Here is a 53,614-nt window from a genome sequence, read left to right as displayed (position 1 = left end):
ACCGACGACGACCAAGGCGTCATCGACGACCGCGGCAACGCCAACATCGTGCCCGCCGACGCCAACGGCATCGCCTACAGCCGCAGCCCCGGGCAAGTCCTCAACATCGTCTACCTGACCAGCAAAGCCGCTACCTCCGGCGGCTTCTTCCCCAAGGGCGTCAACGGAACCGTGAACACCAGCGCCGCACACTGACCCGACCGCCGAGGGGGGCGGGCCCCCCCCCCCCGGCCGCCCCCCCCCCCACCGGGGGGGGCCCGTCCGCGTGCCCGGAGCACGGCCCGGGGCACGACCTTCGTCGGGACCTGTGCAAACCTCTCGTGACCTTCTGCGACGACGTGCGTGCGCGGACCAGTCCGCGTTCCCTACGATGGGGGAGACGGCGGCGGCGCACACGGGCGCCAGCCGTGGCGATTACTGCCCGGGAACGGCCTGGGCTCGATCATGATCAGCTAGTGAGGTCGACCGGATGGTGCTGAACCGCCTGCTCCGCGCGGGCGAGGGCAAGATGGTGAAGCGGCTGCGCAACATCGCCGATCACATCAACACCCTCGAAGACGACGTGAAGGACCTGTCGGACGCCGAACTGCGGGCCAAGACCGACGAGTTCCGCGAGCGGTACGGCAAGGGCGAATCCCTGGACGAGCTGCTGCCGGAGGCGTTCGCCGTCGCCAGGGAAGCGGCGCACCGGGTGCTCGGCCAGCGGCCGTACGACGTCCAGCTCATGGGCGGGGCCGCGCTGCACCTCGGCCAGGTCGCCGAGATGAAGACCGGCGAGGGCAAGACGCTGACCTGTGTCCTCGCGGCGTACCTGAACGCCATCCCCGGCGACGGCGTGCACGTCGTCACCACCAACGACTACCTCGCCAAGCGCGACGCCGAGTGGATGGGCCGCATCCACCGCTTCCTCGGGCTCGAGGTCGGCGTCATCATCGCCGAGCAGGACCCGCAGGAGCGGCGCAAGCACTACAACGCCGACGTCACCTACGGCACGAACAACGAGTTCGGCTTCGACTACCTGCGCGACAACATGACGTGGTCGCTCGACGAATGCGTGCAGCGCGGGCACAACTTCGCGATCGTCGACGAGGTCGACTCGATCCTCATCGACGAGGCGCGCACCCCGCTGATCATCTCCGGCCCGGCGGACCAGTCGTCGCGGTGGTACGTCGAGTTCGCCCGGCTCGCGCCGCTGATGCAGGGCATCGACACCACCACCATGGGCACGCGCGAGCGGGTCGAGAAGGCCAACCTGATCAACTCGAAGTACCACTACGAGACCGACGTCCGGAAGCGCACCGTCGCGGTGACCGAGAAGGGCGTCCGGTTCGTCGAGGACCAGCTCGGCATCGAGAACCTCTACGAGGCGGCGAACACCCCGCTGGTCGGCTACTTGAACAACGCGCTCAAGGTCAAGGAGCTCTACCACAAGGACAAGGACTACATCGTCCGCGACGGCGAGGTCATGATCGTCGACGAGTTCACCGGGCGCATCCTCGTCGGCCGCCGCTACAACGAGGGCATGCACCAGGCGATCGAGGCCAAGGAAGGCGTCGAGATCAAGGCGGAGAACCAGACGCTCGCCACGATCACGCTGCAGAACTACTTCCGGCTCTACAAGAAGCTGTCCGGCATGACCGGTACCGCCGAGACCGAGGCGGCCGAGTTCCACCAGACCTACAAGCTCGGCGTCGTGCCGATCCCGACGAACCGGCCGATGGTCCGCGCGGACCGTGCCGACCTGATCTACAAGAACGAGCAGGCCAAGTTCGAGGCCGTCGCCGAGGACATCGCCGAGCGGCACGAAAAGGGCCAGCCGGTGCTGGTCGGCACCACGAGCGTCGAGAAGTCCGAGCACCTGTCGAAGCTGCTGCTCAAACTGGGCGTGCCGCACGAGGTGCTGAACGCGAAGTACCACAACAAGGAAGCGCTGATCGTCGCGCGCGCGGGCAAGAAGGGCCAGGTCACCGTCGCCACGAACATGGCGGGCCGCGGTACCGACATCGTGCTCGGCGGAAACCCGGACATCATGGCCGACGAGGTGCTGCGCGAGCGCGGCCTCGACCCGGTCGAGCACTCCGAGGAGTACGAGGCCGCCTGGCCGAAGGTGCTCGAGGAGATCAAGGAAGAGGCGCGGGTCGAAGCGGACGCGGTCCGCGAGGCGGGCGGGCTCTACGTGCTCGGCACCGAGCGGCACGAGTCGCGGCGCATCGACAACCAGCTGCGCGGTCGTTCCGGACGGCAGGGCGACCCCGGCGAATCGCGGTTCTACCTCTCGCTGGGCGACGACCTGATGCGCCGGTTCAACGCGGTGCTGGTCGAACGCATCATGACCACGATGCGGCTGCCGGACGACGTGCCGATCGAGCACAAGATGGTCTCCAAGGCGATCAAGAGCGCGCAGACCCAGGTCGAGCAGCTCAACATGGAGACCCGCAAGAACGTCCTCAAGTACGACGAGGTCATGAACGAGCAGCGCAAGGTGATCTACGCCGAGCGGCTGCGCGTGCTCGGCGGCGAGGACCTGCGCGAGCAGATCGAGCACATGATCATCGACGTGGTCAAGGCGTACGCCGCGGGCGCGACGTCCCAGGGCTACGCCGAGGACTGGGACCACGAGCAGCTGTGGACCGCGCTGAAGACGCTGTACCCGGTGAGCCTCGACTGGGACGACCTGGTCGAGGACGGCGACCTCGACGCGGAAGGCCTCACCCAGGCGCTGGTCGACGACGCGCTCGACGCGTACGCCAAGCGCGAGGCCGAGATCGACGAGCTGGTCGGCGAGGAAGGCTCGATGCGCCGCCTCGAGCGCCAGGTCATGCTCACCGTGCTGGACCGCAAGTGGCGCGAGCACCTCTACGAGATGGACTATCTCAAGGAGGGCATCGGGATGCGGGCGCTCGCGCAGCGCGACCCGCTGATCGAGTACCAGCGCGAGGGCTTCGACATGTTCCGCGCGATGCTCGACTCGCTGAAGGAGGAGGCCGTCGGCTTCCTGTTCAACCTTCAGGTCGAGCGCGCCGAGCCGGAAACCGCGCAGCAGCCGGAACCGTCGGCGCTCCCGGGCGGCGTCACCTCCGCGACCGCCGCGGCGGCGGGCTCCTTCGGCAACCAGGGCGAGGACGAGGGCAAGCACGCCCGTCCGGCTCCGCCCCAGCCGCCGGCCACCGACTCCGATTCGGTCCCGTCCGCCTTGCGCGGCAAGGGACTCGGCGGCGGTGTCCAATCCGGACTGACGATGTCCGGGCCGTCTGAGGGCGGCGGCGTCGAGTCGCATTCGGACAGTGCGAACGACGCGGAAGCGGGCGGTGCGGGCGGCGGCACCCGGCGCGAACGCCGGGCCGCCGAGCGGGCGCAGTCCAAGAAGGGCAAGAAGGGACCGCGTCGCTGACGCGTCCCTGATCCGTCCACTGTGGACGGCTGAGCACGACTGAGAACGGCAGCACGAGAACGCTCGTGCTGCCGTTCTGTCGTTCCCTGCCCTTGGCGAGTCCACAATGGACCCGCTGCGGTTCTGGTGTCCTAAGTTTCAGGACACCTGTCCTGCTCAGGCGACTGACGGACGTCCGGCCTGCACGCTCTCGGTTCGCGGTGCGAGCACGTGAAACCGCGTGCACACCCAGCCGGTCCGCGTGCGCTCGAACCGGGCCGCCAGCGCGAGCACCCGGGGTCCGGAATGAATGATCGTGCTGGTCTCCAACGCGGTCTCGGTCGGACGGCAGACGCGCAGATCTCCGGCGACGTGGTGGCGGATGCCCGGCATCAGCCCCTGGCTGCTGAGCCGGGAGAACAACGCCTCGTCCACGAGCGGACGGATCTGCCCGGCCGCCCGTCGTCCGGCGAGGACTTCGAGGATGGCGTTGAGGCGCTGGCCGAGCCGTCGCCCGGTGGGCGGGTCGGTGAGCCGCACCAGCCGGTGCCCGGCGGGCGGCAGATCGTACGGCGACGGCCACGCGCCGCGACGGTGCGTTCGCCTGCCCGCGACCTCCGGTGCAGCGGACAGCGGCCGGAGGCTGTGGTTCGTCATTGAGTTCCCTCCCCGAAACATGGACGTCCGCCTGTTTAGTGCGCGCTGCCGGCGCACGATGGGACGTTGAGTGCCTGATCCGGCGAAAAGGGCAGAACGGCGCAGACTGGATCTGCCGGATGCGCTAAGGGCCTTGCCCAGGCGAGGACAGATAGGCTGGCGAAGTGCTGAAAGGCTTGTTAGTCGACTACGCCGGAGTGCTTACCGATCCGGACGCCGGGCTGCTCTACGAATACCTGCGCGACGCCCGCGCGAACGGCACCCGCACCGCGCTCGTGTCGAATGCGCCCGGAGCCGCGCCGGGGGTGAAAACCGAGCTGTCGCAATACTTTGACGCGCTCGTCTTCTCCGGCGAGGTCGGCGTGGCCAAGCCGGACCGGGAGATTTACCTTGTCGCGGCCGAGCGGATTGGGCTGGCCGCGCCCAGGTGCGTGTTCGTGGACGACGCCGAGCGGAATGTGCGCGGGGCGGTCGCCGCGGGCATGGTCGGCGTGCACCACCGCAGCATCGCCGACACTCTCGACGAACTCGCGGCGTTGTTCAGCTGACTCCGCGCCGCACGAGTTCAAACGACAGCACCGCGGCCGCGGCGGAGACGTTCAGCGATTCGACGTCGCCGGGCATCGGGATCGACACCCACTCCGTGACCAGCTCCGCGACCGCCTCGCCGACGCCTTCGGTTTCGCCGCCCAGCACGAACGCCGACCGCTGCGGCAGTTCGACATCGAAGACCGAGGTCCCCGCCGACGCACCCAGCGCGAACAGGCTGTATCCAGCCTCCACCAGCATTTCCGCCGCCTCACGCGCTGATCCGCAGCGCAGCACCGGTGCCCGGAAGGCAACGCCCGCCGAGGACTTGACCACCATTGGATCCAGTGCGGCTACGCCCCGGCGCGGCACGATCACGCCGGATAACCCGGCAGCCGTCGCGGTGCGCAGGATCATTCCGACGTTGGCCGGCGTGGTGATGCCGTCGAGGAGCAGCAGCCGGGTGGGCGGACGGCGGTCGTCGAGGGCCGCGGCGAGGGCGCGCATGCGCGGCGCGACGACGTCAGCGAGTACGCCCTGGTCCTGTTTTCCGTTGCCGGCCAGCACTTTCACCCGGTGCGCGCTCGCGCGCTGCACCTGCACCCCGGCGGCTTTCGCGGCGCGCTGGATCTCCGCGGCGGCGGGGCCGCGCGCGGTGTCGGCGAGGATCACCTTGTCCACGCGCAGGTCCGGATCGCCCAGCGCCTCCAGCACGGGCTTGCGCCCGTAAACGGTCAGGAAGCGGTCTTTCGGCGAACCCGCCAGCTCATCACCCACACCGGCCAGTCTCGCATTGTGTAAGGATCGGCTCATGCCCGACCGCCTGTCCGCGCTGGACGCCTCGTTCCTGTACGTCGAGGACCAGACGACGCCGATGCACGTCGGGGGCGTGGCGATCTTTGAACGGCCGTCGTCCGGGTTCACCTACGAGCAGGTGCTCGACCTCGTCGGCGCGCGGCTGGCGTTCCTGCCCCGCTACCGCCAGCGCGTGCTCGCCGTGCCGGGGCACCTCGCGCGCCCGGTGTGGGTGGACGACGTCGACTTCGACCTGAACTACCACGTCCGCCGCTCCGCGCTGCCCCAGCCGGGCAGCGACGACCAGCTGTTCGACCTGGTCGCGCGCCTGATGTCGCGCCGCCTCGCGCCGGAACGCCCGCTGTGGGAGGCGTATTTCGTCGAGGGACTGGCCGGCGACCGGGTCGCGATGGTGACGAAAACGCACCAGTCCGTTGTGGACGGTGTCGGCACGATCGACCTCGGCCAGCTGATCCTCGACGAGACGCCCGAACCGCCCGAGCCGTTCGAAGACATGTGGGTGCCGCGGCGCGAGCCGAGCCGTACGCAACTGGTCCTCGACGCGATGAGCGAGACCGTGCAACGGCCCGGCGAGCTGATCGAAAACGTGCGCTCGATCGCGGGCGACGCGGTGACCACGGTGAGCAAGGCGGTCGAGACGCTCGGTGGCGTCGCGGCGACGGTGGCCCGGCCCGCTCCGTCCGGGCCGCTGAACGTCCGGGTGTCCGGCGGCCGCGTGTTTTCGGTCGTGCGCACGCGGCTGGAGGATTTCCGCAAGATCCGCGCGGACCACGGCGGCACGGTCAACGACGTCATCCTGGCCGCGATCACCGGCGCGCTGCGGGAATGGCTGCTGTCGCGCGGGGAGAACCTCACGCCGACCGAGACCGTGCGCGCGCTCGTGCCGATGGCGGTCACCGACGCCGAAACCCCCGAGTTCGCGACGCCCGCGCTGGTCGGCAACCAGGTCGCGGCGTACCTGATCGACCTGCCGGTCGGCGAGCCGAGCGCGGTCCTGCGGCTGCAGCACATCGGGCACGCGATGGCCGAGCACCTGAATTCGGGAAGATCGGTGGCCGCGCGCGGGTTGCTGAAGGTGAGCGGCTTCGCGCCGGCGACGCTGCATTCGCTCGGCGCCCGGGCGGGCGGATCGCTGTCCGGGCGGATTTTCAACCTGATGATCACGAATTCGCCGGGCCCGCAGGTGCCGGTGTACGCCGGAGAGGCGAGACTGGTGGAGATGTTCCCGGTGATGCCGCTGATGCGCACGCAGGCGCTGGCGATCGGGGTCACCTCCTACCACGGCGGTGTCTACTTCGGACTCAACGGCGACCGCAAGGCCGCGTTCGACGTCGGGCTGCTCGGCGGGATGATCGAAGAAGCGCTTGAAGAGCTGAAGGGTGCGCACTGGTGAGGGTTTATCTGCCTGCGACGATCGCGATGCTGCGAGACCTGGAGGCCAACGGCGAATTCCGCGCTCGCAGCGGCACCGGTTTCGCGCTGACGCCCGCCCTGCGCGAGGCGTACGCGAGCGGTTCCGACGAGGAACTGGAATACGCGGCTTTGCTGGACGCGGCCCGTGCTTCGCTGCGCCTGATCGCCGCTGAGGAAAAGGGCGAACCGCGCCGCGCGGTGGTCTCGGTGGACGTCGACGACGCGACGCTGCGCCCGGACCTGGACGCCGCTGTCGTGCGTCTCGCGGGTCCGGTGCCGAAGTCCCAGATCGCCGCGATCCACGTGGACTCGGCCGAGGCGGAGGACGCGGTGACGGCGGCCGCCGCCGTGATCGACGCGGCGGATCTCGGCGACGAGGACGCCGAATTCACCCTCGGCGACGCCGAAGACCACGAATTGGCCTGGTACGCGCTGCAGGAACTGCCCTTCCTGCTCGAACTGCTCTAGCGGTCCGTGAAGGGCTCCTTGAGGGAATCAGATTCCCTCAAGGAGTCCTTCACGGCACGTCAGCCGCCGGTCAGGATGCCGATGTCAGCCGGAGCGGGGGCGTCGATCGTGACCGGAGCGCTCCAGTCCGTGTAGCGCGCTTTGACCGTGGCGACACCGGTCTGGCCGGTCGCCTGCATGACCGGCGTCAGGTCCAGGACCAGCTGCATCGGCCGGTGCTGCGCGTCCAGCCAGAGGTCGAACGGGACTGTCTTGCCGCGGTCGCCGAGCCGGGTCAGTGCTTCGGCGGGCAGGCCGCCGGGCAGTTCGGAGCCGAGTTTCGCCAGGTCGACGGTCAGGTGATAGTGCTCGGCCGAGGCTCCGTCGAGCGTGGTTTCCTCGCTGGACGCCACCGTCCCCGCCGTGCGGACCTGCGCCAGCGTGCGCGCCGGGTCGTTCTGCTCGGCCAGTTGCGCCAGGCTGCCGCCCAGCACCTGCGAAAGCGGATCGGTGCCGTCCGGCGACACTTTCACCCACGCTTTGTGGTCGCTGACCTGGTCCCGCGCGCTTTCCGGGACCTTCGCGTACAGCGTCTTGTCGACCAGGCGCAGTTCGAGCGGCTCGCCGACGTAGTCCGTCGTCATCGACAGAGCTGTTCCGGCACGGTCGAATTTCGCCTGGCCCTTCCCGTGGGACACGAGGGTGCCGGTGGTGACGTCGGCGGTGAACTTCGCGGTGTGACCGGCCAAGGTCGCGGCGGAGGCGGCGTCCGCGAGCGTGCGGGCGTCGGTGAAGCGCTGCGGTTCCGGGGTGCTGGAACATCCCGCCGAGGCGATCGCCAGCAGCGCGGCGACACCCGCGACGGCCGTCCTGCGCATCCGAAAACCCTCTCTGACCGGCCGTTAAGTGCCTCAACCCAAGCACAGCGCGCGGGGCCGACCCGTTCGGGGGAACGCGTGCTACCGGCAGTAGCGCACGAAAAACGGGCCCCGAGCCGGAATGGCTCGGGGCCCGCGGAAAGCTCCGGGGATCAGCGCCCCATCTTCTTCATGATCTCGCCGAAATCGGTGACCTGGTCGGCGGACGGCGCGGCCACGTCGACCGGCTGGCCCCAGTCGGTGTACTTGACGGTGACCTTGCCGCCGCCCGCGGCGCTCGGGGCGCCGAGCTGCTTCATCATCTCGGACTGGTCCATCGTGACCTGCAGCGGAAGCTGGTCCTTGTCGATCCAGATCTCGGCCGGGATCTTGATGTTCTTGCCCGCGAGCATCTTCTTCATCTGCTCCTGGACCTCGGCGGGCTGGCCCTTCGCGTAGGTCTCGATGGACTTGCTGACGTCCAGCTCCACCTTGTAGTGGTTGACCTTCTCGCCGTTCAGTTCGACCTGGTCGGCCCCGATGATCTGGCCGGTCTTGGAGACCTGGTCGAGGATCTGCGTCGGGTCGCTCTGCTGGGTCGACTGCGCCATCGCCTTGCTGAACGACTGCGACATCGGGTCCTTGGCGTCCGGCGAGATCTTCAGCCACGGCTTGTCGGTGCCGAACTGCTTGGACTGCTCGGCCGGGACCTTCATGTACAGGGTCTTGTCGACGTAGCGCATCTCGGTGGCGCCCTGCGGCGTGTTCATCGTCATCGACATGGCGGAGTTCTCGCCGTCGAAGCGCATCGCGCCCTCGGCCTTGATGGACTGGCCGCCCATGGACATGTCCATCGACATCTTCGCCGACTTGGCCTTCTCGGTGCCCTGCTTGGCCGCGTCGGCGAGCTTCAGCGCGTCGCTGAACGGCGACGCCAGGCCGGACCCGCCGTCCTTGGCCTGCCCGGCCGGGGCCGCGGTGCCGTTCTCGGCGCTCGAGCCGCAGCCCGTCAGCACCAGCGCCAGCGCCGCACCGGCGGCGACGGCGAACGTCGTGGTCTTGCGCATGGTTCTCCCCCTAGGAAGGAATCGGTCTTTCACCTGCGTTGTCGCCGGTCGGGCTGGACAGCCGCGTCCTTGCGGTCCGGCGCGCGGGCCACTGGCGGGGTGACTCCGCGAGGTTGCTTCTGTGACGCCGTCCGGCGGGAAAAGGTTCCCTCCGGACGGAGGAATTTTCCCCCGGTTTGTCCCCTGCCGGGCATCCACCCGCATATCGGTGACAGCCGCGCGAGGTTACCGTCTCCAGGTCACGATTCGGTGCGGAGGTCCCCGCCGCCGCCCGCTCGCGAGACCAGGAGCCTGCGCAGCGACGCCAGCCGGTCCGGCCCGGCGTTGCCGTCGGCGACCACGGCGTCGAGTGCGCAGTCCGGGTCTTCGGGCGGGCCGAGGTGGCCGCAGTTCGGCGGGCATTCCTCGGCGGCCTCGGCGAACTCCTCGAAGGCGTCGACGATGTCGTCCGCGGTCACGTGCGCGAGCCCGAACGAGCGGACGCCGGGGGTGTCGACCACCCAGCCTCCGCCGGCCAGCGGCAGCGCCACCGCGGCGACCGACGTGTGCCGTCCCTTGCCGACCGAGCTGACGTCGCCGGTCGCCAGTTCGGCGGCGGGCACGAGCCGGTTGACCAATGTCGACTTGCCGACTCCGGAGTGTCCGACGAGGGCGGTGATCCGGCCGCCGAGGCGTTCGCGCAGGCCCTCGGGTTCCTCGTCGTGCCGGGTGACGATGGCCGGGACGTCCAGGCCCGCGTAGCCGGCGAGCAGCGAATCCGGGCTGGCGAGGTCGGCTTTCGTCAGGCACAGCACGGGTTCCAGACCGCCCGCGTAGCACGCGACGAGGCAGCGGTCGATGAATCCGGGCCGGGGCAGCGGATCGGCCAGCGACGTGACGATCAGCAGCTGCGCGGCGTTCGCGACCACCACGCGCTCGTACGGGTCGGTGTCGTCGGCTGTGCGGCGCAGCACGCTGGAGCGCTCGTCGACGCGGACGATCCTGGCGAGCGTGTCCGGCCGCCCGGAGACGTCGCCGACCAGCGCCACCGTGTCCCCGACGACCACCGAAACGCGGCCCATCTCGCGGGCCCGCATGGCCGTCACGACGCGGTCCGGATCGGCGTCGACCGCGCATGTCCAGCGGCCGCGGTCCTTGCCGATCACCATCGCGGTGACCGCGTCGGCGTGCTCGGGCCTGCGCTTGCTGCGTGGCCTGGTGCCCTTGCCGGGACGCACCCGCACGTCGGATTCGTCCAGCCGCCTCCAGTCGCCTCGCCCCAAGCCGCCCACGTCCTCCCGGTCGCCCTTTGCCTGGTCGAATGATCCCATGCCGGTCGCGCCGGGCCGGGTTTGCGTGCGACGATGGCGCCGGAGGCACCCGAGGAGGTTGGCATGTGCGGCCGTTACGCCGCGACGAAAGACCCGGCGAAGCTGGTCGAGGAGTTCGCCGCGGTCGACCTGACCGAGGGCCGGGCGCGAGTGGACCACAACGTCGCGCCGACCAAGAACGTCGTGACCGTGGTGCAGCGGCATCCCCGCGACGCCGACGGGCTCGTCCTGGAAGAGGAGCCGGCGGAGCGCTCGCTGCGGATCATGCGGTGGGGCCTGGTTCCGTTCTGGGCCAAGGATCCATCGGCGGGCTCGCGGATGATCAACACCCGCGCGGAAACCGCGAAGGAAAAGCCCGCGTTCAAACGCGCGTTGGCGTCGCGGCGGTGCCTGGTCCCCGCCGACGGCTGGTTCGAGTGGCGGCGCACGGGCAAGGAGAAGGAACCGTTCTACATGACGGATCCCTCCGGGAATTCGCTCGCGTTCGGCGGAATCTGGGAAAGCTGGCGGCCGAAGGACGACGCGGACGCCGAGCCGTTGATCACCTTCTCGATCCTCACGACGGACGCCGCGGGCCAGCTCGCCGACGTTCACCACCGGATGCCCCTGATCGTGCCGCGCGAGCACTGGACGGGCTGGCTCGACCCGGACCGGTCCGAAGTGGACGAACTGATGGTGCCGACCTCGCCCGCGGTCGTGGAATCGCTGGAGCTGCGGCCGGTGTCGAGCCTGGTGAACAACGTCCGCAACAACGGCCCGGACTTGTTGCGGCGCACGGAAACCGAGCAGTCCGTCGACTCGCTGTTCGACCTGTCATGACCACCCTCGAGATCGACACCGAACACGGACTCGCGCGAGTCGAACTGCATTGCGCGCCCGACGGCGACGCGGTGCTGCTCCTCGGCCACGGCGCCGGCGGGGGCATCGGAGCGAAAGATCTCGTGGCGGTAGCCCAGGCGGCGAAGGCGGCCGGGATGCACGTGGCGCTGGTGGAACAGCCGTACCGGGTGGCTGGCCGTCGGGCTCCGGCTCCGGCTAAGCAGCTGGATACGGCTTGGCTGACCGTGGCGGACGAGGTTTCCGCTCGGTTCGATGATTTGCCGCTGGTGTTCGGCGGTCGTTCTTCCGGGGCGCGGGTCGCTTGCCGGACAGCTTCGGCCGGGCAGGCGGTCGCGGTGCTGTGTCTGGCTTTTCCGGAACACCCGCCAGGCCGCCCGGAGAAATCGCGGCAGGCGGAACTGGACGCGGTGGAGGTGCCCGCGCTGGTGATCCAAGGGGAGCGGGATCCGTTCGGGAGGCCTTCGGCTGCTCCGCATCACGAGATCGTCGTGGTGGCTGGGGACCATACGCTGGCGAGCGATCTGGACGCGGTGGCGCGGGCTGCGGCGGAGTGGTTGGGGCGGGTTGTTCGGCCGCATTTGTGAGTCTTCTCGGCTGGCTGTCGGTGCGCCTGCCATTGGGCGGCGCGGTTTCGACTCCGCTGTGACACTCGCGTCGTCTGCGGTGCCGGTCTTTCGTCAGGTTTTGCCGCGGACTGTCGCCGACGTGCATTGTCGGTTCTGCTGACTCAACGCCTGGCTGCGCACTGTTCGGCGGCGTTCTTCCCACCGTGCCGTTCCGGCGGCTCTGCGGGGCAGACTGTGGATAGTTCCGTCCAGTAAATTCGCAGGTCAGCGCCTATTCGGATGGGTTATCCACAACCTGGCGAGCCTGTGGGCAACTGAGCGCGAACCCGGTTTTTGGCCGGTGGCGGCGGATAGACTGGGCAAGGGCAGCCCCCCAGTGGAGGGCGGGGGTGCGCCGCCTCCCGCCTAGGATGGCATTGGCGGCGCGAGGAGCGGCACCCGTGCCAGGGTGGATTTCATGACTGCCAACGCTTCCGACGAGACCCTCGCCAACGACTACGACACCTTCGGCGAGGCCTACGCGATCGAAACCGAGCACAGTCTCATCAACGCTTACTACACCCGACCCGCGATTCTCGATCTCGCTGGCGACGTGACCGGCCGCAAGATCCTCGACGCGGGCTGCGGCGCGGGACCGCTGTCCGCCTCGCTGAGGGACCGCGGCGCGCACGTGAGCGGCTTCGACTTCAGCGCCACCATGATCCGCCTCGCGCGGGAGAGACTTGGTGCCGACGCGGACCTCCGGGTCGCCGACATCAGCCAGCCGTTGCCCTACGCCGACCAAGAATTCGATGACGTCATCTCGGCCCTGGTCCTGCACTACCTGGAGGACTGGAGCGCCCCGCTGGCCGAACTGCGGCGGATCATCCGGCCCGGCGGGCGGCTGATTCTGGCCGTCAACCACCCGATCCTCTACAAAATCGTCCACCCCGAGGGCAGCTACTTCGCCACCGAACGGTGGTCCGAGGAGTACACCTTCAACGGGCAAAAGGGCGTGCTCGCGTATTGGCACCGTCCGCTGCACGCGATGACGGACGCCTTCACCAAAGCCGGGTTCCGCACCGCAGTGGTCAGCGAGCCGTATCCAGCAGCGGGCGCCAAGGAGAAGTTCCCGGAAGAATTCGGAGACAAGGAAGCCTTCCTCTGCTTCCTGTTCTTCGTCCTCGAAGTACCCGAAGCCGCCTAAGCCCGAAGCCGCCTAACCGGCCGCGATCCCCGCCACCACCGCGCCGGTCAGCCGGACCAGCTCGGCCGGATCCAGCTCCACCTCAAGCCCTCGCCGCCCGCCGGAGCAGAACATCGTCGGGTAGTTCAGCGCCGAATCGTCCACGACCACCGGCAGGCGGCTTCGGTGGCCGAGCGGCGAAATCCCGCCGAGGACGTACCCGGTGGCCCGCTGGGCAGCGGCCGGGTCGGCCATTTTCGCCTTCTTGCCGCCGGCCGCCGCGGCGAGGGCTTTCAGGTCCAGCTGGCCGGTGACCGGCACCACGCCGACGACCAGTTTCCCGTCCACGTCCGCGACCAGCGTTTTGAACACCCGCCCTGGCTCCAGGCCCAGCGCTTCCACCGCCTCCAAGCCGAACGACTCCGCCCGGGGATCGTGGTCGTAGGTGTGCACGGTGTGCGTCACCTTCTGCTTCTGCAGCAGCGCCGTCGCCGGAGTGCCCTTGCCCGCCATGCGGGGAAGTCTACGAAAGGGGCCGGGAATGCCCGGTCGGCACGTTCTGTTACAGCCTTCGTGACCACCACGCTCGCCACTCCCCGCCCCGCAAGGAGCCGTCCCGGGACCGGCTTCCCGAACCCCCGCGTAAACTCGGTGCTGCCGTATGCGCAGACGCGCATCGACGCCGAACGGGAAGGGAACGGTTTGCCGAGCACCCCCAACTCCGCGCCGGAGACGGCGGCCGACGAAGTGGAGCTCGCCGAGCGCTTCGAGCGCGACGCGATGCCCCTGCTCGACCAGCTATACGCGGCCGCGATGCGGATGACCCGCAACCCGTCCGACGCCGAGGACCTGGTCCAGGAGACCTACCTGAAGGCGTACGCGGCGTTCGCGTCCTTCAAGGCAGGCACGAACCTCAAGGCGTGGATGTACCGCATCCTCACCAACACCTACATCAACGGCTACCGCAAACGTCAGCGGCAGCCGGTGCAGCAGCCCACGGACGAGATCAGCGACTGGCAGATCGCGCGGGCGGAGAGCCACACCTCGAGCGGCCTTCGCTCGGCCGAGGTCGAGGCGATGGACAACCTCCCGGACACCGACGTGAAGGCGGCGCTGCAGAAGCTTCCCGAGGAGTTCCGGCTCGCGGTCTACCTCGCCGACGTCGAGGGCTTCGCGTACAAGGAGATCGCCGAGATCATGGACACTCCGATCGGCACCGTGATGTCCAGGCTGCACCGCGGCCGCGCGCAGCTGCGCGACCTGCTGGCCGACGTCGCGCGCGAGCGCGGCTTCATCCGGGGGAACCGCGAGGAGGTGGCGAAACGATGAGCTCGGAAGACGTGCCCGCGGAGAAGATGCCCTGCGAGGACGCGCTCGCGGAGATCTACCTGCTGCTGGACCGCGAATGCAGTCCGGAGCGGGACGCGGAACTGCGCAGGCACATCGAGGACTGCCCGCCGTGCCTCGAGGAGTACGGCATCGACGAGCAGCTCAAGCACCTGCTCGCCCGCAAATGCGGCGGCGACCTCGCCCCGGCGGAGCTGAAGAGCAGGCTGCGCGCCTCGATCCGGCAGACCGTCGCCACGCAGGGCGGCGTCACCGTGGAGCGCACCGAGATCACCGTGGAACAGCGCACCAGCCGCGACTGACCACCACGACAACGGCCCCCGTACCGAATCCCGGTGCGGGGGCCGTGTCAGGTCCTGGCGCGGACTCAGGCGTTGGGCTTCTTGCCGTGGTTGGCGCCGTTCTTCTTGCGGTCGCGACGCTTGCGGGCGCGCTTCGACATGTTCTCTCCTCGGGTGTCCGCTGAGTGGCCCGGGGCGGGGTGCGACACACCGGCCGGGCACGGGTCAACCGCTCAAGTGTGTCATGCGGGTGCCGCACACCTCGGCGGCACCCGCCGTACGCTCTGGTTGGATGGACTCAGGAGGTGCGCAGGCATGAACGAACTCACCGCATTCGAGGGCGGCCGGTAGCCGTGTCGACCCTTTCCGACCTGCTCGCCGAGAACACCGGCCTCCCCGGCGAAGCGGCCGACCACCTGCAGACCGTCGTCGCGGAGTGGCAGCTGCTGGCCGACCTTTCGTTTGCCGATTTCCTGCTCTGGGTTCCGGTTTCCGCCGAACACCAGCCCGACGGCGGCGATTTCGTGTGCGTCGCGCACGCTCGGCCCACCACCGCGCCCACCGCACATCCCGAGGACGTCGTCGGCACCCGGTTCACCGTGGACGAGCATCCGCAGCTGGCCAAGGCCATGCGCGAGGTCAAGATCTGCCGCGAGGAAGACCCGCACTGGTACCGCGACCTGCCGATGCGCCGCGAAGCGGTGCCGGTGAGCCTCGGCGGCGAGGTGATCGCCGTGCTGAGCCGCGAGACCAACCTCGCCGCGCCGCGCGTGCCGAGCCCGCTGGAGATCGCCTACCTCGGCAGCGCGGGCGACCTGTGCCAGATGATCGTGGACGGCACCTTCCCGCCGGCCGGCGGCAACCAGACCGACACGCACACCAGCCCGCGCGTCGGCGACGGTCTCGTCCGGCTCGACCAGGCCGGCACCGTCGTCTTCGCCAGCCCCAACGGCCTGTCCGCCTACCACCGGATGGGCCACGAATCGGACCTCGTCGGGCAGCGGCTGGCCCCGCTCACCCGGTCGCTGATCCGCGACCCGTTCGACGCCACCGAGGTCTCGCACCGGATCATCGAGGCCCTCGACGGCAAGCCGTCCACCCGTACCGAGGCCGATTCGAAGCGCGGCGCGGTCGTGCTGTTCCGCGCGCTGCCGCTGCGTCCGGCAGGGCAGCCCGCGGGCGCGTTGGTGCTGGTCCGCGACGTCACCGAGGTCAAGCGCCGCGACCGCGCGCTGATGTCTAAAGACGCCACGATCCGCGAGATCCACCACCGCGTGAAGAACAATCTGCAGACCGTCGCCGCGCTGCTGCGGCTGCAGTCGCGGCGCACCACGAGCGAGGAGGCCCGGCTGGCGCTGGGCGAATCGGTGCGGCGGGTGTCGTCGATCGCGATGGTGCACGAGGCGCTGTCGATCTCCGTCGACGAGCGCGTGGACCTGGACAAGCTGCTCGACAACGTGCTCCCGATGGTCGGCGAGGTCGCCACCGCGGAATCGCAGGTCGGCATGACGCGCAAGGGCTCGTTCGGCGTGGTCGTGGCCGAGATCGCGACGCCGTTGGTGATGGTGCTGGCCGAACTCGTGCAGAACGCGATCGAGCACGCGTTCCCGCAGGGACGGCCGGGCAAGGTCGAGCTGATCGTGGAGCGGTCGGCGCGCTGGCTGGACATCCTGATCCGCGACAACGGCCGCGGGCTGCCGTCCGGATTCTCGCTGGAGCGCAGCGACGGGCTCGGCCTTCAGATCGTGCGGACGCTGGTCGAATCGGAACTGCGCGGGTCCCTTTCGCTGCGCCAGGTCCGGACCGACGAGGCGGGCAACCGGGTCCCGGGCACTGAAGCGGCGCTGCGGATTCCGCTGTCGCGGCGGCTCTAGAAAACCCGGCGACAGCCTGGTCGCGCCGGATTACTGTCCGGCGCATGCCTGACCTCACGTGGCGGCCGCTCACGAAAGCGGACGCCCAGTCCTCGGCCGATCTGCTCAACGCCATCGAAACGGCCGACCGGATCGGCGAGAACTACACCGCGGAAGACACTCTCCAGGAGCTGATCGACCCGTACACCGACCTCGAACGCGCGAGTCTCGCCGCGTTCGACGGCGATCGCATGGTCGGTTTCATGAAGACCCGGTACAAGCGGTACGCCGAGGGAACCCATCGCGTGTTCCTCGACGGCGGCGTCGATCCCGCGTACCGCAGGCGCGGAATCGGGACCACGCTCGTGGAAGCGGGGATCGCCGGGGCGAAGACGGTGCACGAACTGCACCACCCGACGCTGAAGCTCGCCGTCGACATCCACAAGGCCGAGCACATCGCCGGGACGAAAGAACTCTTTGGCGCGCAAGGTTTTTCGCCCGCCCGCTATTTCCAGCGCATGGAACATCCACTCGGGACGGTCGGCGAAGCGCCGATCCCGGAGGGTTTCCAGGCCGAACAGTGGACGCGGGAACTCGACGAGGATTTCCGGCTCGCCCGCAACGAGTCCTATCAGGACCACTGGGGCGCGACCCCGGTGTCCGCGGACGCGTGGCAGAACAAGTTCACGAACCACGTGCTCCAGCCCGAGATCAGTTTTCTGCTGCGGGACAAGGCAACCGGCGCTCCGGCGAGTCTCGTGCTGACCCTGTCCTGGGCCGCCGACACCGAACTGTCCGGCATTCGCGACGCGCACTTCATGGTGGTCGGCACGGTTCCCGGCTACCGGAAACGGGGACTTGCCGGCGCGGTCGTCGCGCACGCGTTGCGGGCCGCGGCCGAAAACGGCTACGACCAAGCCAGCCTCACCGTCGATTCAGCGAGCGAGGCCGGCGCTCCCGGAGTTTTCGAGCGCGCCGGGTTCACGCCCAAGATGCGTTACGTGCGCTGGGCGCTCGAGGCCTGATTCGTCCACATCGGACCCCAGACGCATTAACGGCGCGGCGATGCGAGTGTGCTGTCCGTGAGGGGAACCCTGAGGGACTCAGAGTCCCTCAGGGTTCCCCTCACGGACGAGAGCAAGCGCGCAGGCCGGATGTTGAGGCGAGTGCGGCGTCCGTTGCGGGCTGCCGAGCGCACGGCTCAAGTCCCTGGCCTCGGACCCCAGACGCGTTGAAGGGCCGGTACCAGTGAAGCTCGGCGGTACCGGCCCGTTCAACGTTCCGCGGGAGGACTTGGATAGTCCTGGGTGAGGCGGCACCCGGATGCGGGGTGGCCGACCTCGGTTGTTACGCTCGAACCGGGTATGTGTCGCCATGTGCGGCACGGGCACGCGAATGCCCGCCGGGCGAAAGTCCGGTCCGAGGTGGTGGTGCTTGCGATTCTGGGTGCTGCAGCTGAGTCGTGAAGACTCAGGCGGTGGTACGCGTGCCGATGTGCGTACGGCGGCGCTTGAGCGCGCGTCGCTCGTCTTCGCTCATTCCGCCCCAGACGCCGGCGTCCTGGCCGCTGGCCAGAGCCCAGGCCAGGCAGTCGGAAGCCGCGGGGCAGCGGTGGCACACGGCCTTCGCCTCGGAGACCTGCAACAGAGCCGGACCGCTGGTTCCCACCGGGAAGAACAGCTCGGGGTCCTCGTCTCGGCAGGCCGCGTCGTGGCGCCAGTCCATGTTCGTGAGCTCCTTCACAGTGACGCGGGAGGGCCGCGCCACAGTAGTGGCGGTCGTGTTTTTGGGTGCTTGTGAATGCTTTCACGAAGCACCGCGTTCGACAAGGGTTTCGACAAGATCGGTGAGTCAGCTCACCCGGCCGAGCTATGCCTCTGACCTGCGGTTTCGTTCTGAAAAGCTCCGCTCGCCGGAAGGCCGGTGCGGTGAACGGAGGGTTTGCGTCGCCGAGCGGCAGGGCGCACTTTGCCGCGGGCGATCAGCGGTCGCTCGGCTATCCGACTACGGTGAGTGCATCCGGAACGCTCTGGAACTCAACCCGGGTGCGTTGCCCGACGAGGTCCCCGTCGACCTGGAAGTTGACCGGTTCAGCTGCGTCGATGCGGATCAGAGGCACATCGTCGCGGCGGAGCAGACGGCGGCCGTGCTGATCGCTCTCCGTGAGGAGAGCTTGCCGTACATGCGTGAACACGGTGGGCAATCGCAGACCGTTCAACGCGAACAGGCCCAATCCGGTCTCGAACGAGCAGCCGGAGTTGAGGTGGACCGGGCGTTCCCCGAGGTAAGTCCACGGATCGGTGTTCGACACGAAGGCCGTCACCGCCTCGGCCGGTTCCTCGCCGGGGATCCGGACGGTCAGCACCGGCCGTCCGAGCGGCGGACGGAAGTAGGAGCGGACGGCGGCCCGCAGATAGAGGCTCGCGCTGGTTTGCTTGCCGCGCCGTTTCGCGACGCGGCCGACGACGTCGGCGTCCCAGCCGAGCCCAGCGTTGAAGGTGAACCAGTGCCCGTCGGCCAGTCCGAGGCCGATCCGCCGGGTCCGCTCGGTTTCCAGCGCGGTGAGCAGTTGGTGGGTCGCCTCGACCGGATCGGCGGGCAGTCCGGCCGCGCGCGCGAACACGTTGGCCGAGCCGCCCGGCACGACGCCGAGCATCGGGACGGACCCGGAGCGTCCGGGAGCGCCCGCGGAATCGGCGAGCAGGCCGTTGACGACCTCGTTGACCGTGCCGTCGCCGCCGTGCGCCACCACCAGGTCGTAGCCGTCGCGGGCCGCCGAACGGGCCACCGCGAGCGCGTGCCCGCGGTAGTCGGTTTCGACGACGTCCAGCTTGACCTGGCTGGCCAGCGCGTGCGCCAGCACGTCCCGGCCACCCGCGGTGGTCGAGGTGGCCTGGGGGTTCACGACGAGGATGGCGCGCACTACCGCAGGGTAGGTGTTTTTCGCCCGGCGGACGTACCTCCAGCGCCACAAGGTGACGCGAAGCTCAGCCGCTCGCGCGCGCCGTCCCGGCTCGGTGACCTGTGGCGACCCTGTGGCGGGCGGTCCTCCTCTGCAGACGGCGAAAACTCCGCGCGTCGTGACAAGTGCACCCGGGCCGACCGCCCGCTCATCGACGACTACCCCGATTTTCTCTTCGGCCGCCGCCCCGGAAAACGGCCGACCGGGTGGCATACGATCGGTAGTGCTCACGCACGGTGACTCGCGCTGGTCGGGTGGCTGTGCCCCGGCAAGTTCCCGCGAAAGTTCCCGCACAGCAGCTGAAAGGGCCGCGCCCGTGTCGCATCCCGAGAACCCGCCGCCCACCCCGCTCGAGGTCCGCCTCGCCGGCGTCCTGACCGGGCTGCCCGGGCTGGGCCTGCTGGTCTTCGGCGTGGTGCTGCTGGTGCACGGGCTGCGGAACCCGCCGATCCCGGGCAACAACGTGTGGGCCGAGTTCGGCACCTACGCGGTGCTGGCGCTGATCTTCCTCGCCGCGTCGGTCGGGCTGCTGCTCGGACAGACGTGGGCGCGTTCGCCGGGCGTCGTCGTGGCGCTGCTGGTGATCGGGGTCGGCTGGTACCTGCTCGGGCCGTCCGGACAGCCGCTGTGGGGCGTGCCGATCGGGCTGTTCGGGCTGGCGGCTCTGGTGCTGCTGTTCCGCCGTCCGTCGCGGGCGTGGGCGCTCGGAATGCACGACGACGAGACCGAGGAAGAGGCGGCCGAACGCGGCGGCCTCGCGGGACGGCGGGCCGAGCGGGAGCGTCGCGAACAGGATTGAGCGACAGTGACGTCACGTCATAGCGAGCAGGTGACGCGGCGACACTGGTCGTGACCCCTCTCCGGCGATGGAATCGGTACTGCGCAACCGAATTCATCCGAATTCCGAAGAGGGGAACCCATGAGGAGACTGCGTCTCGTCGTGACCAGCACAGCGGTCGTGTGCGGGCTGCTCGCCGGAGCGATGCCGGCGGCGGCGGGCACCGCGGAGAGCCCGGCCCGCTACACCGCTCAAACGCTGGACTGGCACGCCTGCGCGCCGGGCGAGCTGGCCGATCTGCCGCCGGGCACCGACATCTCGGGGCTCGAATGCTCCAGCTACCGCACGCCGCGAGACTGGGACCGCCCGGACGACGGGCAGGAGCTGACCATCGCGATCAGCAGGCTCAAGTCCACCGGCCCCACCACGGCGTCGGTGCTCACCAACCCGGGCGGCCCCGGCGGCGCCGGGCGCTGGTTCCCGGTCACGCTGCGCGGCCAGGAAAAGCTGCGGCAGCACCAGGAGATCATCGGCATCGACACCCGGGGCACCGGCCGCAGCACCAACGTCACCTGCGGCGGTGCGTTCGGCACCGGCGCCGATCTCGACCCGCGTAACCGGGATCCGCGCAACCTGAACCAGATCGTCGACGCGACCCGGTACACGGCGATCGCTTGCCACCAGGCCGCGGGCGAGCTGGGGGAGCTGATCAGCACCTTCCAGAACGTCCGGGACCTCGACCTGCTGCGCACCCTGCTCGGCCGGGACCGGATCAACTGGATCGGGTACTCGGCGGGCACCTGGCTCGGCGCGCACTACGCCCAGCAGTTCCCGCGGCACACCGGCCGGTTCGTGCTGGACTCCTCGACCCAGTTCACCGGCTCCTGGCAGCAGTCGTTCGACTATCAGCCGGAGGGCTACGAACGCCGCTGGCGGCAGGACTTCCTGCCGTGGCTAGCACGCTACGACGCCAAGTACCACTTCGGCACGAGCGGAGAGGCGGCCCGGCAAACCTACGAGAGCGTCCGGTACGCGCTGACCCGCGAGCCGGTCGAGCCGAACGGCACGAAGATCGGCGCGGTCGCGCTGGACTCGTTCCTCGTCGGCGCGCTGAAGGCCAAGAGCCAGTTCCCGCTGATCGCCTCGACGCTGGTCAAGGTCAAGACGCTGACCGACGCGCGGTCCTCGGCGCAAGCCAAGGACGAGGCCCGCACGGCGCTCGGCAAGACATTGTCGGAGAAGAAGAACGCCGGTCCGCTGGACACGACGGCCGGTTCCGATGACGCCATGGCGGCGACGCTGATCACCACCTTGTGCAATGACGGGCCGTGGACGGGCAACCGGCAGTCGCTGATCCGCCGGTCGCAGAAATACCTCGACCAGGGCGTGACGCTGCACAGTTCGCTGTGGATGGGGCTCCAGGTCTGCGCCTTCTGGCCGGGCCAGCCGCGGCCGATGCCGGTGCTGAACGGCAAGGGCGTGCCGCCGGTGGTGATCGTCCAGTCCGAGCACGACCCGGCCACGCCGATCGAAGGCGCGCGGAAGGCGCACGCCGCGTTCCAGAACTCGCGGATGCTGACTGTCACCGGGGAAGGCGACCACGGGATTTACGGGATCGGCGGCAACAAGGCCGTGGACAAGGTGGTCGACGAGTATCTGGTCGACGGCGTGGTTCCGGCGGACCAGAGCCTGCCGGGGCTGCCGTTGCCGTAGGTGGCTCGTGAGTGCCTATGCCGGTGAGAACCGGCGTAGGCACTCACGAGTCTCACGCTTCTTTGGCGAGCACCTTCAACGGCTCGTCCGTCAGCCGGTACACCGACCACTCGTCCTGCGGCAATGCCCCGAGCGCCCGGTAGAACCCGACCGCCGGGTTCCAGTTGAGCACCGACCACTCCAGCCGGTGGTAGCCCTTGTCCACGCACTCCGCGGCCAGCGTCGCCAGCAGCACCTTGCCGAGGCCCGAACCGCGCTGTTCCTCGCGGACGTACAGGTCTTCCAGGTAGATCCCGTGCGTGCCGCGCCAGGTGGAGAAGTTCAAGAACCACAAGGTGAATCCGGCGATCTCGCCGTCCACCTCGGCCACGTGGCCGAACAGCGCCGGGGCCTCGCCGAACAGCGCGCCGTGCAACTGCTCGGACGTGAGATGGCATTCCTGCGGGGCGCGTTCGTACTCGGCCAGCGCGTAGACGAGCTCCACGACGGCGTCGACGTCTTCCGGCCGGATCCGCCGTACGCGGGGGTCGGTCACTTCATCCCTCCAAGGCGGGCAGCAGGTTCAGGTGCTCGATCTGCGGTTCGCCGCGCTCGTCGCCGAGCACCGCGAGACCGGCCGGGTCCAGTCCGAAGTGGACACCCGAGGTGCCGGGCAGGCCGAGCCAGCGCGCGACGAGCACGCGGCTGAAGTGCCCGTGTCCGACCAGGACCACGTCGCCGTTCTCGATTTCGCGCCGGGCCCGGTCGAGCACCTTGTCCGCGCGCGCCTGTACGTCCTGCGCGCTTTCGCCGCCGGGGATCGGGCGGGTCCAGACGGTCCAGTCCGGGACCGTCTCGCGGATCTCCGGCGTGGTGACGCCTTCGTAGTCGCCGTAGTCCCACTCGGCCAGGTCCTCGGTGACCTCGTCCACGCGCAGGCCGGCGAGTTCCGCCGTGCGCAGCGCGCGGCCGCGCGGGCTGGAAAGCACCAGCCCCGGCCCGCCGAGCAGGGTTCGCAGGGTGCCGCCCGCCGCGCGCGCCTGGTCCTCGCCCGCCGGGGTCAGCGGGATGTCGGTGCGTCCGGTGTGCTTGCCGTTCGACGACCATTCGGTCTGGCCGTGCCGGAGAAGAAAGAGCCGATGTGCCACGCGGCCGAATATAGCCGGGGCGGGTTTGCCCGGCAGGCTCGTCGTGTGCTTCGCTACTGATGAGTAACTTCACTTCGGGAGGACTGATGGGTACGCCGTCGACGTACGGGCTGTGGCGCAAGCTGGCCGCAAAACCCGGTGGCAAGCAGCTGTTTTCCGCCGCGATGTGCTTGCGCGTGCCCTACTTCGGCACCGTCCTGCCGAGCATCAGGGAGATCCGTCCGGGGCACTGTTCGGTGACCGCGCCGAAGTGGTGGGGTGTGCACAACCACATCCGGACCTTCCACGCGATCGCCGCCTGCAACCTCGCCGAGATCGCGATGGGCATGCTGGCCGAGGCCACCGTCCCGGCCACGCACCGGTGGCTGCCCAAGGGCATGGAAGTGAGTTACGTCGCGAAAGCCGAAACCGGGCTGCGGGCGATCGCCGAATTGCCGGAGATCCCCGAGTTCGGCTCCGAGGGATTCGATCTTCCGGTTCCGGTGCGGATCGTGGACTCCCGCGGGACTGAGGTGGTCACCGCGACGATCACGGTGTGGGTCACGCCCCGGAAAGCCGCCTGACCGGCGAAACCTGTACGTCCCGTTACCCCGGCCGAGTGAAACTTAACACCGTTTACTGGGCAAATGCGAATAGTGTTCGTTTTAGCCTTGCCAGGGTGCTCCGCGCCACGTCAGCATGCCGGACATGGCCTCCCTCAACCGTCGCCGATTCCTCGGCCTCGCCGCGCTGAACTCCGCCGCGGCCCTCGGACTGACCAGCATTTCGGCGACGACCGCGCGCGCGGCCACCGTCGCGCCGCTGCCGGACTACTCGCCCGCGGTGGTGATCGGCACCGGGTACGGCGCGGCGGTCACCGCGCTGCGGCTCGGCGAGGCGGGCGTGCCCACGGTGATGCTCGAAATGGGCCAGCTGTGGAACGAAGCGGGCCCGGACGGCAAGGTCTTCTGCGACATGCTGAAGCCGGACCGGCGGTCGATGTGGTTCAAGAAGCGCACTGAAGCGCCGCTCGCGTCGTTCCTGTGGCTGGACATCGCGAACCACGACATCGATCCGTACGCCGGGGTGCTGGACCGGGTGAACTACGGCGGGATGTCGGTGTACGTCGGGCGCGGCGTCGGCGGCGGATCGCTGGTGAACGGCGCGATGGCGGTGCAGCCGAAGCGTTCGTACTTCGAGGAAATCCTGCCGCAGGTGGACGCCGACGAGATGTACGGCAAGTACTACCCGCGCGCCAACGCGGGCCTCGGCGTGAACCACATCGACGAGGACTGGTTCGAGACCTGCAAGTCGTATCAGTTCGCCCGCGTTTCCCGGAAAGCCGCGCAGAAAACCGGGCTGAAGACCACGTTCGTGCCGAGCGTCTACGACTTCGACTACATGAAGCAGGAAGAGGCCGGCACTGTCGAGCGTTCGGCGCTCGCGTCCGAGGTCATCTACGGCAACAACCACGGCAAACGCTCGCTGGACAAGACGTATCTCGCCGCCGCGCTCGGCACCGGGCACGTGACGATCCAGACGCTGAGCGAGGTCCGCGAGATCATTCAGCAGCAGGATGGCACGTACACGCTCGTCGTGCGCGAGTCCGACGCGCTCGGCAACGTGCTCGCCACCAAGCATCTGACCACGAAGTACCTCTTCCTCGGCGCGGGCAGCCTCGGCTCGACCGAACTGCTGGTGCGTGCCCGCGACACCGGACGGCTGCCGCGGCTGTCCGAGGCCGTCGGCCAGGGCTGGGGCACCAACGGCAACGTGATGCTCGGCCGCGCGAACCACGTGTGGGACACGACCGGCAGCCTCGAAGCCGGGATGCCCGCGCTCGGCATCGACGACTGGGACAACCCGACGCATCCGGTGTTCGCCGAGATCGCGCCGGTGCCCGCCGGGCTCGAGACGTGGGCGAGCCTGTACCTGGCGATCACCAAGAACCCCGAACGCGGCCACTTCGCCTACGACGCCGCCAGCGATTCGGCGAAACTGCAGTGGACGCCGGACCAGGGGCAGCCGTCGATCGACGCGGCGAAATCGTTGTTCGACCGGATCAACAAGGCGAACTCCACGATCTACCGCTACGACCTCTTCGGCGACACGCGGGCGTTCGAGAACCGTTTCACCTACCACCCGCTCGGCGGATTGGTGCTCGGCGACGCGACCGACAACTACGGGCGCGTGAAGGGCTACCGGAACCTGTACGTGATGGACGGTTCGCTGATTCCCGGCAGCACCGGCGTGAACCCGTTCGTGACGATCACCGCGCTGGCCGAGCGCAATATCGAACGGGTCATCGCCGAGGACGGCGTGCGCGCCTAGCGGTGCGCTGACCGCAGCTTTTCGTAGTACGCCACGCAATCCGCGTACGAGGGCAGCAGGCCCTGGTCGAGCGCTTCGGCCAGGGTCGGCGCTGCTTTGTCCTTTTCGGACACAATGGGCGCCAGTCCGGCGGGCCACGGCAGGTCCAGCGCCGGGTCGAGCGGGTTGATGCCGTGCTCGCCCGCCGGGTTGTACGGCTCCGAGCAGAGATAGGCCATCACGGTGTTGTCTTCCAGCGCGATGAAGGCGTGCCCGATTCCTTCCGCCACGTACACCGCGCGGAATTCGGCCGAGTCGAGCCGTGCCGAGTCCCACTCGCCGAATGTCGGCGAGCCGACGCGCAGGTCCACCACCACGTCCAGCAGCGAACCGCTCGGGCAGTAGACGTACTTCGCCTGTCCCGGCGGGGTGTCGGCGAAGTGCACGCCGCGGATCGAGCCCGCGCGGGAAACGCTGTGGTTCGTCTGCGCGACCCGCAGCGGGTGCCCGGCCGCGCGGACGATCGCCTCCTCCTGGAACGGCGCGACGAACAGCCCGCGTTCGTCCGGGAACACGCGCGGGACGAACTCGAAAGCGTCGGGGACCTTGAGCGGGCGGAAGTCCATGGCCGTCACCATATCGAGTGCGATTTCCGGAGGCGGAACGGAACTGCTTCCGAAACCGGACGGACGTCTTGGGAATCGCGAATCTGTGACATGAGCCGCACCGAGGGGTCGGGTGCGACCGGGGGCCTGTCATGATTGACGAACCGCAGCGTCGGCGGCCATCGCCACACCCCACGGATCGGATGGCCGTGCAGACGCCTCGCCGACAGGCCGGCGCTACCGCGCTGGGCTGCCGTCCGGAGGACGAGTTCCCACACGCGACGGGCGTGTTCGCCCGTCGACCAGGTGGTCCCCCGCTCGCAGTCCCAGGAGTACGTTCGATGACCCAGACCCATCCGCCCGCTTCCGTCATTCCCACGACAGGAACCCCGATGACCGACCAGGCCAGCACCGTCGCGGCCGTGACCGACGCCGAGATCTTCACCGGGCACGAGGGCGGCAAGCTCTCCGTGGCGGCGACCCGGCCGATCTCCGACCCGCGCGACCTCTCGATCGCCTACACGCCCGGCGTGGCGAAGGTGAGCCGCGCGATCGCCGAGGACGCGGCCAAGGCGAAGCGGTACACCTGGGCGGACCGGCTCGTGGCAGTGGTCAGCGACGGCACCGCGGTGCTCGGCCTCGGGGACATCGGCGCGAGCGCTTCGCTGCCGGTCATGGAGGGCAAATCGGTCCTCTTCAAGACCTTCGGCGGGCTGGACTCGATCCCGCTGGTGCTCGACACCACCGACGTCGACGAGATCGTCGAGACCCTGGTCCGGCTGCGCCCGTCGTTCGGCGCGGTCAACCTCGAAGACATTTCCGCGCCGCGCTGCTTCGAGCTGGAAGACAAGCTGAAGGAAGCGCTCGACTGCCCGGTCATGCACGACGACCAGCACGGCACGGCGATCGTCACCCTCGCCGCGCTGCGCGGGGCGAACCTGGTGCTCGACCGCGACATCGCCGGCGAGCGGGTCGTGGTGTCCGGGGCCGGCGCGGCTGGGGTGGCCTGCGCGAAGATCCTGCTCGCGGCCGGCGTCGCGGACGTGACGGTGCTTGATTCGCGCGGCATCGTCCACGCGGGACGCGAGGATCTGAACCCGATCAAGCGGCAGCTGGTGGAGACCACGAACAAGGCCGGGCTGACCGGCGGGTTGGCCGAGGCGTTGCGCGGGGCCGATGTGTTCCTCGGGTTGTCCGGCGCGACGATCGATCCCTCGCTGCTGTCGACGATGGCGGATGACTCGATCGTGTTCGCGCTGTCCAATCCGGACCCGGAGGTGCATCCGGCGGTTGCCGCGCAGCACGCGGCGATTGTCGCCACTGGGCGTAGTGACTTCCCGAACCAGATCAACAACGTGCTGGCGTTCCCCGGGGTGTTCCGCGGTGCGTTGGATGCTGGGGCTCGGGCGATCACGGAGAACATGAAGCTGGCTGCCGCGGAGGCGATCGTGGCGGTGGCTTCGGATGATCTTGGGCGGGATCGGATTGTGCCGAGTCCGCTGGATCCTCGGGTCGCGCCGGAGGTTGCTGCTGCGGTGGCCAAGGCTGCTGAGCAGGACGGCGTGACTGGCTGATTGCTTGTGGGGAGGGCTCCTCGGTCTTGGTTGCCGGGGAGCCTTTCTTTTTGCCCGCTTTTTGGACTTGCTGGTCCATTTTTTGGTCGGCACGGTGGGTTTCATGAAGATCGGATTGCGCGGATACGGCGTTTGGCAGGTCGGGGCGTTGACGACTCCGGCGATGGCTGCCGAGATCGAGCAGTTGGGGTATTCCGGGCTGTGGCTCGGCGGTCCTGGGGTGGATCTGGCCGGGATTGACGAGCTGCTGGCGGCTACCGAGTCGTTGGTAGTGGGGTCGAGCATCGTCAATGTGTGGTCGGGGGATCCGGCGGTGCTGGCTCGCTCGTATCAGCGGGTGGCTTCGAGGTTTCCCGGGCGGTTTGTGCTCGGGATCGGGGTCGGGCATCGGGAGCAGTCGGCGGGGTATGAGCGGCCGATGGATGCTGTTCGGCGGTTTCTTGATGTGCTGGATGCGGGTGGGGTGCCGGTTTCCGGGCGGGTGCTCGCTGCGTTAGGGCCTCGGATGTTGGAGCTGGCTGCTGAGCGGGCTGGTGGGGTGGTGCCGTATTTGGTTCCGCCTTCGCATACTCGGGTGGCTCGGGAGACGGTGGGTTCTGCTGGGTTTGTCGCGCCGGAGCAGAAGGTGGTGGTGGATTCGGATGTGGTTCGGGGTCTAGAGGCGGCTCGGGGGCGGGTTCGGAATCCTTATTTGGGGTTGGTTAATTATGTGAGCAATTTGCGGCGGTTGGGGTATTCGGAGGAGGATTTGGCTGGGTCTGATCGGTTGATTGGCGATCTCGTGGCGGTGGGGGACGTTTCCGCGGTTGTCGCGCGGTTGGGGGAGCATCGGGCGGCTGGGGCGGATCATGTTGTGGTGCAGGTGATTACGGAGAAGTACCAGACGCATCCTGGGTTGCCTGGGGTGCGGTTGCAGGTTTACGACGATGAGGTGATGGGGGTTTATCGGGAGTTGGCGGAGGGGTTGTTTTAGAAGTGGGTCAAACTGCGAGCTGCCATAGCGCGCTGATAGGCAGTGCGCGGAATTTCGCTCCGAATGGAAGCGTGTCGGGTCCGGTATGGAGCACATAGCCGGCTAGGAAGTCGTCCCCGAGCCGTTGTTCGAGATGGCGGAGGCCGCGGAAGTCGCCGGATGTCACGGTGGTGGCTGCCTTGACTTCGATGGCGACTACCTGGCCACGCGGGTTTTCGAGGACGGCGTCCACTTCGACTTTGTCTTTTGTCCGGTAGTGGTACAACTCGGCCCGATTATCGGACCACGTAAGCTGCCTGGCGAGTTCCATGAGGACGAATCCTTCGAGGAGGGAACCGAATTCGCCGCCCGGACGGATGAGGGCGGCGGGTTCGGCTTGCACGAGATCCGCCGCGATCCCGGTGTCCACGAACGCGACCTTGGGAGTGTCGACCGTGCGTGCTGTGATGGTGCGGGACCACGCGGGGATTCGTTTGATCAAGAAGATCTCTTCGAGCAAGCTGAGATATCGTTGGGTGGTGTGATAAGTCAGGCCGGCATCGTTCCCGAGCGAGTTCGGCACGAGCAATCCGGCGTTCCGGCCTGCGACGAGCCGCAGCAGCGCGCGCAGTTGGGTGAGCTTTTCAATCTCGCCCAGCTGCCGGATGTCCCGGGTGATCAAGTCCTCGAGATAGGACTGGAAGAAGCGAGCACGCCGGCGCGGTTCGGTTCGCCGGACTGCCTCGGGGAATCCTCCTCGGACCGCTCGGTCGGCATAGTCTCGACGGCTGAGTTCGGAGCGGTGGTAAAGATCAGGGCCCAGCGTGAACGCGGCGTCGACGAAGTCGTCTCGAGTGCCATCGATCTCGCCTTGCGACAGCGGCCATAGCTCGATGGTTTCGCTGCGGCCCGGCAACGTGTCAGGGAGTCCTCGAAGGGCAAGGATCTGTGACGAACCGGTGAGCAGGTAGCGGCCCGGGCGAGGGTCTGCGTCGACTGCGGCCTTGATCGGCAGGAAGAGCTCCGGCGCTCGCTGGATCTCGTCGATGACCATCAGCCTGTCAAAGTCGACGAACCCGCTTGGGTCAGCATGTGCTGCCGCCAGATCCTGAGGATGGTCGAGATTGCGAACCTCGACGGACGAATCGTTCGCGATCATGCGCGCGAGCGTGCTCTTGCCTGCCTGGCGCGCACCGTTGATCAAGACGACTCGGGTGTCGCCGAGCGCCTCAGCGACCAAGGTCTGTGCGCGCCTGCCGAGTAGGTCGATTCCTGCGGTCACAGTCAGTTATTCTAGCAGGTGAAGTGCCTAAACTCAGCTTATCTAAGGAGTTGATCTTCAATCTGGCCGCTAGGGTGACTGCAATCTGGCCGCAGTGGGATCTTCAATCCAGCCGCTCGGCCCGCTTCAATCTGGCCGCTCGGCGACGCGCGCGACGTTAGCCGGGGAGTAGTTCTGCCAGGCGGTGTCGGGGGACGTCTACCAGGCGTAGGTCCGCTAGGTCCTCGGGGACGTTCAGTGCGGCGTTCGCCAGCCTCGCGTGGGCGCGGGTCAGCAGGTCGGACGGGTGGTCCACGACGTCTGCGGCGACGATGGCGTGGCGGTTGTCTGGGGTGCTGCGGAGCAGGCGCAGCCGATACTTGTCCGCCACTAGCGAGGTCAGGGCTGCTTGGGCGGCGGCGTCTGCGAGGTCGGGGTGGTTGTTCGGTACCAGCAGGGCGAGGCGGCGGGCGTTGGTGCCCAGCAGGGTGCGCAGGAGCCAGGGGCCTGGATCAGCGGAGAGGTCCATCGCGACGGCGTCGCCCTCGGGGCCGGACGTGGCCCAGCCGACTGGGCGGGTTTCCAGGGCGAGGCCGCCTTCGGAGGCGATTTCTCGGGCGGCTGCTAGGAGACCCGGTTTGGTGGCGGCCGATTCTACTGACTGCGGGCCGTGGGTGTAGATCGCGGAGCTTCCCTTGCGGGCGAACGATTTCTTGGCCTTCGCGGTGGGTTGGCAGACGTAAAGGTCCGCTGCGCTGCCGATTGCTTGTGCGCCGGTGTAGCGGTTGAAGTCCGGGAGGATCGCTTCGAAGGTCAGGCCCAGGGTGGCGAGCGAGCGTTGTACCTGTGCGCCTAGGGCGGGGTGGCGCGGGCTGTAGCCGTAGGCCAGCAGGATTCGGCCTTCGGTGGGTTCCTTCAAAGCTTGCACTGCTCGTGCGGCGAAGAGGCCCATGCCTTCGGGGGTATAGGGCGGATCGCTGAAGACTAGGTCTGCTTTGCCAGTGAGAGCCGGGGGCAGGCCGACGCGCAGGTCGGCGTGGGCGGTGAAGATGGTGCGTTCGCCGGTGGTGTCCAGGTAGGACAGGACGCGTTCGTCCAGGTCCACTACGGACAGTTCGGCGTCCGGGCACACTGCGCGCACGGCAAGGGAAGTCAGGTCGTGGTCGCCCAGGAACAGGACCTTGCTGCGGCGGAGGTCGTAGCGAGAGTTCAGCCACAATGCGCGGCGCAGCACCGTCTCGGGGGTCGCTTGCACGTGGTCCAGGGCGGCCAGCGGCGGCGGGACGGCGGCGATTCGTTCGGCCAGCATGGTGAGCAGGGCGGGCTGGTCCGCGACTGCGGCGTCGAGGGGGTCGGGCAAAGGAGGCAGGGAGTAAGCGGCGTAGGAGGGGCGCGAGTCGGGGGCGATTCGGACGCCGGCGGGGGAGCGCTCCAGGTCCGGTTCCAGCGCCGCGAGAAGGTCTTCGACGCTTCGGCGCGGGGCGGCGGTGAGCCGCACTAGGTCGGGCAGTTCGTACGAGCCGCTGCGCAGCAGGCCTAGCACTTCGTAGAGCGGGCGGACGGCGGCGCCGTGTGCGGCGAGGACGTCGTCTAGGGCGGTCACGGGGTCCCAGACTAGTCGGCCACCCTGCGGGACGGGCTGCCAAGGCCGCGCGAGTGGGCTACCGTCGGACTCTGCACCGGACGTGGGGAGAAGTCTGTGACCATCGAATTCCGAGACGTCGTCAAACGCTATCCGGACGGCACGGTCGCGGTCGACGGCCTCTCGCTCACCGTGGAAGACGGCACGATCACGGTGTTCGTCGGACCCTCCGGTTGCGGCAAGACCACCTCGCTGCGGATGATCAACCGGATGGTCGAGCCCACCTCGGGCGCGGTGCTGCTGGACGGCAAGGACGTCAGCGAAGGCGACCCGGCGGTGCTGCGCCGCGGCATCGGTTATGTGATCCAGCACGCCGGTCTGTTTCCACACCGGACAGTGCTCGACAACATCGCCACCGTGCCGCTGCTGTCCGGATGGGACAAACGCAAAGCGCGCGCTCGCGCGGGTGAGCTGCTGGAGACGGTCGGGCTCCCGACGGAACTGGGGAAGCGGTATCCGGCGCAGCTGTCCGGTGGGCAGCAGCAGCGTGTCGGCGTGGCCCGTGCGCTCGCGGCCGATTCGCCGGTGTTGTTGATGGACGAGCCGTTTTCGGCGGTTGACCCGGTGGTTCGCGAAGGGCTGCAGGACGAGCTGCTGCGGCTGCAATCCCAGCTGGGCAAGACAATCGTGTTCGTCACGCACGACATCGACGAGGCTGTGCGGCTCGGCGACAAGGTCGCGGTGATGCGCGTCGGCGGGAAGCTCGCGCAGTACGGCACTCCGGCTGAGGTGCTGCGGCATCCGGTGGACGACTTCGTCGCGTCGTTCGTCGGCCGCGATCGTGGGTATCGCGGGCTTTCGTTCCTTCCGGCGAGCGGCGTCGAGGTGTCGCCGGCTCGCACGATCGATCTCGGCAGCAAGGTCGACGGTCTGTCGGAGGGCTGGCTGCTCGCGGTGAACGACGAGAAGCAGCCGCGCGGGTGGCTGCCGCCAGGATCCACTGTGGACGGTCCGCTGGCGGAAACCGACCTCGTGGCAGGCGGATCGCTGTACGTGCAGGGCACGCCGATCCGCGGAGCGCTCGACGCGGCGCTGTCGTCGCCCGCCAGCCTCGGCGTCGTCGTGGACGAGGAGAACCGCGTGCTCGGGACGGTGGTCGCGCACCAGGTCTTGGATGTAATCGAGGCCTCCCCGCAGGCGTCCTGATGGGCGACTTCTTCGGCGAACTCGGCCGGTACCTTTCGAGCGCCAACAACCGCGACGAGATCCTCTCCAATCTCCTCGAGAACATCTATCTCGCGCTGGTGCCGCTGGTCGCGGGCATCGTGCTGGCGATCCTGCTCGGCTGGCTCGGGCATCGCTGGCGGCCCGCGCGCAGTGTGCTGCTGGTAGTGGGGAATCTGCTGTACACGATTCCGTCGCTGGCGCTTTTCGTGGTGATTCCCGGCATTATCGGCACGAAGATTCTCGACAGCGTCAACGTGATCGTCGCGCTGACGATCTACACCACCGCGCTGCTGGTTCGTCCGGTGCTCGACGCGCTGGAAGCCGTGCCGCCGCACATCGTCGCGGCGGCCACGGCGATCGGGTATCGCGAGCCGCGCCGGTTCTTCAGCGTCGAACTTCCGCTCTCGGTGCCGGTGCTCGCGGCCGGGGTCCGGGTGGCGTCGGTGAGCAATATCAGCCTGGTCAGCGTCGGTGCGCTGATCGGGACCGGAGCGCTGGGCGTGCTGTTCACCGACGGATTCCAGCGGGAATACTTTTCGCCGATCGTGGTCGGGATCGTGCTGACGATGCTGCTCGCGCTGATCGTCGACCTGCTGCTGGTGGTGCTGCGCAATCTGTTGACGCCCTGGGAGAGAGCGGGTCGCGCGCCGGCCGCGGAGGTGGCGGGATGATCGGCGACGTTTTCACCTGGTTCACCACCGCCGCGAACTGGCAGGGCTCGGGCGGCATTCTCGCCCGGCTGGCCCAGCACGTCGGCTACATCGCGCTGGCGCTGGTCATCGCGCTGGTGATCGCGATCCCGATCGGACTGTTCGTCGGCCACACCGGCCGCGGCGGGGTCGTGCTGGTCGGTGTCGGCAACGCGATCCGCGCGCTGCCGACGCTCGGGCTCGTCACGTTCCTGTTCCTGCTCTTCACCGAAAGCACCACGGCGACGATCATCGGCCTGGTAGTGCTGGCGATCCCGCCGGTGCTGGCCGGGACGTACGCCGGTCTGCAGGCGGCCGAACACGATGTCGTCGACGCCGCGCAGGGCATCGGGATGACCGGCTGGCAGCGGCTGTGGCAAGTCGAGGTGCCGATCGCGCTTCCGTTGGTGCTGGGCGGAATCCGCAACGCCGTGCTGCAACTGATCGCGACCGCTGCGGTGGCCGCGTACGTCGGACTCGGCGGCCTGGGCCGGTTCCTGCTCGACGGACTGGCCATTTTGGACTACACCGAGGTCGTCGCGGGCGCGATTCTCACCGCCCTGCTGGCGATCGTGGTCGACCTGCTGCTCGCCGCGGCGCAGCGGGCGTTGGTGCCCAAGGGGGTCCGGCTGGCCGCACAGGCGGCGTCCGGCCGGGCAGTGGCTGCGGGAGGAGCAGCGTGAAACGGTGGGGGATCCTGGTCGCCGGCTTGGCATTGCTGGCGTCGGCATGCGGAAACCCGCTGTCCGGCGGCGGTGAGGGCGGGAGTACCGGCGATATCATCATCGGTGCTTCCGATGTCGGGGAAAGCTCTTTGCTGGCGCAGATTTACGCCGGAGCTCTGCGGAATGTCGGCGCGCACAACGTGACGGTCCGACCGCCGGTCGGCAGCCGCGAGGTTGTCGTGAAAGCGTTGCAAGACAAGTCTTTGTCGGTGGTGCCGGATTACTCGGGGAACCTGCTTCGGTATTTCGACAAGAACACCCCGGCGACCACTTCGGAAGATGTCTATGCGCAGCTGAAGCAGAAGATCCCGGCTGGCTTTGAAGTTCTCGCGCAGTCACCCGCGCAGGACAAGGATTTGCTCGTGGTGGGCAAGGAACTCGCGGCCACCGGGGTGAAGACGTTCTCCGACCTGGGACCGCGCTGCAAGGACCTGGTGATGGGCGGGCCGGGGCAGTGGAGCAGTCGGTGGAAGGACCGGATCAAGCAACTGTACGGGTGCGAGTTCAAGGAAATCCGCACCACGGACACCGGCGGCCCGGTGACGGTGGCGGCGCTGAAGTCGGGCGATGTGCAGGTAGCGGATTTGTTCAGCACGTCGGCGACTATTGCGTCCAATGGGTTTGTGCCGTTGGAGGATGACAAGCACATGTTCCCGGCGCAGAACATCGTGCCGTTGGTGTCGCGGGGGACGCTGAACGATGCCGAGACGGCTGCGTTGAACCGGGTTTCGGCGGCGTTGACCACTGAGCAGTTGACTGAGTTGAACGTGCAGTACACGGATGAGAAGCGGAATGCCAAGGACGTCGCTGAGGAGTTTTTGCGGCGGAATGGGTTGAAGTCTTAGCTGAGCGCGGTGTATTCGGGTGGTGGGTTGAGTAGCTCTGGGTGCTTGGTCCAGTAGAGCTCGCCGCGGTGCTGCATGACCCAGGCGAAGTGGCGGCGTTCGTCTTCGAGGTTGTCGACGTATTCTTCCTCTGTCACTGCTCGGGGATCACTGCTTTCTCGATAGCCTCGAAAATGTCCGCGTCGGTCTCCTGCTGCCACTGCGGGAGCTGATCCCAGTCCGCGACATACGCTGGCTTCGGGTCCGGGATGTGCTGGTGAATCTGCGCGATCCAGCACAACGCCACGAAGCGGCTCTTCTGTGAGCGGCTCAGTTTCGCAGTGCTGCCACCGGAAATCTCGACGAACTGACGAACCTGCGCGTAGACCGCGGCGGCGCTGGCTCGCTCCCATCCTGGCGTTTCTTCCCACGGCGTGACGTAACCAGGCTTGGGCTCGCCGGGGAAATGCCGCTTGACGCCGGCAATCCAGGCTTCGCGGAAGATCCGGCCGGGTTCCTCAGGCACGATGGCGCTCCTTGCAGGTCAGACGACCGAGACGGTCTTGAGCTGGACGATTTGCTGGTCGAGATGCCGGACGTGACCGTCTGCCAGGAACGGCTTCAGTTGCGGCCGGAGGTTGTGCAGCATCCGCCCCACGTAGCCGGCCGAGCCGGTTTGCCGGGCGGCGTCGAGAGCGGCGTTGCCGTACATGACGAGCTGGTCGGTGTCTCGGCGCTGTACGCCGACCAAGGCGAGGTCAGCCAGAAGACTTCCTCGCCTGCGGGCGGAAACGGTCCGGTCGAGCGCGTCGGCAAGCGCGACTTCCGCTAGTTCGGGGCGGCGCAGCTCGACGTAGCAGCGGCCGCGTTCTTCGGCCAGCCGCGAACCTTCGAACCGCAGCCAGCCGCTCGTGCGCGCTGGGCCGCTGAGGTGCGTGACCTGTTCGGCCGCGTCGAGGGCGCGCTCGCATGCTGTGAGGTCGCCGAGCCCCGCATAGGTCTGTGCTTGCACCGCAGCGACCCAGGGCCGGGTAGCAAGGCCGGAGTCGCCGCGTTTGGCGAGGAAGGCAGCGCCGTTGAGAAGCGGTGCCGCGTCAGTGAATCGGCGCTCGTAGACACCAAGAAAGGCGTGCCTGGTCAGGGCACAGGCCCATAGATCGAAGGCTTCCGCCTCCTTGCTGGCATTCGCGGCCAAGGAGTAGCACTGCGCCGCGTCCGGGTATTGGTCGCTGTCGAAGAAGATCTCGCCGCAGAGCTGGAACAAGTCTCCCGCGAGCTGGCACAGCCGCCGTCGCCCGGCCTGAGTTTGCGGCTCGTGCAGTGCCTGGTTGAGAACGGACAGCTGGCTGCGCACCACCGGGAAAGCCAGGCGTTTGGACTTGGATTGCGCGAAAGCCTGCCAGAGCCGCTCGTTGACCTTGCCGTATTCGTCGAGCGTTCCCGGATCGAGCTTGGCCGGGCGGGACCCGGCGGCCTCCAGCCGGTCGAGATCAAGCTGATCCGCGGCGGGTAGGGCGAGCAGGCTGCTGGCGAGGCTCAGCAGGCGCAACACTTCGCGACGGTTCACGTCGTCTCGCCCTTCGTCGACCACGGGCTCCGGGTCTGGGCCGGCGGTTGGCACCTTGAACCACAACAGGTCGACCGGGATTCGAAGAACACCAGCCCACTGTATGAGCGTGGCGAGGTCTTGCGGAGCCGGCCCGTTCTCGATCCGGCTCAGTTGCGGCTGCGTGAGGCCGAACCATCCCGCGACCACACCCTGTGACAGCGGGCGACCGTGCCACGGGTGGTAGCGGTAGGCCTGGATGACCCGGCCCATGTGCCAGGCGTCGACCGCCTCCCGAACCTGGTCGGTGTGCCAGAATTCCACCGGTACGTTCGGGGCGCTGACCAGCGTGTTCCGCCGCTGGTCGCGGCAGGCCGAGCACAGGCTGCCGCGGTGATCTCCGGCCAGCCGCGCTCCGCAGCGACAGTGCTGCGCGGTCGGGCGTATCCCCATCTCGTACCCGGTCCTTACTTCGTGTGAAGTGTCTGTGGCTCCGTGTGTCACCAGCCTAGACAGTCGATATGCGCGGCGCGTATGCGTCGCGCGCATTTTTTCCACTGAAAGATCGCGATAGCCGCTGTCGGCAGCCCCGGCGAACCTTGGGCAAGGACACCGGCGAGCGACGACGGAGGTTGGGATGGATGCAGTGATTTACCTGGATCTCGCACATATTCACCCGGTTGTCGGACGCATCTGGCATCGGACCGACGTGGCTGCGGTCCCGGAACCGGGGCAGTCGGTGACCATGCTGTGCGGGCTGATCGCCTTCGCGGCGTTCGAACGCTACGACCAGCGAAGCGCGAACGGTCCGCTCAGGCAGTGCCCGTACTGCGACCTGATTTATCGCCAGTCGCTCGGCTGGGTCGTTCCTCCCGGGAACTCGGCTCCTCGTCGACGTTGAGAATTTTTCCGGCAACAACCAGAGGACGACATGCGAGGCACGAGTGCGCTGACACCGCGTGCGAGAGCCCTTGGCACCGCGCTGCGTCGCGCGCGGGTCGATGCGCGGTTCGGGTTGCGAGAGCTAGCGCGGCGGGTTGGCATCAATGCCGCGCTCTTGTCGAACTGGGAGCAGGCGCTGCGAGTGCCCAGCGTGGACGATGTAGCCGGTCTTCTAGGCGCGCTTGGGGTTACTGGTCAGCGCAAAGAAGAATTGCTCGGCTTGGCGCGTGGTGTCCTGGGGCCGAATTGGGTTGCCGATAGCGGCCAAACGGTGGCCGACATCGTCTCGTCGCTCGAGCGGACGGCCGCCGCCGTGATCGCCTGGCATCCGCTCCTCATCCCTCGCGTACTGCAAACCGCTGAATATGGCCGCATCGCGGCATCCGCCGTGCCCTACGGTTGTTCGGCTCCGACTGAAGCCTATGTCGGAGAAAACGCTCTCTCCACTGTGGTGGGTGGCTCGGACACGATGGGACGCCAGATCTGTTTCCTGGCTGAAACCGCAGCTGCGGAAGAAGGTCCCATAGTGCGAGTCGTCCCGGCGAGCGTCGGCTGGCATCCCGCACTGTCGGGGCCGTTTACCCTGTATCGAACGGCTAATGCGGCCGTGGTGCATTGCCAACACCACGACGCTGCCACGTTTCTCTTTGAGAATAAGGAGAACGGCAGGCATCAGCCTGTGGTCGCGTCACTGCGCAGGCTGGCCCTGAGCGAGCAAGAGACTGTGGAATTCCTTCTCAGGAAGGCTCAAAGCCGGTCGAAGGCCGCAGCGTAGCGGAACGCTCCTCGGTTTTCCGGGGCGTACGCCGCCAGCCGGAGGGCCTGGAAGTGCGGAGCCCATTCCGGCACCGGGGGCGTGATGCCGAGCGTTTCGGCCAGTACGAAGCCGAAGCGGGAGTAATAGCCCGGGTCGCCCAGCAGGATGATCAGGCCGTACCCCAGGGCATTGGCCGCACCGATCGTCGCGTGGACCAGGGCTGAGCCCGCTCCGCTGCGTTGGTGGTCGGGGAGGACGCCCAGCGGGCCGAAACCGATGGCGGATTCCGGATCGTCTCCGAGGTGGCCTGGGCTGGAGCAGGCGTGGCCGATCAGCTCGCCGTCGCGGTGGGCGACGAACGAGAGGGCGGGGAGCAGATCGCCGTCGGTCGTTAGTTCGGTGACTAGCTTGGCCTCGGGGATTTCGCCGGTGACATCCTTGTTATGGGCGCGGAAGGCGGCGGTGTGCACGGCGTGGATCGCGGGTGCGTCGTCGGCGGTCGACTGGCGGATCTGCATGCCGTTCAGTCTCCCTGAGCGGCGGGCTGCGCGGAAATTGATTTCAGGGCTGGACGGTCGTCGCGCATGAAAAGCAGAACCGCCGCTCCCACGAGCGGTCCGGCGGCCAGGGTGAGGAAAGCCGCGTAGAACGAGCCGGTCGCGTGGAAGACCGGGCCCACCACCGCGGGCACGATTACGCTGCCCAGCTGCCAGAAGGCGTTCACGGCACCGGCGGCGGAACCGGCTAGGCGGGGGCCGGTCAGGGCGGGGATCATGGCGGCGGTCAGGGGGCTGTACGCGTAGGCGCCGATGCCGAGAATCGGGGCCACGACAAGGAAAGCGCCGTAGCTGTTCAGAGAACCGAAGACCAACAGCGCCGCGCCGAAGAGGATGAGGACCGCGATGATGGGGATTCGCCTGCCCAGGCCGATTTTGTCGGTGAGCCAGCCGATCAGCGGTTTGATGACCACCGCCGTCCCGGAGAAGATCACCAGGACTACGCCCGCCCGCACGGGGTCGATGTGTTCGCCTCGGATCATCAGGGTGTTGGACCACGTGACAAAACCGTAGGTGCCCCACAGGCCGCCGAAACCGGCCAAACCCAGCAGCAGCAGGTCGCGGTTGCGGAAAAGCGGGCGTGGGTTCGGCAGGGTGCGGCGGTCCGTCGAGGGGGTGCCGTTGCGGATGAAGGCCAGGCACAGCAGGCCGAGCACGACGGTGACTCCGCCGAAAAGGTGGTACGACACTGGCCAGCCGCTGTTCTTCACCAGGGTGGGGACGACGGCGTTCGCTACGACGGTGCCCAGCGACGTCGCGGTCATGAAGATGCCGCTCGCCAGGCCGTGCTCGTCCGGGCGGAACCAGGTGGTGATCAGCTTGAGCCCGGCGGAGAAGTCGACCCCGGCGAAGAGGCCGAGCAGAGCTTGCAGGACCAGGCCCCAGGCAATCGAGGTGGTTGAGCCGAACCCCACCATCAGGACGCCCGCGACCAGGGAACTGATGCCGAGGATGGCGCGGCTGCCCAGCCAATCGGAGAGGAAGCCGCCCGCGGTGTTGGAGATGACGTAGCCGATGTAGTAGCAGGTGGCGAAGATCCCGAGCGCGGCCAGCGGGACGCCGAGCGAATCGCTGACCGCCGACGACGCCGGGCCCCACGTCGACCGGTCTACCGAGGTCATCGTGAACACTGCCCAGCAGAGCAGCAGGACGACCCAGCGATAGCGGCTCGGCATGGGGGCTCCTTCGGCCTGGGGACGATCAGGGAAGGTTCTCGTTACCGGGTCGACGGGTCAAGCCACCGCGTCTTGGCGGTGCAGTTCGGCGCGGATCGCGCGGACGTCGTGGGCTCGGCCGTCGATGTACTGTGCGGCGGCGATTCCCGCCGCGTGGCCGGTCGCGAAGGCGGTGCCCATGACTCGGACGGAGGCGTACGCGTCGTCGTCGGAGCTGGTCAGGCGGCCGACGGCCCAGAGGTTCGCGGTGTCGGCGGAGCAGATCGCGCCGTAGGGGAGGTCGTACCAGCCTCGGTCGGCGATCGGTTCGTAGCGGGTGACGCCCGGGCCCGCGTGGTCTTCGATCGGCCAGCCGCAGCGGCCGATGGACGCGTCCGGACGCTTGCGAGCGGTCAGGACGTCGCGGCCGGTGAGTTGTTCGCGGCCGACCAGGTGACGGCCTTCGCGGATGCCCAGCTGTGGCCCGGTTTCCTCGAGGCGGGCCGACGACCAGCCGGCCAGGTGTTTGCGCAGGGCGTCCAGGTATTGCCATGCCTGCCGTCGCGCGTTGGCTTCGTCGCGGCTTAGCGCGGCGGCGTCCAGGACGTCGGTGTGTTCGTCCACGAGCAGCGCGATTACGTTGCGGGTCAAGGGAAGATGCACGGCGATGCCGTAGTCGCGAGGCAGCCGGATGCCGGTTTCTCGTTGGTACGCGGCGACTGCGGCGCGCAGGCCCTCGCGCGAAAGGTCGGCGTCTTCGGGAACGCCGGAGAATCGGCAGACGAGCGTGCTGGTCTGCCGGTCGCTCAGCGGCGCGACGCGGACGGCGGCTCCAGCGGCGGCCAGGAGTGCGCCGTCGCCGCTGGCGTCGATGAACGCGCCGGCGGTGACGCGTTCCAGGCCGCCGCGGTGGTGCAGTTCGACCTCGGTGACGACGCCGTGCGTCCGCTTCGCGCCGATGAGCTTGGTGTGCAGGAGGACGTCCACGCCGGCGTCGGCGGCCAGCTCGTCGTAGACCAGTTTGGTGGTCTCCAGGTCGAGCAGGACGATCTTGTTGCCGGTCCAGCCCATCGTCTTTTCTTCGTAGGCGCCGCGCCGGCGCAGCCGCCGCAGCACCTCCTCGCCGACGCCCGCGACGACCTGCTCGCCGGTCTGGTCGAAGAAACCGCACAGGGTCAGCACGGAACTGATCGTCGCCGCGCCGCCAAGGTACGGGTACTGCTCGACCAGCAGCACCCGCGCCCCGGTCCGCGCCGCCCCGGCCGCGGAGGCGATACCCCCAGCACCGCCTCCGACTACGACGACGTCGTAGTGCACTTCGGTCCTCCTCGGTGTTTGTCAACCAGTCAACTTGGTCCGGCCGGAGCGTCGCCACTGCCTTTACGGCACCCCGGGCATAACCGGAAGGTATAGCTACGAATTAGAGAAAGTATGAAACTCATACAAGTTGGCGTACGCTCGAAGCCATGGACACCAAGGCAGCCGGATACCGGCGCAAGGTCAACACGATCAACCGGGTCATCACTGCCCTGCAGCGCGCGGGGCTCGCGTTCGGGCCGATGGAGCTGCTCACCGTCCCCGGGCGGCGCAGCGGCGAGCCGCGGACGTTTCCGTTGGCGGTATTGAAAGTTCAGGGCGAGCAGTACCTGATCCAGGCGTTCCCGAAGGCGGCGTGGGTGGCGAATGTGCGGGCGGCCGGGGCCGGGACGTTGTCTCGCGGGCGTCGGTCGCGGCGGGTGCGGTTCGTGGAGCTGCCGGTCGGGGAGCGGGGGCCGGTGCTGCGCGAGGTCGTGGCGGGCGGACCGGCGAGTGTGGGGAAGCGTTACGTGACGACTGGGTTGGCGGAGTCGCCGACGCCGGACGGGGTCGCGGCGGCCGCGGCTGCGGGGAGGATCGCGGTGTTCCGGGTGGAACCCGCCTGACAACGGCGAAGGCCGCCGCGGGAACGGATCCCGCGGCGGCCTTCGGAGCAAGCGAAAATCAGTCGAACGCCTTGGCGATCAACGCCTTCTGCTCGACCTCGTGCACCTTCGACGAACCGGCCGACGGGGCGGCCATCGGACGCCGTGCGACCACGTCGAGCCCACCGAAGAACTCCGGGAACTTCCGGGGCAGGTTGAGGCCGAAGAACGGCCACGCGCCCTGGTTTTCCGGCTCCTCCTGGACCCACGCGATCTGCTGGGCGTTCGTGTAGCGCTCCACCGCGGCCAGCAGCTTCTTCTTCGGCAGCGGGTAGTACTGCTCGATCCGCACGATCGCGACGTCGTCCGCGCCGCGCTTCTCGCGTTCGGCCACCAGCTCCCAGTAGAGCTTGCCCGAGGTGAGCAGCACCTTGCGGACCTTCGCCGGGTCCTGCGTCGCGTCGTCGATGACCGACATGAACCGGCTCTGGCCGGTGACGTCCTCGACCGTCGACGTGGCCGCCTTGTTCCGCAGCATCGACTTCGGGGTGAAGACGATCAGCGGACGCTGGATGCCGTCGAGGGCGTGGCGGCGCAGCAGGTGGAAGTAGTTCGCCGGGGTGGAGGGCACCGCGACGGTCATCGACGCTTCCGCGCACAGCGCCATGAACCGCTCGATCCGGCCGGACGTGTGGTCCGGGCCCTGGCCCTCGTGGCCGTGCGGCAGCAGCAGCACGACGTCCGAGCGCTGGCCCCACTTGGCCTCGCCGGAGGAGATGTACTCGTCGATCACGGTCTGCGCGCCGTTGACGAAGTCGCCGAACTGCGCTTCCCACATCACCAGCGCCTCGGAGTTCGCCACCGAGTAGCCGTACTCGAAGCCGACCGCCGCGTACTCCGACAGCGCCGAGTCGTAGATCATCACGCGGCCCTGGCCGTCGGCCAGGTGCTGCAGCGGCGAGTACTCCTGGCCGTTCTTGCGGTCGATGAACACCGAGTGCCGCTGGGTGAAGGTGCCGCGGCGGGAGTCCTGGCCGGACAGCCGCACGAGACGGCCTTCCAGCGCCAGCGACCCGAACGCGAGCAGTTCGCCGAACGCCCAGTCGATGCCGCCTTCGCGGGACATCTTGTGGCGGCGCTCCATGACCGGCTTGACCCGCGGGTGCGGGGTGAAGCCCTCGGGCAGGTTGACGAACGCGTCGCCGATCTGCTCGACGACCTCGCGCGACACGGCGGTGGTGACCTTCGCCGGGATCTGCTGCTCGCCCTCGACCGACGGGCTCGCCTTCGCCGGGTGCCGCTCGAGTTCGCGGACCTCGTTGAAGACATGCTCGAGCTGGCTCGAGAAGTCGCGCAGCGCGGCCTCGGCCTCTTCGACGGAGATGTCGCCCCGGCCGATCAGCGATTCGGTGTAGGTCTTCCGGACCGAACGCTTGGAATCGATGATGTCGTACATCGCCGGCTGCGTCATCGAGGGGTCGTCGCCCTCGTTGTGGCCGCGGCGGCGGTAGCAGACCAGGTCGATCACGACGTCCTTGTGGAACGCCTGGCGGTAGTCGACCGCCAGCTTCGCGACCCAGTGCGCGGCTTCGGGGTCGTCGCCGTTCACGTGGAAGACCGGCGCGCCGATCATCTTCGCGACGTCGGTGGCGTACTGGCTGGACCGCGAGTGCTCCGGCGCGGTGGTGAAGCCGACCTGGTTGTTGACGACGACGTGCACGGTGCCGCCGGTGCGGTAGCCGCGCAGCAGCGCCAGGTTCAGGGTCTCGGCCACGACGCCCTGGCCCGCGAAGGCCGCGTCGCCGTGCATCAGCACCGGCAGCACGGTGTAGCCCTCGCCGCCCTTGTCGAGGACGTCCTGCTTGGCGCGGACGATGCCCTCGAGCACCGGGTCGACGGTCTCCAGGTGCGACGGGTTGGACGCCAGCGACACCCGGGTCTCGCCGTCGCCGAACATCCGGAAGTACTTGCCCTCGGCCCCGAGGTGGTACTTCACGTCGCCGGAGCCGTGCGCCTGTCCCGGGTCGAGGTTGCCCTCGAACTCCTGGAAGATCTGGCTGATCGGCTTGCCGACGATGTTCGCCAGCACGTTCAGCCGGCCGCGGTGCGGCATGCCGATGACGACCTCGTCGAGTTCGTGCTCGGCGGCCTTGTCCAGGATGGTGTCCAGCAGCGGGATCGCGGTCTCGCCGCCTTCCAGCGAGAACCGCTTCTGGCCGACGTACTTGGTCTGCAGGAAGGTCTCGAACGCCTCGGCGGCGTTGAGCTTCGACAGGATGTACTTCTGCGCGGACGGCTCCGGCTTGCTGTGCCGGACCTCGACGCGCTCCTGGATCCAGCCGCGCTCCTCGGGGTCGAGGATGTGCGTGTACTCCACGCCGACCGTGCGGCAGTAGGAGTCGCGCAGCACGCCGAGGATGTCGCGCAGCTTCATCCGCTCGCGGCTGGAGAAGTCGCCGACCGCGAACTCGCGGTCCAGGTCCCACAGGGTCAGGCCGTGGCTGAGCACGTCCAGGTCGTGGTGGCTGCGCTGGCGGTAGTTCAGCGGGTCGGTGTCGGCCATCAGGTGGCCGCGCATCCGGAACGCCTCGATCAGCTCCATGACGCGCGCGGTCTTGTCGACCGGGCCGTCCGGGATGTCGGCGACCCAGCGGATCGGCTCGTACGGCAGCCGCAGGCTGGTGAAGACGTCGTCGTAGAAGCCGTCCTCGCCGAGCAGCAGTTCGTGAATGCGCTTCAGGAACTCGCCGGACTCCGCGCCCTGGATGATGCGGTGGTCATAAGTCGAGGTCAGCGTCATGATCTTGCTGACCGCGAGGTCGACCAGGGTCTTCTCACTGGTGCCCTCGAACGACGCCGGGTACTGCATCGCGCCGACGCCGATGATCGCGCCCTGGCCCGCCTGCAGCCGCGGCACCGAGTGGTTCGTGCCGATGCCGCCCGGGTTGGTGAGCGAGATGGTGGTGCCCGCGAAGTCGTCCGCGGTGAGCTTGTTCGTGCGGGCCTTCTTGACGATCTCCTCGTAGGCCTGCCAGAACTGCATGAACGTCATGTTCTCGGTGGCCTTGATGGAGGCCACGACGAGCGTGCGGGAGTCGTCCTTGCCCTTCATGTCGATGGCAAGGCCGAAGTTCACGTGCTCCGGCGTGATCGCGAACGGCTTCCCGTCGATCAGCTGGTAGTGCCGGTTCATGTTCGGGAAGTCCTTCAGCGCCCGCACCATGGCGTAGCCGATGAGGTGCGTGAAGGAGATCTTGCCGCCGCGGGTGCGCTTGAGGTGGTTGTTGATGACGATGCGGTTGTCCGCCATCAGCTTCGCCGGGACCGCGCGCACGCTGGTCGCGGTCGGCACGGCGAGCGAGGCGTCCATGTTCTTGGCGATCGCCGCGGCGGCGCCGCGCAGCTGCTTGGATTCCGGCGCGGACTTGGCTGCCGGAGCGGCCGCCGCGGGCTTCGCCGCCGGGGCGGGCTTGGCGGCCGGGGCCTTCGCCGCCGGAGCCTTGGCCGCGGGGGCGCTGGCCGGCGGGGCGGCCGGGGTCTTGGCGGACGGGGCGGGCTTGGCGGCGGGGGCCGGCGCGGAGGCCTTGACCTCTCCGTTCCCTCCCGCTTGCGTGCCGTTGCCGCCTGGAGTGGGCTTGTAGTCGGCGAAGAAATCGTGCCAGGCGGCGTCTACCGACTGGGGGTCCGCGAGAAACCGCTCGTACATTTCTTCGACGAGCCACTCATTGGCACCGAACTGCGATGCGGGACTGCTGCTGGCCACGGCTGGCTCTCGCCTCTATCCATTCTCGATCCGATATCACAAGCATCTGCTGACCGCCAGGCTAGTCCCCTGCCGGTGGCCCGAAACACGCCACCTGGACGCTCGTGAGACAGGTCATTGTCTGGATCGGTTGAGAGGCCCAGCCTGACAGACAGCAGGGACCACCGTACGCGTCGCAAGGGCCGAATGCCGTCACCTCGGCCGGTTTGGGGTGATCCCGGACACAGCGCGTGCCCGGTGTCACAGCCCGCCCGGCTGGATGCGGCGGGGCGGGCGGTTGTGGTCCGGGTTGGTCCGGACCACGTGCGCCTGGTTTCGCGCAGGTCGGCTGGCTTGGGACCTGGTGCGCGGCCCGTTGCGCGACGGGTGGGCGCCTTGCTGGTGAGCTCGTGGCCGGGCCTGAGCCGGGTTGGCGGCTGGTGCGGACGGGCGGCTGGCGCGGGCTGGCGGAGGGTTCGGGGTCGCGGCGGGTGCGGGTTTGCGGCTGGTGCGAACTGGCGGCTGCTGCGGACTGGCGGCTGGTGAGGGCTGGCGGCTGGTGCGGGCGGCGGCTGGTGCGGGCTGGCGGCTGGCGCGGGTTGGCGGCTGGTGCAGGTCGGCGGTGCTGCGAACTGGCGGCTGCTGCAGGCTCGCGACTGGTGAGGACTGGCGGCGGGTGCGGACTGGCGGCGGGTGCGGACTGGCGACTGGTGCGGGGTTGCGGCGAAGCCGGGCGGCACGTCGTGGCGGAGGCTTCGGCGTGGTCCGCGCCGTGCTGTGCGTCGGCCGTCGCGGTGCTCGCGGGGCCCCGAAGCGGGCGTCCGATGCGGGTCCTGGCGCGGCGGTGCGCGGTCGTCCGCGCCTGTTCCGGCCGAGTTGGGGTTTGCGTAGCGGGTCGTTCACTGTGCGGTGTTGTGCTGTCGAAAGGCTGCGGCCTCCCCCGGGCGCAGCGGTTTTCGAGGCGCGAGGCGGTGATGACGCGATGTGGCTGGTCGAATGTCCGTCGTTCTGGGACCAGGGCTTGATTCGCCCGCTCGTCACCGAGCACGGCAAGGTCGTGCTGATGTGCGATTCCTGCACCGCGGTGTGGCGCACCCCGTCCGGCATCGACGAGTTCGAGCACGTCGAGCCGGAGGCGCCCGAGTGGTCGATCGGCTCGGACACGCACGTTCGTCCCGGGACGACTCGCTGGGCCGAGCTGGCCGATGTCGCCTCCGCCGGCTGGGGCGACCTCCGGTGGCGCGAACTGCCCTGACCCCGCGGTCTCCGAGCTGCCCTGGCCTCGCGGTCTCTCTGAAGCTGTCCTGCCTGTCTCGTCCTTGGGCCTAGCCCCGTCGCCTGGGCCCGTTTGGCGCGCCTTCTCGCGGCGGTCCCGGAATGCCCTCCCTGTCGCCGGTAGTCAGTGTTACTATCTACTGGTACTCAGCGTCACTGACTAGCTGAAGGGCGTTCGATGGGCAAGCAGGCGACGGAGATGCTCAAGGGGACCTTGGAGGGCATCGTCCTCGCGATTCTTGCCGGGCAGCCCGCTTACGGGTACGAGATCACCTCCTGGTTGCGCGAACGGGGGTTCACCGATCTCGCCGAGGGCACCGTTTACGCGCTGCTCGTGCGGATCGAGCAACGCGGGCTCGTCGACGTCGAAAAAGTGCCGTCCGAGAAAGGGCCGCCGAGGAAGGTTTATTCGCTGAACGCCCCGGGGAGGGCGAGTCTTGACGAATTCTGGCGGAACTGGCGGTTTCTCTCGGACCGGCTCGAACAGCTGCGCAAGGAGGGAATCGATCATGGGGAATGAAGGAAAAAGCAGGTATCTGCATTATCTGGAAGTGGTCACCGGTCCGCTGGAGGACAAGAAGCGGTACCGGCGCTACAAGGCGCGCGTCGAGGAGCTGCCGCCGGACTATCGGACGGCGATCAAGGCGTTGCACCGGTACGTGCAGTACTTCGGGCCGGGGACGGCGGAGGGTCACCTGCGGATGCTGGATGATCTCATCGACCTGTTCGAGCAGAGTGTGGCGAACGGGACGACCGTCCGGGGGATCGTCGGCGACGAGCCGGTCGAGTTCGCAGAGGAGTTTCTCCGGAGTTATCCCGACGGGAGCTGGATTTCCCGGGAGCGGAAAAAGCTGAGCGAATCGATTGACCGTGCGGCCGGGGGTGCGCGATGACGGCGCCGGCGATTCGGGTACGGGGGCTGCGCAAGTCGTACGGGAAATTGGAGGTGCTGCGCGGGGTCGATTTCGAGGTGGCGCGAGGCAGTATTTTCGCGTTGCTCGGGTCGAACGGGGCGGGCAAGACCACGGTCGTGCGGATTTTGTCCACGCTGCTCAAGGCCGACGCGGGGGAGGCGGAGGTGAACGGGTTCGCGGTCGCCGGCCAGGGCGCGGACGTGCGCGAGTCGATCAGTCTCACCGGGCAGTTCGCGGCGGTCGACGAAATCCTTACCGGGCGCGAGAATCTGGTGCTGGTCGCCAGGCTGCGGCATCTCAAGAACCCGGGCGGGATCGCGGACGGGCTGCTGGAGCGGTTCGCGCTGACTGGTGCCGGGGCGCGGAAGGTGTCGACGTATTCGGGGGGTATGCGTCGCCGTCTCGACATCGCGATGAGCCTGATCGGGGACCCGCAGGTCATTTTCCTCGACGAGCCGACGACCGGGCTCGATCCGCAGGCGCGCAACGACGTCTGGAAAGCGGTGGAGGAGCTCGCCGAGCAGGGGGCGACGGTGCTGCTCACCACGCAGTATCTGGACGAGGCCGAACACCTCGCCGACCGGATCGCGATCCTGCACGAGGGGCGGGTGCTCGTGAACGGCACGCTCGCCGAGCTCAAGCAGCTGCTTCCGCCGGCCAAGGTCGAGTACGTCGAGAAGCAGCCGACGCTGGAGGACGTCTTCTTTTCCCTCGTCGGCGCCGGAAGCAGGGGGGAAGGGCAATGAGCAACCACTTCGTCAGCGACAGTTCGGTCCTGTTAGGACGGTCGCTGCGGCACATCACCCGCAGCCTCGACACGATCATCACCACGACGATCACACCGATCGTCATGCTGCTGCTCTTCACCTACGTCCTCGGCGGCGCGATCAATTCCGGCTCCGAGTCGTATGTGACCTACCTGCTGCCCGGAATCCTCCTGATCACCATCGCGTCCGGGATCGCCTACACCGCGTTCCGGCTCTTCCTGGACCTGAAGGGCGGCATCTTCGAACGCTTCCAGTCCATGCCGATCGCGCGCTCGGCGGTGCTGTGGGCGCACGTGCTGACGTCGGTGATCGCGAACCTGATCTCGGTCGCGGTCGTGGTGCTCGTCGCGTTCGCGATGGGCTTCCGCACCAGCGCGGGCCCGCTGGCTTGGCTCGCGGTGCTCGGGATCGTCGTGCTGTTCACCCTGGCGCTGACCTGGATCGCGGTGATCCCCGGGCTGACCGCCAAATCCGCGGACGGCGCGAGTGCTTTTTCGTACCCGCTCATCTTCCTGCCGTTCGTGAGTTCGGCCTTCGTGCCCACCGGCACGATGCCGGGACCGGTGCGCGCGTTCGCCGAACACCAGCCGGTGACGTCGATCGTGAACACCATCCGGGACCTGTTCGCGGAGCGTCCGGTGGGGAGCGGGATCTGGACCGCGCTTGCTTGGTGCGTGGGGATTTTGGTGGTGGCGTATGTGTTCGCGAATGTGATTTATCGCCGGAAGATTTCTTGATGCAGTCCGGTGCTCGCGGTCGCGGGTAGTGCCTGCCGGGCGCGGCTGGTCCGGTGGGCGTGTTCGCTGGCGATGCGGTGGTGTGTCGGGAGCGTGGCGACAGGGTTGCGCGCCAACGGGATCTGTCGCCGCAAGATCGCCTGACTCACCCCAGTGCCCACAACCGTGCGTAGTGGCCGTCCGCTGCGACCAACTCCGTGTGCGTGCCCTGCTCGACGATGCGGCCGTGGTCTAGCACCACGATTCGGTCGGCCTTCGCGGCGGTTGCCAGGCGGTGGGCGACTACGAAGGTGGTGCGGCGGCGGGCGAGGTGTTCGGTGGCTCGCAGCACGGTGGCTTCGGTCGCTGGGTCAAGGGCAGCGGTGGCTTCGTCCAGCAGGAGAACGTCCGGGTCGACCAGTTCGGCTCGGGCCAGTGCGACGAGCTGCCGCTGCCCGGCGGACAGCGAGCGGCCGCGTTCGCCTACTGGTTGCCGGAAGCCGGCGGGTAGCGCGGCTACGCCGTCCAAGGCGCCGACTGAGCGGACGGCGGCTTCGACTTCCGCGTCGGTGGCTTCGGGGCGGCCGTAGCGCACGTTGTCCGCGACGGTGCCGGAGAACAGGTGGGCTTCCTGCGGCACCACGCCCATCCGGGCGCGCAGTGCGGGCAGGTCGTATTCGCGTACGTCGACGCCGTCGATCAACACCGCGCCGCCGGTGGCGTCGTAGTAGCGCGCGACCAGCTTCACCGCGGTGGACTTGCCCGCGCCGGTCGCGCCGACCAGTGCGACGGTTTCGCCTGCTGCGACATCGAGCGTCAGGTTCTCCAACGCAGGCTTTTCCGTACCGGTGTAAGCGAAATCGACGTCCTTGAACCGTACTTCGCCGGACAGGTGCTTCGGCAGTTCGACCGGCCGCTCGGCGGCGGGCACCGACGTCGGCGTGCGCAGCAGGTCGCCGATGCGGCTCAGGCCGACGCGGGCCTGTTGGTAGCCGTCGAAGACCGACGAGAGTTGCTGGATCGGCGAGAAGAATTGCTGCAGGTACAGCAAGAATCCGAGCAGCACACCGGCTTCGAGAGTGCCGCCGGCGACGCGGTGTGCGCCGACGACCAGCACCGTGGTGGTCGCCAGATCCGACAGCAGCGAGACAAGCGGGAAGTACGTCGCGATGTACCGCTGCGCGCGCAGCCGCGATCGCCGGTAGTCGTCACTGCGCGACGCGAACACTGCCGCCGAACGTTCTTCGCGCGTGTACGCCTGAGCGACGCGCAGACCGCTGACGTTCTCCTGCATGTCCGCGTTGACGACGCTCACCTTCTCGCGCGCCTCGCTGTACGCGCGCGAAGCGACCCGACGGAACACGAACGTCGCGACGAGCAGGATCGGCAGCATGGCCAGCGCGTACACGGCCAGGGCGGCATCGGTGACCAGGAGGGCGACCGTGATGCCTACCAAGGTGAGTGCGCTGACGACCGCGGTGGCTAGGCCGGTCTGCAGGAACGTAGACAGCGCGTCGACGTCCGTCGTCATCCGGGTCATGATCTTCCCGGACAGTTCGCGCTCGTAATAGTCCAGCCCAAGCCGTTGCAGGTGTGCGTAACTGCGCACGCGCAGCGAGTACAGCACCGTCTCGCCGACGCGCGCGGTGAGCCGCGTCTGCCACCGCACCACGAACCAGTCGGCGGCCACCACGAGTGCGCCGATTCCGGCCAGCAGCCACACGACGCTCGCTACCCCGGGCAGTACGCCGTGGTCGACTCCGCGTTGATACAGCGCGGGCAGCGCGAGCGAGGCCAGCGCGTCGGCCGCGACCAGGCCGACGACTCCGGCGAGCGGCCACCGCACCGGACGCAGGATCCGGGACAGCCGGAAGCCGGGATCGGGGGCTGTGACGTCCACATCGGACAGTCGCGGGCGGTCAGTAGCCGGGGGAAGACGGCGGACGCCTTCCAGCAGCTCTGGGGTAGGTGGCACGTCGGCACCGCCGCTGCCCGCGAACCCGCTTCCGCCGCCTGGGGCACCGCCGCGGGACTGGGCGGCTTCGGCGAGAGCGTCGACCTCGTCGCGTTCGTCGTGTGGCCACAGGACCGCGGTGGTGCCGTCCGCGCCGGGCTCAAGGTTGTCGCAGCGGTGCGGTTTTTCGACGTCGTCGCCCGGACCGGCGACCAGTTCGCGGAACAGCGCGCACCGCGCCAGCAGCTCTTCCTCGGTGCCGACGTCGACCACTCGGCCCTGGTCCATCACCGCGATCCGGTCCGCCAGTTGCAGCGTGGAGCGCCGGTGCGCGATGAGCAGCGTGGTGCGCTCGGCGGTGACTGCGCGCAGCGTGTCGTGGATCGCGGCTTCGGTGACGGTGTCGATCGCCGACGTCGCGTCGTCCAGGATCAGTACGCGCGGGTCGGTGAGCAGTGCCCGGGCGAGCCCGAGCCGTTGCCGCTGCCCGCCGGACAGCGTGAGCCCGCGTTCGCCGACCTCGGTGGCGTACCCGTCGGGCAGCGCGCGGATGAACTCGTCTGCTTCCGCCGCGCGGGCGGCCGCGAAGACCTCCTCGTCGCTCGCGTCCGGGCGGCCGTAAGCGATGTTGTCGCGCACCGACGTGGAGAACAGGAACGCTTCCTCGAAGACCACGCCGATCGCCTGCCGCAGGTCTTTCAGCGGCACGTCGCGCACGTCCAGCCCACCGACCCGCACCGAACCCGAATGCACGTCGTAAAACCGGGGCAGCAGCATGGAAATCGTGGACTTGCCCGACCCCGCCGTGCCCACCAGCGCGAGCGTTTCGCCGGGGCGCGCTTCGAGGGTGAGCCCGTCGAGGACTGGGTCGCTGCGGGTGTAGCCGAACTTCACGTCGTCCAGTTCCACGCCCAGCGTGCCGGGCGGCAACGGCCGCGCGTCGGGGCTGTCGGCGACCTCCGGCTGCGCGTCGATCAGCTCGTACACCCGCTCCGCGCCAGCGCGCGTGAGCTGCGCCTGCACCACCAAGCCGGACAGGAACCGCGCCGGGCCGATCAACGCCGCGAGATACGTGGCGAACGCGAGGAACGTGCCCAGGCTGATCTGCCCGTTCAACGCCAGCATGCCGCCGATCGCCAGCACCGCGACCTGACCCGCGGCAGGCAGTGCCGACGTGGTCGCTGTCGGCAACGCGGACAGCTTCGCCGCGCGCAGCCGTTCCGCGAAAAGCTTTCGTGCCGTGCGCTCCAAGCGGGCGACCTCGCGCGCCTCCTGCCCGAAACCCTTCACCACGCGCACGCCGGTGACGGTTTCCTCGACGTGCTGCGCGACATCCGCCGCGCGCTGCTGCGCCGACCAGGTCGCCGGGAACAACCGCCGCCTGCTCAGCGCCACGACAATCCCGACCGCGGGCGCGACCACCAGCGCGATGAGCGTGAGCAGCGGCGACATCCACAGCATCGCGCCCAGCGCCAGCACCGCGAAAATCACCGAGCCCGCCGACAACGGCACCTGCATCAGCAACCCGGTGACCAGCTGCAAATCCGAAATCGCGCGCGACACCACCTGCCCGGTGCGCAACGCGTCCTGCTTCCCGCCGTCCAGCCGCGACACCGCGCCGAACACCCGGTTCCGCAGATCGTGCTGCACGTCCAGCGCCAGCCGCCCGCCGACATACCGGCGCAGGAACGCCGAGCCGAACGCGACGATCTGCAACGCCACCAGCCCCACCGCGAGCCCGCCCAGCTGCGACGTGTGCCCGGCCACCGCGTCGTCCACCGCTGACCGCACCAGCAACGGACTCGCCGCCTGCACGCCGACGCTCAAGATCGCCGCCGTCATCGCGAGCACGACAACGCCGCGATGCTCCCAGCAGGCAGCGGACAACCGGCGCACCCAGCCGACCGGTCGGGGCGCCGTCTCAGCAATCGGACGGTCTTGACGCGCAGGCGTCGCAGTGGTGGTCACATCAGAAGGTTAGGGAGCGGCACCGACAATTTATTCCCCGGCGAACCGCCGGCCCGGACCAAACGGGCACAACCGGCGCGCTCCCGAGCCCTCCCAAGACAGAGGTGACGAAGGGCACGCCAGCGTGTTCCCGAGGACCCTGGAAGCCGCATGGAGCAGGGAAAGCCTGGTCCGGCGGCCGAAGGCGGAAGGTTGAACGTTCACCTGGTCACCGGGAAGAACCCCGGCGAAATCCACCCCCGGGCGCGCGCTCCCGCCCAATGTTCTTTAAGCTAGTACTCGGCGACCCGCTCCCAGTGACCCCCAGGCTGGTTGAGCGGGTCGCCCCTTCTTACCTTCCTCTGCTCGCGCCTGGCGGCGCTTCGCCGAGGAAGGGGCGTCGTAGTACCCGGGGGGCCGAGCCCCCCCGGACCCCCACGGTGCCTCAGGCGGCGGTTGGGTGGTGGGTCTTGTTGGTACAAAAAGACTTGTGGTGCAAGAGAAGCGGCGAGGTCCCTGAGGGCCCCCCCCCCTTTGGGGTTTTGTTTGTTTAGCCACGGGGGGTTAAACAGGGGGGTGGGGGGGCAGTGTAATATAAAAAAAAAAAACAGCCCACC

General features: G+C 68.4%; 51 protein-coding genes and 1 pseudogene. 30 read left to right on the top strand and 22 right to left on the bottom strand.

Annotated elements, in window-relative coordinates; translation table 11 throughout:
- Together ACFXI3_RS34520 and secA are read left to right on the top strand one after the other, a co-directional pair.
- Window positions 1–195 (top strand): annotated as a pseudogene (locus ACFXI3_RS34520) (ferritin-like domain-containing protein); the annotation flags it as partial.
- 274 nt (window positions 196–469) lie between these two features.
- The gene (secA, locus tag ACFXI3_RS34515; protein ID WP_344270775.1) at window positions 470–3,391 is read left to right on the top strand and encodes a preprotein translocase subunit SecA; all 2,922 of its coding nucleotides are present in this window, start codon (window positions 470–472) and stop codon (window positions 3,389–3,391) included.
- Window positions 3,392–3,547: 156 nt separating this feature from the next.
- Here secA and ACFXI3_RS34510 read toward each other — a convergent pair whose 3' ends face one another.
- Window positions 3,548–4,027, bottom strand: coding sequence for an Rv3235 family protein (locus ACFXI3_RS34510; protein ID WP_378405306.1), 480 nt, complete (start codon window positions 4,025–4,027; stop codon window positions 3,548–3,550).
- Window positions 4,028–4,191: 164 nt separating this feature from the next.
- Here ACFXI3_RS34510 and ACFXI3_RS34505 point away from each other — a divergent pair, with 164 nt between their 5' ends.
- Complete coding sequence (locus ACFXI3_RS34505) at window positions 4,192–4,575, top strand: HAD-IA family hydrolase (RefSeq protein ID WP_344270781.1); 384 nt, start codon at window positions 4,192–4,194, stop codon at window positions 4,573–4,575.
- Here the strand turns inward: ACFXI3_RS34505 and ACFXI3_RS34500 are convergent.
- Window positions 4,568–5,332 carry a TrmH family RNA methyltransferase gene (locus ACFXI3_RS34500; RefSeq protein ID WP_378405304.1) on the bottom strand — a complete coding sequence of 255 codons (765 nt, stop codon included), beginning with the start codon at window positions 5,330–5,332 and terminating at the stop codon, window positions 4,568–4,570. The genes ACFXI3_RS34505 and ACFXI3_RS34500 overlap by 8 nt on opposite strands.
- A gap of 34 nt (window positions 5,333–5,366) precedes the next feature.
- Here ACFXI3_RS34500 and ACFXI3_RS34495 point away from each other — a divergent pair, with 34 nt between their 5' ends.
- Window positions 5,367–6,764, top strand: coding sequence for a wax ester/triacylglycerol synthase family O-acyltransferase (locus tag ACFXI3_RS34495; protein ID WP_378405302.1), 1,398 nt, complete (start codon window positions 5,367–5,369; stop codon window positions 6,762–6,764).
- Window positions 6,761–7,252 carry a DUF6912 family protein gene (locus tag ACFXI3_RS34490; RefSeq protein WP_354750345.1) on the top strand — a complete coding sequence of 164 codons (492 nt, stop codon included), beginning with the start codon at window positions 6,761–6,763 and terminating at the stop codon, window positions 7,250–7,252. Before ACFXI3_RS34495 ends, ACFXI3_RS34490 begins: the two co-directional genes overlap by 4 nt.
- Window positions 7,253–7,311: 59 nt before the next feature.
- Here ACFXI3_RS34490 and ACFXI3_RS34485 read toward each other — a convergent pair whose 3' ends face one another.
- From ACFXI3_RS34485 to rsgA, 3 genes are all read right to left on the bottom strand, one after another.
- Entirely contained in the window at window positions 7,312–8,109 is a 798-nt protein-coding gene (locus ACFXI3_RS34485) for a hypothetical protein (protein ID WP_344270792.1), read from the bottom strand.
- 152 nt (window positions 8,110–8,261) lie between these two features.
- Window positions 8,262–9,155, bottom strand: a complete 894-nt coding sequence (locus ACFXI3_RS34480) for a hypothetical protein (RefSeq protein ID WP_344270795.1) — start codon at window positions 9,153–9,155, stop codon at window positions 8,262–8,264.
- Window positions 9,156–9,394: 239 nt separating this feature from the next.
- Entirely contained in the window at window positions 9,395–10,465 is a 1,071-nt protein-coding gene (gene rsgA, locus ACFXI3_RS34475) for a ribosome small subunit-dependent GTPase A (protein WP_378405299.1), read from the bottom strand.
- 63 nt (window positions 10,466–10,528) lie between these two features.
- Here rsgA and ACFXI3_RS34470 point away from each other — a divergent pair, with 63 nt between their 5' ends.
- From ACFXI3_RS34470 to ACFXI3_RS34460, 3 genes are all read left to right on the top strand, one after another.
- Window positions 10,529–11,284, top strand: coding sequence for an SOS response-associated peptidase (locus ACFXI3_RS34470; protein ID WP_378405297.1), 756 nt, complete (start codon window positions 10,529–10,531; stop codon window positions 11,282–11,284).
- The gene (locus ACFXI3_RS34465; protein WP_344270800.1) at window positions 11,281–11,889 is read left to right on the top strand and encodes an alpha/beta family hydrolase; all 609 of its coding nucleotides are present in this window, start codon (window positions 11,281–11,283) and stop codon (window positions 11,887–11,889) included. The genes ACFXI3_RS34470 and ACFXI3_RS34465 overlap by 4 nt, the downstream gene beginning before the upstream one ends.
- A 439-nt stretch (window positions 11,890–12,328) precedes the next feature.
- A complete protein-coding gene (locus ACFXI3_RS34460) occupies window positions 12,329–13,057 on the top strand; it encodes a class I SAM-dependent methyltransferase (protein ID WP_378405295.1) in 729 nt (242 codons plus the stop codon).
- 12 nt (window positions 13,058–13,069) lie between these two features.
- Here the strand turns inward: ACFXI3_RS34460 and ybaK are convergent, their stop codons facing one another.
- Window positions 13,070–13,549, bottom strand: a complete 480-nt coding sequence (gene ybaK, locus ACFXI3_RS34455) for a Cys-tRNA(Pro) deacylase (protein WP_378405293.1) — start codon at window positions 13,547–13,549, stop codon at window positions 13,070–13,072.
- Window positions 13,550–13,738: 189 nt separating this feature from the next.
- Between ybaK and ACFXI3_RS34450 the strand changes: the two genes are divergently transcribed.
- Window positions 13,739–14,365, top strand: a complete 627-nt coding sequence (locus ACFXI3_RS34450) for a sigma-70 family RNA polymerase sigma factor (protein WP_344272281.1) — start codon at window positions 13,739–13,741, stop codon at window positions 14,363–14,365.
- Complete coding sequence (gene rsrA / locus ACFXI3_RS34445) at window positions 14,362–14,685, top strand: mycothiol system anti-sigma-R factor (RefSeq protein WP_116202568.1); 324 nt, start codon at window positions 14,362–14,364, stop codon at window positions 14,683–14,685. The genes ACFXI3_RS34450 and rsrA overlap by 4 nt, the downstream gene beginning before the upstream one ends.
- A gap of 65 nt (window positions 14,686–14,750) precedes the next feature.
- On the opposite strand, the gene ACFXI3_RS34440 is transcribed toward rsrA, so the two are convergent.
- On the bottom strand, window positions 14,751–14,825 hold the full coding sequence (locus ACFXI3_RS34440) for a 50S ribosomal protein bL37 (protein ID WP_098515123.1): 75 nt from the start codon (window positions 14,823–14,825) through the stop codon (window positions 14,751–14,753).
- Between the two features lie 192 nt (window positions 14,826–15,017).
- Here ACFXI3_RS34440 and ACFXI3_RS34435 point away from each other — a divergent pair, with 192 nt between their 5' ends.
- Window positions 15,018–16,538 carry a sensor histidine kinase gene (locus ACFXI3_RS34435; protein ID WP_378405290.1) on the top strand — a complete coding sequence of 507 codons (1,521 nt, stop codon included), beginning with the start codon at window positions 15,018–15,020 and terminating at the stop codon, window positions 16,536–16,538.
- Window positions 16,539–16,582: 44 nt separating this feature from the next.
- Window positions 16,583–17,542 (top strand): GNAT family N-acetyltransferase, encoded by a 960-nt coding sequence (locus ACFXI3_RS34430; RefSeq protein WP_378405288.1) that lies wholly within the window; start codon window positions 16,583–16,585, stop codon window positions 17,540–17,542.
- Between the two features lie 445 nt (window positions 17,543–17,987).
- Here ACFXI3_RS34430 and ACFXI3_RS34425 read toward each other — a convergent pair whose 3' ends face one another.
- A complete protein-coding gene (locus ACFXI3_RS34425) occupies window positions 17,988–18,242 on the bottom strand; it encodes a WhiB family transcriptional regulator (RefSeq protein ID WP_009082948.1) in 255 nt (84 codons plus the stop codon).
- 271 nt (window positions 18,243–18,513) lie between these two features.
- The gene (locus ACFXI3_RS34420) at window positions 18,514–19,440 is read right to left on the bottom strand and encodes a diacylglycerol/lipid kinase family protein (protein WP_378405286.1); all 927 of its coding nucleotides are present in this window, start codon (window positions 19,438–19,440) and stop codon (window positions 18,514–18,516) included.
- 355 nt (window positions 19,441–19,795) lie between these two features.
- On the opposite strand from ACFXI3_RS34420, the gene ACFXI3_RS34415 reads away from it, so the two are divergent.
- Both ACFXI3_RS34415 and ACFXI3_RS34410 read left to right on the top strand, forming a co-directional pair.
- On the top strand, window positions 19,796–20,278 hold the full coding sequence (locus ACFXI3_RS34415; protein WP_344270832.1) for a hypothetical protein: 483 nt from the start codon (window positions 19,796–19,798) through the stop codon (window positions 20,276–20,278).
- Between the two features lie 120 nt (window positions 20,279–20,398).
- Complete coding sequence (locus ACFXI3_RS34410; RefSeq protein WP_378405284.1) at window positions 20,399–21,970, top strand: alpha/beta hydrolase; 1,572 nt, start codon at window positions 20,399–20,401, stop codon at window positions 21,968–21,970.
- 52 nt (window positions 21,971–22,022) lie between these two features.
- On the opposite strand, the gene ACFXI3_RS34405 is transcribed toward ACFXI3_RS34410, so the two are convergent.
- Entirely contained in the window at window positions 22,023–22,505 is a 483-nt protein-coding gene (locus ACFXI3_RS34405) for a GNAT family N-acetyltransferase (RefSeq protein ID WP_009082938.1), read from the bottom strand.
- A gap of 1 nt (window position 22,506) precedes the next feature.
- Window positions 22,507–23,097, bottom strand: coding sequence for an acid phosphatase (locus tag ACFXI3_RS34400; RefSeq protein ID WP_344270839.1), 591 nt, complete (start codon window positions 23,095–23,097; stop codon window positions 22,507–22,509).
- Between the two features lie 86 nt (window positions 23,098–23,183).
- Here ACFXI3_RS34400 and ACFXI3_RS34395 point away from each other — a divergent pair, with 86 nt between their 5' ends.
- Complete coding sequence (locus tag ACFXI3_RS34395; RefSeq protein WP_344270842.1) at window positions 23,184–23,660, top strand: hotdog fold domain-containing protein; 477 nt, start codon at window positions 23,184–23,186, stop codon at window positions 23,658–23,660.
- Window positions 23,661–23,784: 124 nt separating this feature from the next.
- Window positions 23,785–25,407: a GMC oxidoreductase gene (locus ACFXI3_RS34390; RefSeq protein ID WP_378405281.1), complete on the top strand. Its 1,623-nt coding sequence runs from the start codon at window positions 23,785–23,787 to the stop codon at window positions 25,405–25,407.
- Here the strand turns inward: ACFXI3_RS34390 and ACFXI3_RS34385 are convergent.
- Window positions 25,404–26,012: a dTDP-4-dehydrorhamnose 3,5-epimerase family protein gene (locus tag ACFXI3_RS34385; RefSeq protein WP_378405279.1), complete on the bottom strand. Its 609-nt coding sequence runs from the start codon at window positions 26,010–26,012 to the stop codon at window positions 25,404–25,406. The genes ACFXI3_RS34390 and ACFXI3_RS34385 overlap by 4 nt on opposite strands.
- A 371-nt stretch (window positions 26,013–26,383) precedes the next feature.
- Here ACFXI3_RS34385 and ACFXI3_RS34380 point away from each other — a divergent pair, with 371 nt between their 5' ends.
- Together ACFXI3_RS34380 and ACFXI3_RS34375 are read left to right on the top strand one after the other, a co-directional pair.
- On the top strand, window positions 26,384–27,565 hold the full coding sequence (locus tag ACFXI3_RS34380) for an NADP-dependent malic enzyme (protein ID WP_116202557.1): 1,182 nt from the start codon (window positions 26,384–26,386) through the stop codon (window positions 27,563–27,565).
- A gap of 103 nt (window positions 27,566–27,668) precedes the next feature.
- Window positions 27,669–28,538 (top strand): TIGR03620 family F420-dependent LLM class oxidoreductase, encoded by an 870-nt coding sequence (locus ACFXI3_RS34375; protein ID WP_378405277.1) that lies wholly within the window; start codon window positions 27,669–27,671, stop codon window positions 28,536–28,538.
- A 7-nt stretch (window positions 28,539–28,545) separates the two neighbouring features.
- Here ACFXI3_RS34375 and ACFXI3_RS34370 read toward each other — a convergent pair whose 3' ends face one another.
- Both ACFXI3_RS34370 and ACFXI3_RS34365 read right to left on the bottom strand, forming a co-directional pair.
- Entirely contained in the window at window positions 28,546–29,799 is a 1,254-nt protein-coding gene (locus tag ACFXI3_RS34370) for an ATP-binding protein (protein ID WP_378405275.1), read from the bottom strand.
- A 157-nt stretch (window positions 29,800–29,956) separates the two neighbouring features.
- Entirely contained in the window at window positions 29,957–31,381 is a 1,425-nt protein-coding gene (locus tag ACFXI3_RS34365) for a bis-aminopropyl spermidine synthase family protein (RefSeq protein ID WP_378405273.1), read from the bottom strand.
- Window positions 31,382–31,477: 96 nt separating this feature from the next.
- Between ACFXI3_RS34365 and ACFXI3_RS34360 the strand changes: the two genes are divergently transcribed.
- Genes ACFXI3_RS34360 through ACFXI3_RS34345 form a run of 4 tightly spaced genes read left to right on the top strand, consistent with a single transcriptional unit; the run spans window position 31,478 to window position 34,846 of the window.
- Entirely contained in the window at window positions 31,478–32,566 is a 1,089-nt protein-coding gene (locus ACFXI3_RS34360; RefSeq protein WP_344270861.1) for an ATP-binding cassette domain-containing protein, read from the top strand.
- Entirely contained in the window at window positions 32,566–33,258 is a 693-nt protein-coding gene (locus ACFXI3_RS34355) for an ABC transporter permease subunit (protein WP_344270864.1), read from the top strand. The genes ACFXI3_RS34360 and ACFXI3_RS34355 overlap by 1 nt, the downstream gene beginning before the upstream one ends.
- Window positions 33,255–33,959, top strand: coding sequence for an ABC transporter permease subunit (locus ACFXI3_RS34350; RefSeq protein ID WP_344270867.1), 705 nt, complete (start codon window positions 33,255–33,257; stop codon window positions 33,957–33,959). Before ACFXI3_RS34355 ends, ACFXI3_RS34350 begins: the two co-directional genes overlap by 4 nt.
- A complete protein-coding gene (locus ACFXI3_RS34345) occupies window positions 33,956–34,846 on the top strand; it encodes an ABC transporter substrate-binding protein (protein ID WP_344270870.1) in 891 nt (296 codons plus the stop codon). The genes ACFXI3_RS34350 and ACFXI3_RS34345 overlap by 4 nt, the downstream gene beginning before the upstream one ends.
- Here the strand turns inward: ACFXI3_RS34345 and ACFXI3_RS34340 are convergent.
- From ACFXI3_RS34340 to ACFXI3_RS34330, 3 genes are read right to left on the bottom strand one after another with little or no spacing between them, the layout of a single operon-like run.
- Complete coding sequence (locus ACFXI3_RS34340) at window positions 34,843–34,983, bottom strand: hypothetical protein (RefSeq protein ID WP_344270872.1); 141 nt, start codon at window positions 34,981–34,983, stop codon at window positions 34,843–34,845. The two genes, ACFXI3_RS34345 and ACFXI3_RS34340, sit on opposite strands and share 4 nt — an antisense overlap.
- Window positions 34,980–35,351: a hypothetical protein gene (locus ACFXI3_RS34335; RefSeq protein ID WP_344270875.1), complete on the bottom strand. Its 372-nt coding sequence runs from the start codon at window positions 35,349–35,351 to the stop codon at window positions 34,980–34,982. The genes ACFXI3_RS34340 and ACFXI3_RS34335 overlap by 4 nt, the downstream gene beginning before the upstream one ends.
- An 18-nt stretch (window positions 35,352–35,369) precedes the next feature.
- A complete protein-coding gene (locus tag ACFXI3_RS34330) occupies window positions 35,370–36,824 on the bottom strand; it encodes a helix-turn-helix domain-containing protein (RefSeq protein ID WP_378405270.1) in 1,455 nt (484 codons plus the stop codon).
- Between the two features lie 184 nt (window positions 36,825–37,008).
- Between ACFXI3_RS34330 and ACFXI3_RS34325 the strand changes: the two genes are divergently transcribed.
- Window positions 37,009–37,272: a hypothetical protein gene (locus ACFXI3_RS34325; RefSeq protein ID WP_344270881.1), complete on the top strand. Its 264-nt coding sequence runs from the start codon at window positions 37,009–37,011 to the stop codon at window positions 37,270–37,272.
- A gap of 30 nt (window positions 37,273–37,302) precedes the next feature.
- Window positions 37,303–38,088, top strand: coding sequence for a Scr1 family TA system antitoxin-like transcriptional regulator (locus ACFXI3_RS34320; protein ID WP_378405268.1), 786 nt, complete (start codon window positions 37,303–37,305; stop codon window positions 38,086–38,088).
- On the opposite strand, the gene ACFXI3_RS34315 is transcribed toward ACFXI3_RS34320, so the two are convergent.
- Genes ACFXI3_RS34315 through ACFXI3_RS34305 form a run of 3 tightly spaced genes read right to left on the bottom strand, consistent with a single transcriptional unit; the run spans window position 38,061 to window position 41,098 of the window.
- Window positions 38,061–38,588 (bottom strand): GNAT family N-acetyltransferase, encoded by a 528-nt coding sequence (locus ACFXI3_RS34315; protein WP_378405266.1) that lies wholly within the window; start codon window positions 38,586–38,588, stop codon window positions 38,061–38,063. The two genes, ACFXI3_RS34320 and ACFXI3_RS34315, sit on opposite strands and share 28 nt — an antisense overlap.
- 5 nt (window positions 38,589–38,593) lie before the next feature.
- Window positions 38,594–39,802 (bottom strand): MFS transporter, encoded by a 1,209-nt coding sequence (locus ACFXI3_RS34310; protein WP_378405264.1) that lies wholly within the window; start codon window positions 39,800–39,802, stop codon window positions 38,594–38,596.
- Between the two features lie 57 nt (window positions 39,803–39,859).
- Entirely contained in the window at window positions 39,860–41,098 is a 1,239-nt protein-coding gene (locus tag ACFXI3_RS34305; RefSeq protein WP_378405262.1) for an FAD-dependent oxidoreductase, read from the bottom strand.
- Window positions 41,099–41,247: 149 nt separating this feature from the next.
- On the opposite strand from ACFXI3_RS34305, the gene ACFXI3_RS34300 reads away from it, so the two are divergent.
- Window positions 41,248–41,703, top strand: coding sequence for a nitroreductase family deazaflavin-dependent oxidoreductase (locus ACFXI3_RS34300; RefSeq protein ID WP_344270895.1), 456 nt, complete (start codon window positions 41,248–41,250; stop codon window positions 41,701–41,703).
- 58 nt (window positions 41,704–41,761) lie between these two features.
- Here ACFXI3_RS34300 and ACFXI3_RS34295 read toward each other — a convergent pair whose 3' ends face one another.
- On the bottom strand, window positions 41,762–45,445 hold the full coding sequence (locus ACFXI3_RS34295; RefSeq protein ID WP_344270898.1) for a multifunctional oxoglutarate decarboxylase/oxoglutarate dehydrogenase thiamine pyrophosphate-binding subunit/dihydrolipoyllysine-residue succinyltransferase subunit: 3,684 nt from the start codon (window positions 45,443–45,445) through the stop codon (window positions 41,762–41,764).
- A gap of 961 nt (window positions 45,446–46,406) precedes the next feature.
- Here ACFXI3_RS34295 and ACFXI3_RS34290 point away from each other — a divergent pair.
- The 5 genes from ACFXI3_RS34290 to ACFXI3_RS34270 all read left to right on the top strand — a co-directional run bounded on the left by ACFXI3_RS34290 (window position 46,407) and on the right by ACFXI3_RS34270 (window position 49,117).
- Window positions 46,407–46,679, top strand: a complete 273-nt coding sequence (locus ACFXI3_RS34290) for a hypothetical protein (RefSeq protein WP_067576130.1) — start codon at window positions 46,407–46,409, stop codon at window positions 46,677–46,679.
- Window positions 46,680–46,877: 198 nt separating this feature from the next.
- Entirely contained in the window at window positions 46,878–47,219 is a 342-nt protein-coding gene (locus tag ACFXI3_RS34285) for a PadR family transcriptional regulator (protein WP_344270904.1), read from the top strand.
- Complete coding sequence (locus tag ACFXI3_RS34280) at window positions 47,209–47,592, top strand: DUF1048 domain-containing protein (RefSeq protein WP_378405259.1); 384 nt, start codon at window positions 47,209–47,211, stop codon at window positions 47,590–47,592. Before ACFXI3_RS34285 ends, ACFXI3_RS34280 begins: the two co-directional genes overlap by 11 nt.
- Window positions 47,589–48,359, top strand: coding sequence for an ABC transporter ATP-binding protein (locus ACFXI3_RS34275; protein ID WP_378405257.1), 771 nt, complete (start codon window positions 47,589–47,591; stop codon window positions 48,357–48,359). The genes ACFXI3_RS34280 and ACFXI3_RS34275 overlap by 4 nt, the downstream gene beginning before the upstream one ends.
- A complete protein-coding gene (locus ACFXI3_RS34270) occupies window positions 48,356–49,117 on the top strand; it encodes an ABC transporter permease (RefSeq protein ID WP_378405255.1) in 762 nt (253 codons plus the stop codon). Before ACFXI3_RS34275 ends, ACFXI3_RS34270 begins: the two co-directional genes overlap by 4 nt.
- A 145-nt stretch (window positions 49,118–49,262) precedes the next feature.
- Here ACFXI3_RS34270 and ACFXI3_RS34265 read toward each other — a convergent pair whose 3' ends face one another.
- Window positions 49,263–52,979 (bottom strand): ABC transporter ATP-binding protein, encoded by a 3,717-nt coding sequence (locus tag ACFXI3_RS34265; RefSeq protein ID WP_378405309.1) that lies wholly within the window; start codon window positions 52,977–52,979, stop codon window positions 49,263–49,265.
- Between the last annotated feature and the right edge of the window lie 635 nt (window positions 52,980–53,614).

The organism is Amycolatopsis sp. NPDC059235 (assembly GCF_042754125.1).
In the GTDB taxonomy this organism is placed as follows: Bacteria; Actinomycetota; Actinomycetes; order Mycobacteriales; family Pseudonocardiaceae; genus Amycolatopsis; species Amycolatopsis albidoflava.
This window is presented reverse-complemented; position numbering and strand designations above follow the sequence as displayed.

Excerpts from the sequence above, each read along its gene's own strand:
- secA (WP_344270775.1), top strand. The coding sequence starts at position 470 with ATGGTGCTGAACCGCCTGCTCCGCGCGGGCGAGGGCAAGATGGTGAAG.
- ACFXI3_RS34510 (WP_378405306.1), bottom strand. The coding sequence starts at position 4,027 with ATGACGAACCACAGCCTCCGGCCGCTGTCCGCTGCACCGGAGGTCGCG.
- ACFXI3_RS34495 (WP_378405302.1), top strand. The coding sequence starts at position 5,367 with ATGCCCGACCGCCTGTCCGCGCTGGACGCCTCGTTCCTGTACGTCGAG.
- ACFXI3_RS34485 (WP_344270792.1), bottom strand. The coding sequence starts at position 8,109 with ATGCGCAGGACGGCCGTCGCGGGTGTCGCCGCGCTGCTGGCGATCGCC.
- ACFXI3_RS34480 (WP_344270795.1), bottom strand. The coding sequence starts at position 9,155 with ATGCGCAAGACCACGACGTTCGCCGTCGCCGCCGGTGCGGCGCTGGCG.
- rsgA (WP_378405299.1), bottom strand. The coding sequence starts at position 10,465 with ATGGGATCATTCGACCAGGCAAAGGGCGACCGGGAGGACGTGGGCGGC.
- ACFXI3_RS34470 (WP_378405297.1), top strand. The coding sequence starts at position 10,529 with ATGTGCGGCCGTTACGCCGCGACGAAAGACCCGGCGAAGCTGGTCGAG.
- ACFXI3_RS34465 (WP_344270800.1), top strand. The coding sequence starts at position 11,281 with ATGACCACCCTCGAGATCGACACCGAACACGGACTCGCGCGAGTCGAA.
- ACFXI3_RS34460 (WP_378405295.1), top strand. The coding sequence starts at position 12,329 with ATGACTGCCAACGCTTCCGACGAGACCCTCGCCAACGACTACGACACC.
- ybaK (WP_378405293.1), bottom strand. The coding sequence starts at position 13,549 with ATGGCGGGCAAGGGCACTCCGGCGACGGCGCTGCTGCAGAAGCAGAAG.
- rsrA (WP_116202568.1), top strand. The coding sequence starts at position 14,362 with ATGAGCTCGGAAGACGTGCCCGCGGAGAAGATGCCCTGCGAGGACGCG.
- ACFXI3_RS34430 (WP_378405288.1), top strand. The coding sequence starts at position 16,583 with ATGCCTGACCTCACGTGGCGGCCGCTCACGAAAGCGGACGCCCAGTCC.
- ACFXI3_RS34425 (WP_009082948.1), bottom strand. The coding sequence starts at position 18,242 with ATGGACTGGCGCCACGACGCGGCCTGCCGAGACGAGGACCCCGAGCTG.
- ACFXI3_RS34410 (WP_378405284.1), top strand. The coding sequence starts at position 20,399 with ATGAGGAGACTGCGTCTCGTCGTGACCAGCACAGCGGTCGTGTGCGGG.
- ACFXI3_RS34395 (WP_344270842.1), top strand. The coding sequence starts at position 23,184 with ATGGGTACGCCGTCGACGTACGGGCTGTGGCGCAAGCTGGCCGCAAAA.
- ACFXI3_RS34390 (WP_378405281.1), top strand. The coding sequence starts at position 23,785 with ATGGCCTCCCTCAACCGTCGCCGATTCCTCGGCCTCGCCGCGCTGAAC.
- ACFXI3_RS34385 (WP_378405279.1), bottom strand. The coding sequence starts at position 26,012 with ATGGACTTCCGCCCGCTCAAGGTCCCCGACGCTTTCGAGTTCGTCCCG.
- ACFXI3_RS34380 (WP_116202557.1), top strand. The coding sequence starts at position 26,384 with ATGACCGACCAGGCCAGCACCGTCGCGGCCGTGACCGACGCCGAGATC.
- ACFXI3_RS34375 (WP_378405277.1), top strand. The coding sequence starts at position 27,669 with ATGAAGATCGGATTGCGCGGATACGGCGTTTGGCAGGTCGGGGCGTTG.
- ACFXI3_RS34355 (WP_344270864.1), top strand. The coding sequence starts at position 32,566 with ATGGGCGACTTCTTCGGCGAACTCGGCCGGTACCTTTCGAGCGCCAAC.
- ACFXI3_RS34350 (WP_344270867.1), top strand. The coding sequence starts at position 33,255 with ATGATCGGCGACGTTTTCACCTGGTTCACCACCGCCGCGAACTGGCAG.
- ACFXI3_RS34330 (WP_378405270.1), bottom strand. The coding sequence starts at position 36,824 with ATGGGGATACGCCCGACCGCGCAGCACTGTCGCTGCGGAGCGCGGCTG.
- ACFXI3_RS34325 (WP_344270881.1), top strand. The coding sequence starts at position 37,009 with ATGGATGCAGTGATTTACCTGGATCTCGCACATATTCACCCGGTTGTC.
- ACFXI3_RS34320 (WP_378405268.1), top strand. The coding sequence starts at position 37,303 with ATGCGAGGCACGAGTGCGCTGACACCGCGTGCGAGAGCCCTTGGCACC.
- ACFXI3_RS34315 (WP_378405266.1), bottom strand. The coding sequence starts at position 38,588 with ATGCAGATCCGCCAGTCGACCGCCGACGACGCACCCGCGATCCACGCC.
- ACFXI3_RS34310 (WP_378405264.1), bottom strand. The coding sequence starts at position 39,802 with ATGCCGAGCCGCTATCGCTGGGTCGTCCTGCTGCTCTGCTGGGCAGTG.
- ACFXI3_RS34300 (WP_344270895.1), top strand. The coding sequence starts at position 41,248 with ATGGACACCAAGGCAGCCGGATACCGGCGCAAGGTCAACACGATCAAC.
- ACFXI3_RS34290 (WP_067576130.1), top strand. The coding sequence starts at position 46,407 with ATGTGGCTGGTCGAATGTCCGTCGTTCTGGGACCAGGGCTTGATTCGC.
- ACFXI3_RS34285 (WP_344270904.1), top strand. The coding sequence starts at position 46,878 with ATGGGCAAGCAGGCGACGGAGATGCTCAAGGGGACCTTGGAGGGCATC.
- ACFXI3_RS34280 (WP_378405259.1), top strand. The coding sequence starts at position 47,209 with ATGGGGAATGAAGGAAAAAGCAGGTATCTGCATTATCTGGAAGTGGTC.
- ACFXI3_RS34275 (WP_378405257.1), top strand. The coding sequence starts at position 47,589 with ATGACGGCGCCGGCGATTCGGGTACGGGGGCTGCGCAAGTCGTACGGG.
- ACFXI3_RS34270 (WP_378405255.1), top strand. The coding sequence starts at position 48,356 with ATGAGCAACCACTTCGTCAGCGACAGTTCGGTCCTGTTAGGACGGTCG.